We start from the raw sequence: 56,091 nt of genomic DNA, 5'->3' as shown, positions 1-56,091 counted from the left end.
AGGGGACGAGGTATTCGCGGGCCCACTGGACGTCGTCGCGGCGGACGTCCAGGGTGCCCCGGGGCGGCAGCGGCGGCCACGGCTGCTCCGGGTCGGCGGGGATCTCCAGGCCGAGGGCCTGTCCGGCGCGCAGGGCCACACGCGTGTGCCCCTCGGGCGAGAGGTGCAGCCGGTCGCTGTCCCAGGCCCTGCGGTCCTGCACGGACTTCAGGGACCACAGGTCGAGCACGGGGCAGCCGTACCGGTCGGCGATGGCGCGGACGTGCCCGTTGTAGGTGGCGATCTTGCCGCGCAGATGCTTGAGCACGGGGACACCACGGGTGTCGAAGCCGGTCGTCACCAGCACGGTGCCGGCGGCCTCGGTCAGCTGCGCCACGGCGCGCTCGAAGCGCTCGGCCACCTCGTCGGGGTCGGTGCCCGGGCGGATGATGTCGTTGCCGCCCGCGCAGAAGGAGACCAGGTCCGGAGCGATGTCGACGGCCTGCGGAAGCTGGTCGGCCACGATCTGGTCCAGCAGCTTCCCGCGCACGGCGAGGTTGGTGTACTGGAAGTCGCCCTCGGGACGCCGGTCGGCGAGCAGCACCGCGAACCGGTCGGCCCAGCCCACGAACGCCCCGTCGGGCCCGGGATCGCCGACGCCCTCGGTGAAGCTGTCCCCCACCGCCACGTACGACCCGATCACTGATCTGCTGTCATTCTTCGAATCGTCTGCCACGTCGGACCATGATTCACCTTCAGATGTGACCTACGCGACCGTAGGCAGGGGTTGACGAACGGTGAGATGAGCCACTCCTAAAGAATTTGCCAATCAGGAATACGGCTGCTCCCTGGGCTGTTGAACGCGGAACACACCGAAGGCCGGACCCGGGGATCGAGGGTCCGGCCTTCGGCAGCGTGTCAGGCAGGTGGTGCGAGGGGGCCGGGCGTCAGCCGACGGCGACGCCGTGCGTGCGGAGGTAGCCGACGGGGTCCACGTCCGAGCCGTAGTCCGGCGTGGTGCGGATCTCGAAGTGCAGGTGCGGGCCGGTCACATTGCCGGTGGCGCCGGACAGGCCGACCTGCTGGCCCGCGGTCACGGTCTGGCCGGCCGAGACGGAGAGCTGCGACAGGTGGGCGTACTGGGCGTAGTAGCCGTCGTTCAGCTTGATGACGACCTGGTTGCCGTACGCGCCGCCCCAGCCGGCGGAGACGACGGTGCCGGCGGCGACGGCCTTCAGGGGGGTGCCGGTCGGCACGACGAAGTCGACGCCGGTGTGGTAGCCGCTGGACCACATGCTGCCGGCCACGTGGTAGCCGGTGCCGATGGTGGCGCCGGCGACGGGGAGGGTGTAGCCGGCGGAGGCGGTCTGGGCGCCGCCGGACCCGGACTGCCGGGCGGGCTGTGCGGCGGCCGACCGTGAGGGCTTCGAGGCGGCCGAGGAGTGCTGCTGCGGGGCGGCGGACTCGGTGCGGGCCGGCGCGGCCTTCTCGCCGAGGCTGAGCTTCAGGCCCGGGTGGATCAGCGACGGGTCGGCACCGACGGCCTGCCGGTTGTCGTCGTAGAGCCGCTGCCAGCCGCCCCGGACGTGTTGCTCCTCGGCGATCTTCGAGAGGCAGTCGCCGCTGCGGACCGTGTAGGTGCGCGCGGCCTGATCCGACTGTGCGGCGGCCTTCTTCACCGTGCCCGGGAGGGACTGCACGGCCTTTCCGGACACGGACTGCGCGGGGGCGGCGGCGTGCGCTCCGGTGGCCCCGAGCAGCGGGAGGGCCAGGGCGGCGCCACCGGTTCCGGCGACGGCGATGGAGCGGGAAAAACGCGGGGTCTTGGGGCGTCGGTGCTTACCCTTGGGGGGCATGGCGCAATTCCTCTCCGGCGCCTGCGAGGTGAGCTGTCGGGTTCGGGCTGGAGCTGCCCGGCCGTGCGCGCACGGCTGCACCCCTGGCCTGTCGCGGAGACCGGACAGGCAGTCGTACCTGGTGGGTCCCCCGCTCCTGCCGACGCGGGTCAAGTGTGTGGGGACTCCGGTCGGCGGCAGGATTCGGCGTTCCGTCCGGAATGGTTGGGAACGTAAGCGAGCAAGACGCACGGAAACAAGCGGCAGGTTCCCGTTGTCCGTGTTTCGGATGATCGGATACGGGAATTCACGGTCACCCAGCGTGAATTCCCGCGCCCTTCGCTCCCTCAATTCGCCTTTTCGATACGGCGATTACGTGAACATGACGCGCGACGTACGGTCACGGATATGACGCTCCTCACGCCACTCGCCCCCATGGACCCCTATTCCGTAGCGAGTTGGAATGAAGGCGCTAATTCGGGCAGATAGCTCAGATGCGGCGCAGACGGAGAACCATCGCATCCAGGTCACCCTTGAGTCCCGTGCGCACTCCGTGATGCAGCAGCACCGCACCCCGGTACACTTCGCCCGTTTCGCGGCATTCGTACGATGCCGTCGGGTCGAGTCCGCGCAGCCGTACCGCCGGCACCGGCTCTCCGTGGCTCTGCGCCTGCAGCCAGGCGAGGACGACCGTCTCCTCCCCCCGGACGTACTGGACGGCGCTCAGACCGCCCGTCGGGGGCCGCAGCCGGTACAGCTCGCCGTGCTGCACGACCGGGCGGATCTCCTTGTACAGCTCCACCCACCGCCGGGCCTCGGCCAGCTCCTCCGCGCTCCACTCCGTCAGGTCGCCGCCGACCCCGAGCACGCCCGCCATGGCACTGACGAACCGGAAGCGCAGCGAGCTGACCCGGCCGTTGAGCTGCGTGTTCGGGCTGTCGGTGACCCAGGCGGCCATCACGCGCGCGGGGTGGATCTGGGTGAAGCCGTACTGAATGGCGAGGCGGTCCAGCGGGTCGGTGTTGTCGGAGGTCCACACCTGGTCGGTGCGGCTCAGCACGCCGAGGTCGATCCGGCCGCCGCCGCCCGAGCAGGACTCGAAGGCCACCTGGGGGTGGGCGGCCCGCAGCCGGTCGAGCAGGGCGTAGAGGGCGCGGACGTGGTCCACCCACAGGCGCTGCGGGTACGGTTCCCCGGGCCAGCCCGCGTCGGTGAAGCAGCGGTTGAAGTCCCACTTCACATAGTCGATCGGGGCGCTGGAGAGCAGGGTGTCCAGCTGCTCCCACAGGTACTCCTGGACGTCCTCGCGTGCGAGGTTGAGAACGAGCTGATTGCGCAGTTCCGTCCGCTTACGTCCCGGTTGGTACTGCACCCAGTCGGGGTGGGCGCGGTACAGCTCGCTGTCCGGGTTGACCATCTCCGGCTCGACCCAGATGCCGAACCGCATACCCAGGCCGTGCACCCGGTCGGCGAGGGGCTTGAGGCCGTGCGGGAAGCGGTCGGGGTTGGGTGTCCAGTCGCCGAGTCCGGCGCGGTCGCTGGTGCGGGCGCCGAACCAGCCGTCGTCCACCACGAACAGCTCGACACCGATCTCGGCGGCCCGGCGGGCGAGGGCGGCCTGCTGCTCCTCGGAGATGTCGAAGTTCGTCGCCTCCCAGGAGTTGAACAGCACGGGCCGGTCCCGCTCGGCCTCCGGGATGACGTACGCGCGCTGGTAGGCGTGCCAGGTGCGGCTCGCGCCGCCGTATCCACCGTCGCTCCACAGGCCCGCGAAGACAGGGGTGGTGTACGACTCTCCCGGCTGAAGGAGCAGCAGTCCCGAGTCGTCGTGGCCGGCACCGCCGGTGATCTGCACGCGCGCGTCCGGGAGTTGGGCGACCGCGATGCGCCAGGAGCCGGACCAGCCGAGCGCGCAGCCGTAGACCTCGCCGCGCTCCTCGGTGGCGTCGGTGTCGAGGGCGACCCAGGGCAGGTGCTGGTGGCCGGTGTGGCCGCGGCGGCTGCCGATGACCTTCTCGCCGTAGGTGAGCGGGGCGGTGGTGAGCCGGGACTCGGCGGCCCAGCGGCCGTGCAGCTGGGCCAGCCGCCAGCCCTCGCGGTCGGGCAGGGTCCAGGTGGCGGCGTCGGCCCGCAGCAGCTCCACGCGCGCGTGGCCGCCGTTCTCGACGGTCACCCAGCGCTCGACGACATCGCCGCGCATCCGGTAGTGCAGCGCGATCCCCACGCCGTCGTCGTCGAAGCGCAGCCGCAGCTCGTCGCCCTCCGTGTCGTACGCCACGAAGCGCCATTCGGTGCCGCGCCGCTCCTCGGTGCGGACGGACAGGGCGGGGCGGACGAAGCGGGGTCCGCCCTCGACGGGGTACTCCTCCCGGCCGTCGAGCGGGGACTCGAAGGGCCAGTAGCCGGGCAGGGGGCTCAGCGCGAGCGCCTCGGCGTCGGCGAGCGCGATCCGTGGCCCCCAGTGCAGATGGAGCAGCTCGTCCGCGCCGGTGAGATGCAGGGCATAACTGCTGCTGGGGCCTGACAGGAGCCAGGTGCGACCGTCTTCGGCGATGTCCACCATCGAGACCTCACAGGTGTCAACAGATCCCCTCAAGTGCCAACATCATCGAGGGCCGCCGGCCCTGCTGACAATGCCTGTGGACAACTCATTGCCCGAGGAAATCGATGCCGTATGGTCGACAGAGCGCCCGTCGACGAGCCGCGCCGGCGGGGCCGACCGGGAGGAGCCCCCGTGACGCAGCAGGTCCCGTCGACCGAGCCGGAGCTGGCCGGTGTGCGCAATTTCCGTGACGTGGGCGGGCTGCCCACGGTCGACGGACGGCGGGTGCGCCACGGAGTGCTGTTCCGCAGCGGCCATCTGGCGCACGCGACCGAACAGGACGCGGCCTTCCTCGCCTCCCTGGGCCTGCACACGATCTTCGACTTCCGCAACGCGGCCGACCAGAGGCTGGAGGGCCCCGATGTCGAGCTGCCCGGCGTGCGGAATGTGAACCTGCCGCTGAGCGACCCGGCGGACGGCGCCGAGTTCTGGAAGATGGTCCGCGACGGCGACCTCGACCAGCTGCGCGCGATCCTGGACGACGGCAAGGGGGCGGCCCGGATGATCGCCTCCTACCGGAAGATCGTCAAGGAGCGCACCGCCGAGCACTCCAGGGTGCTGAACGCGCTCGCCGACGACAGCGTCCCCGCGCTGATGCACTGTGCGGCCGGCAAGGACCGGGCGGGCATCTCCATAGCCGTCACGCTCCTGGCCGTGGGCGTCGAGCGCGAGGCGATCGTCGCCGACTACCTGGAGTCCAACGCCAAGCACCGGCGCTACAAGGTCCGCCGCAGCGGCAGCGCGGACACCGCGTACACCCCCGAGGTGATGGAGCTGCTCAACCCGCTCTTCGACGCCCGCGCCGCATACCTGGAGGCGGCCTTCGCGAGCATCGAGGAGACCTGGGGCGGCGTCGAGACCTATCTGGCCCAGGGCCTCGGCCTCTCCCCCGAGTCCCGCGACCGGCTGCGCGAGCGCCTGCTGGACTGACGGGAGCCGGTCAGGGCGCCCAGGGCAGGCGGACGGCCTCGATCTCGGGGTCGCGCAGCAGGGCCTCGACGAGCGCGGCGGGGCCCGCCACCTTCGTGGCCCACAGGTCGTAGTCGGTGCACAGGACCCAGGAGCGGTCCTCGGCCCACAGGTTGGACGGGCTGAAGTCGGCCTCGGGGTTGTCGTACAGCATCCGCGCGTCGCCCAGCCGGCCGGACCGTACGTGCGGGTTCTCGAAGTCGACGGCACCCAGCAGCAGCGGGTTGTAGTAGGCCAGGCAGCGGGTGTCCGGGCCCGCCGGGCTGTGCTCGGTGAGGATCTCGACCAGCCGGTTCCAGCTCTCGCGGTCCAGGCTGCCCTCGGTGGGCGGATCGAGGGCGACGGGCCAGCTGCCGCCCCGCTTCACCGACGGGAAGCACCGGTACGAGGGCAGTAGCCCCTCGGGCACCAGGGGGTCGCCGGTCCGTGCGGCCAGCTCCGCCCAGCGCAGCCGCCGCCAGCCGGGCCCGGGATGCCCGGAACGGCCCAGGCCGCCTCCCGTCGCGGTGCCCAGCTCCGTGAGGTCGATGCCCGCGAGGACCGTCCGCTCGACGCCGCCGTCCGCCACACGGGCCCGGCGGTACTCGTCGTACGTCAGGCCGGCCGGGGCCTGCTCGTGCTCGTACATGGCGTTGAGCACCCAGGCCGCGTCCGGCAACGGCGGCGGCATGAACCCGGTGATGCCGTCACCGGCCAGCTCGTGCAGCCAGTCGGCGGTACGGGGCGAGGCGAGGGGCCAGCGAGCGGTCGTCGGGTCGCGGGTCTCGGGCATCCGAGCATGATGGCACGCCGGCTCGGCCGCTCAGCCCTTGGCGCCCACCGCGAACAGCAGGTAGAGGAACGCGGCGAGGACGTGCCCGAGCGCGATGTAGATGATCAGGCGGATCCACAGGGAACGAGGGAACTTCTCCTCGAAGTCGCTCATGGCAGCTCTCCGGTCAGCGGGCCCAGGCACAGGGTGGCCGTGGGGCTCTGCAGCAGGGTGTGGACGAACAAAAGCTCCACGCCGTCGTGGTCCTCGGCGGCGAGGCGGTGCGGGGTGAGCGAGTCGAAGTGCGCGCTGTCGCCGGGCCCGAGCAGGTGCGCGGTGTCGCCGAGCCGCAGCCGCAGGCGCCCCTTGAGGACGTAGAGCCACTCCTCGCCGGGGTGGACGCGCACGATGTCGCCCTGCGAGCCGTACGGCACACTCACCCGCAGGGCCTGCATGCCGCGGCCGGCCGCCCCGGCCTGGACGTACGTCCACCCGCCCGCCCGGGTCGGCTCCATGTCGGCGGCCCGCACGATCGCGTGCCGGTCGGCGACCGTCTCGCCGAGCAGCTCCGACACGGTCGTACCGTAGATGCGGGCGAGTGCGAGGAGCATCGGCAGCGAGGGCTGGCGGTGCCCGGTCTCCAGGCGCGAGAGGTGGGCCGGGGACAGTCCGGCGGTCCGGGCCGCGGCCTCCAGGGTGAGGCCGGCGCGCCGGCGCAGGGCGCGCAGCTGCGGCGCGACGGCGGGCAGGTCCTCGCCCTGGCCCGCCGGTGGCGGGGCGTCTGAGGCGTTCATGCCTCCATTGAGCCCGAGCTTTGCCCTCTGGGCAATTTTCTTGCCCCTGAGACAAAAGCGCGCCGAGCCGCCGCTCCGCACCCCGCCCTGTTACGATCAAGCTCAGGATTTGAACACGTTCAAACCAGGGGGAGTCTCATGCCTGCGAACACCGCACCCGACCCGGCCGACACACCCGCCGGCGCCCTCGGTCCGACCGCCCTTGTGCTGGGCGCCATAGCCGCCGTGTCCACATGGCCGACGATCATGCTGCTTCCGGTGATGTTCCTCGCCGGAGGGCTCGCCGTCACGTTCGGCCTGATGGGCGCCCACTACGCCCGCCTCGGCATCGGCCGGATGTGGACCGCCGTGACCGGAGCCGTCCTGGGCGCGACCGGACTGCTGTACCTCCCCTTCCTGCTCCTCCTGGCCCCCTAGGCCCGTCCTCAGCGGTTCGCCACCGCCTGCTTGATCAGGGTCTTGCCGAAGTCCCACATGAGGCCGCCGCCGCTGTGCGCGTCGTCCATCACCGCGGTGAAGGCGTCCACGAACCGGTCCACGTCGGCCTCGTCGAGGACCAGCGGGGGGATGAGCTTGATCACCTCCAGGTGGTCGCCGGACACCTGGGTGAGGATCCGGTGCTTCTGCAGCAGCGGTACGACGACCATCTGGGCGAACAGTCCCTTGCGGGCCGCCTGGAGCATGGTCCAGCGGCTGCGCAGCTTCAGTGAGGACGGCCTGCCGAACTCGATGCCGATCATCAGGCCCCGGCCACGGACGTCGGCGAGCAGCTCGTACGTGTCGATCAGCGCGGCGAGCCGGGACCTGAGCAGCTCGCCCGTCCGGCGCACACCCGCGACGATCTGCTCGTTCTCCATGACCGAGAGCACGGCGAGGCCGCACGCCATCGCCTGGGCGTTGGACCCGAAACTCGCCGAGTGCACCAGGACGCGGTCCATGGACGAGTAGACCTTCTTGAAGATCCACTCCTTGCCGAGGGTGGCGCCGACCGGCACATAGCCGCCGGACAGCGCCTTGGCCACGCACACCAGGTCCGGTTCGACACCGTCCTCGTGCTGGTAGGCGTAGAAGTCGCCGGTGCGGCCGAGGCCGGTCTGCACCTCGTCGGCGATGAGCAGGGCCTTGTGCTTGTGCAGCAGTTCCTGCGCGGCGCGCAGATAGCCGGGCGGCGCCTCGTGCACCCCCTTGCCCTGGATCGGCTCCACGATCAGCGCGGCCACGTCACCCTTCCTCAGCTCCCGGGCCAGCGCGTCCAGATCGCCGAGCGGTACGGCGGTGTCGGGCAGCAGCGGGGCGAAGCCGTCGCGGAAGCCGTCCTCGCCGTTGACCGACAGCGAGCCGGTGGTCAGGCCGTGGAAGGCGTGGTCGCAGTAGAGGACGCGCGGCCTGCCGGTGGCGTACCGGGCGAACTTCAGGGCCGTCTCGACGGCTTCGGTGCCGCTGTTGCCGAAGAACACCCGGTCCAGGTGCGGGCTCTGGGCCAGCAGTCGCTCGGCGAGCAGGCCGGGCAGCGGCTGGCAGTCGAAGCGGGTCAGGTCGGCGAGGTCCAGGTCGAGGACGTCGTGCAGCGCCTTGCGGACGACCGGATGATGGCGGCCCAGGCCCATCACCCCGAACCCGGCGAGCATGTCCAGGTAGTCGTTGCCGTCCGCGTCGAAGAAGTGCGCCCCCTCGGCGCGCTCGTAGACCTTGTCGAAGCCGATGGTGTGCAGCATGCGCGGCAGCTGCGGGTTGAGGTGCCTGGCGTGCAGCTCGTAGCGTTCGGCTCCGCGCTCGGCGAGCAGGGCGCCGAGGTCGAACTCGGTGGTCATTCACTCTCCTTGGCTGTGCCGCCCGCGTCCTTGACGGCCAGGCTCGCGCTGATCCGCCCGGCGATCTCGACGGGCGTGAGGCCGATGTCGGCCAGCACCTCGCCGCGCTTGGCGTGCGCGAGGAACTGCTCCGGGATGCCGAACCGCCGTACCGGCACGTCCACGTCGGCGTCGCCGAGGGCCAGTGCCACGGCCGAGCCGACGCCGGCGGCCCGGCTGTTGTCCTCGACCACGGCCACCAGCCGGTGCCGGGCGGCGAGGCCGGGCAGGGCGGGGTCGACGGGCTTGACCCATCGCGGGTCCACGACCGTGCAGTCGATGCCCCGGCCTTCGAGGAGTTCGGCGGCCTGGAGGCACACGGACGCCATCACGCCGACGGCCACCAGCAGCACCTCGGGGCGGTCGGCACGGTGCAGGACGTCCATGCCGCCGACGTGGTCGACCGCCGGGACGCGCGGGCCGACGGACTCCTTCGGGAAGCGGACCAGGGTGGGCGCGTCGTCCACGGCGACGGCCTCGCGCAGCTGCGCGCGCAACTGGTCGGCGTCGCGCGGGGCGGCGATCCTGAGGCCCGGGACGACCTGCAGGACCGACATGTCCCACATGCCGTTGTGGGAGGCCCCGTCGGCGCCGGTGACACCGGCCCGGTCCAGGACGAAGGTGACCCCGCAGCGGTGCAGGGCGACATCCATCAGCAGCTGGTCGAAGGCCCGGTTGAGGAAGGTGGCGTAGACGGCGACGACCGGGTGCAGCCCGCCGGTCGCGAGCCCGGCCGCCGACACGGCCGCGTGCTGCTCGGCGATGCCCACGTCCCACACCCGGTCCGGGAAGCGCTCGGCGAACCGGCCCAGACCGACCGGGTGCAGCATGGCCGCCGTGATCGCCACGACGTCCTCGCGCTCCTCCCCGATCCTCACGATCTCCTCGCCGAACACCGAGGTCCAGGAGGGCCCGCCGGCCGGGGCGAGCGGCTCGCAGGTGAGCGGGTCCATCACGCCGACGGTGTGGAAGTGGTCCTCCTCGTGCGCGAGGGCCGGCTCGTAGCCGCGGCCCTTCACGGTGAGGCAGTGGACCAGGACCGGGCCGTGGAAGCGTTTCGCGCGGCGCAGCGCCGACTCGACGGCCTTGATGTCGTGGCCGTCGATCGGGCCGAGGTACTTCAGCCCCAGGTCCTCGAACATGCCCTGCGGGGCGAAGGCGTCCTTGAAGCCCTTCTTGGCGCCGTGCAGGGACTCGTAGAGCGTGTGGCCGACGACCGGGGTGCGCTGGAGCACCTCCTTGCCCCAGGCGAGGACCTTCTCGTAGCCGTCGGTGGTGCGCAGGGTCGCCAGGTGGTTGGCGAGACCGCCGATGGTGGGGGCGTACGACCGCTCGTTGTCGTTGACGACGATGATCAGCGGCCGGTCCTTGGCCGCGGCGATGTTGTTCAGCGCCTCCCAGGCCATGCCGCCGGTCAGCGCGCCGTCGCCGATGACCGCGACCACATGGCCCTTCTCGCCCTGGACCTGGTTGGCCTTGGCCAGGCCGTCGGCCCAGCCGAGCGCGGTGGAGGCGTGGCTGTTCTCGATGACGTCGTGCTCGGACTCCTCGCGCGAGGGGTAGCCGGACAGTCCGCCCTTGCCGCGCAGCTTGGAGAAGTCCTGACGGCCGGTCAGCAGCTTGTGCACGTAGCTCTGGTGTCCGGTGTCCCAGAGAATGCGGTCGACCGGTGACTCGAAGACCCGGTGGAGCGCGATGGAGAGTTCCACCACGCCCAGATTGGGCCCGAGATGTCCGCCGGTCCGCGACACCGCGTGGACCAGGAACTCACGTATCTCTTCGGACAGTTCGCCGAGTTCCGCCTCGGACAGCGCCTTCAGGTCGCGTGGTCCCCGGATGCTCTCCAGAATGGTCACGCTCGGGCCCCCTCTCGGTCCGTGCCTTGCCTCAACTCACTTGGTCTGCGGGGCTCGTCCGCTCGGCGAGCTTCATGGCCTCCTCGATGAGGGTCTCCACGATCTTCGACTCGGGGACGGTCTTGACGACCTCGCCCTTGACGAAGATCTGTCCCTTGCCGTTGCCGGAGGCGACGCCGAGGTCGGCCTCGCGGGCCTCGCCCGGACCGTTGACCACACACCCCATCACCGCGACCCGCAGCGGCACTTCCATGCCGTCCAGGCCCGCGGTGACCTCCTCGGCGAGCTTGTACACGTCCACCTGGGCCCGGCCGCAGGACGGACAGGAGACGATCTCCAGGCGTCGCTGCCGCAGCCCCAGGGACTGAAGGATCTGGATGCCGACCTTGACCTCCTCGGCGGGCGGCGCGCTCAGCGACACGCGGATGGTGTCCCCGATGCCGCGCGAGAGCAACGCCCCGAAGGCCACGGCCGACTTGATCGTGCCCTGGAACGCCGGACCCGCCTCCGTCACGCCGAGGTGCAGCGGGTAGTCGCACTGCTCGGCGAGCTGCCGGTACGCCTCGATCATGACGACCGGGTCGTTGTGCTTCACGGAGATCTTGATGTCGCGGAAGTCGTGCTCCTCGAAGAGCGACGCCTCCCACAGGGCGCTCTCCACCAGCGCCTCGGGGGTGGCCTTGCCGTGCTTCCGCAGCAGCCGCCGGTCCAGGGAGCCGGCGTTGACGCCGATCCGGATCGGCGTGCCGTGGTCCTTGGCGGCGCGCGCGATCTCCTTCACCTTGTCGTCGAACTGCTTGATGTTGCCGGGGTTCACGCGGACCGCCGCACAGCCGGCCTCGATGGCCGCGAACACGTACTTCGGCTGGAAGTGGATGTCCGCGATCACCGGGATCTGTGACTTGCGGGCGATGGTCGCCAGGGCGTCCGCGTCGTCCTGCGTGGGGCAGGCGACACGGACGATCTGGCAGCCGGACGCGGTCAGCTCGGCGATCTGCTGGAGGGTGGCGCCGATGTCCGACGTACGGGTCGTCGTCATCGACTGCACCGACACCGGGGCTCCGCCCCCGACCGCCACCGGCCCGACGTGGATCTGCCGCGACAGCCGCCGCGGCGCCACCGGACGGACCGGTACCTCGGGAACGCCCAAGGGAACGGCGGTCATCGCGTCACTCCCGGTTTCCGGAGACGGTCTCGCGCATCGCCCGCAGGGACTCCTTCAGGGAACCCATGGTGGCGAGGACGGCGGTCGGCTCGTAGCCGCAGTGCGCCATGCAGTTGGCGCACCGCGGGTCCTTGCCGCGGCCGTACTTGTCCCAGTCGGTCTTCTCGATGAGTTCGCGGTACGTCGGCACGTACCCGTCGCTCATCAGGTAGCAGGGGCGCTGCCAGCCGAAGAGCGAGTAGTTCGGGATCGCCCACGCGGTGCACGGGAAGTCGACCTTGCCCTCCAGGAAGTCCAGGAAGAGCGGGGAGTGGTTGAGCCGCCACTTGCGCCGGTTGCCGCCCGCGAAGGCCTTCTTGAACAGTTCGCGGGTCTGCTCCACGCCGAGGAAGTGCTCCTGGTCGGGGGCCTTCTCATAGGCGTAGGCGGGCGAGATCATCATCTCGTCGACCTTGAGGTCGTCGTTGAGGAAGTTGAGCACCTCGACGATGGTCTGCGGGGTGTCGGTGTTGAAGAAGGTGGAGTTGGTGGTCACCCGGAAGCCGCGCCGCTTGGCCTCCTTGATGGCCTCCACCGCCTCGTCGAACACGCCTTCCTTCGCAACGGACTCGTCGTGCCGCTCGCGCAGTCCGTCGATGTGCACGGCGAACGCGAAGTAGGGCGAGGGCCTGAATTTGTCGATCTTCTTGCGCAGCAACATGGCGTTGGTGCACAGGAAGACGTATTTCCGCTTCGCCACCAACTGGCGCACGATCTCGTCGATCTGAGGATGCATCAGGGGCTCGCCGCCGGCGATGGACACCATCGGCGCGCCCGACTCCAGCACCGCGCCCACGGCCTGGGCGACCGGCATGCGCTGCTTGAGCACACCGGCCGGGTGCTGGATCTTGCCGCAGCCCTCGCACTTCAGATTGCAGGCGAACAGCGGTTCCAGCTCGACGATGAGCGGGAACTTGTCCCGCTTGCGGAGCTTCTGTTCAGCCAGGTATGTAGCGACCTTGATGGACTGACGCAACGGCATGGCCATCTGGCTCACCTCCGAGGGAGCGGCAAAGAACGGTGCCATTCGAAAAATGCAGGAAGGATGGAACGAAGAACACGGAAAGCTGATATTCCACCGCGCACGGTTCCGATCCGGACGAGTTCGTGTTCCGGGGCGTCCACGACCACCCGGACGGCCGCAACGGGGTGTTCGCCCGTCCGGACGGCGGCCAGGAGCGTGGCCGCCGACTCCATGTCGACCGCGATCGCGCCGGTGGCGCGCAGCTCGGACCGCTCCGGTCCGCGGACGACGTGGTCGGAGCCGGTGAGCGGCCCGGTGTGGACCGTGCGTCCGGGCAGCAGGCGCGCGAGTTCCTTGACGAGCAGTTCGGTGCCCACGCACGGGACGGTCCCGCGCGGGTCCCGGGTCTCCTCGGCGACGACCAGGTCGCCGGGGTGCATTCCGGGTGCCAGCCCGGCACAGAATCCGGTGGCCAGCACGGCCGTGTCGGCCGGTGCCGGGCCGGCGAGGTGCCGGGTGACGGACCGTTCCGCCGCACGGGGCCCCATGCCCGTACGGACGAACGCCACCGGCCCGCCGGCACCGCTGCGGTCGCCGGTGCGCAGGGCGAGGTGCTCGATGCCGAGCGCGCAGGCGATCAGCAGCGGGGCCGGGGCGGGCTGGTGGGTCAAGTCAGCTCCCCTCGCCCGGCGACGAGGCCTGCCGGGCCGGGGCGAGCAGGTTCCGCTCGAAGGGGTCCCCGTGCAGGTACCGGCCGAGCGCGGTGAGCGGGAACACCTGCCGGTAGAGGTGGTAGTTGATGGAGAAGTCCCAGGGGAAGCCGGTGCCGGTGAAGTACGGCTCGTCCCAGCTGCCGTCCTCCCGCTGGGTCTCGGCCAGCCACTGGACACCCCGCTCGACGGCCTTGGAGCCCTTCTCCCCCGCGGCGAGCAGGGCCATCAGCGCCCACGCGGTCTGCGAGGCGGTGGAGGCGCCCCGGCCGCTCCACTCCTTGACGTACTTGTAGGAGCGCAGGTCCTCGCCCCAGCCGCCGTCGTCGTTCTGGACGCTCTCCAGCCAGGTCACCGCCCGCCGGATCGCCGGGTGCGAGCCGGGCAGTCCGGCCGCGGTGAGCGCGGGGACCACCGAACCGGTGCCGTAGATGTAGTTGACGCCCCAGCGGCCGAACCACGAGCCGTTGGACTCCTGCTCGGCGAGCAGCCAGTCGATGCCGCGCCGGGTGCGCGGGTCGTGGGCCAGGCCCTCGGCGGCGAGCATCTCCACGACGTGCGCGGTGACGTCCGCGGACGGCGGGTCGATGACCTCGCCGAAGTCGCAGAACGGCAGCCGGTTCGGGAAGGGGCTGGTGTTGTCGACGTCGAAGGCGCCCCAGGCGCCGTTCTTCGACTGCATCCCGAGGTTCCAGCGGACGGCGCGCCCGATGGCCCCGTCCACGCGGTCGGGGTCGTGGTGCCGGACCCGGCGCAGCGCGAGGGCGACCTCGGCGGTGTCGTCGATGTCCGGGTAGTTGTCGTTGTGGAACTCGAACGCCCAGCCGCCCGGAGGGAGTTGGGGTCGCCGGACGGCCCAGTCGCCGGGCCGGACGATCTCCTCGCCGAGCATCCAGTCGGCCGCCTTGACCAGCTGCGGATGGTCGACGGGCAGACCGGCGTCCACGAGGGCGATGGTGGCGAGGCAGGTGTCCCACACCGGGGACTGGCAGGCCTCGATCATCCGGGCGCCGTCCTCGCGCCAGACGGCGAAACGGTCCAGCGAGGCGAGGCCCTCGCGCAGCACCGGGTGCTCCAGGTCGTAGCCGAGCAGGCGCAGGGCGATGACCGAGTACACGGCCGGGGGCTGGATGCCGCCCCAGCAGCCGTCGTTCTCCTGGCGTTCGACGATCCAGCGGGCGGCCGAGTTCATCGCGGCCTTGCGGAGCCTGCGCACGGCGACCTTGCGGTAGCCGCGGACAACCTTGTCGAGCCGCTGGAAGAGCCCGTCCCAGCTCGCCACGGGGGCGAGCGGCTGGGGCGGGTTGGGCCGGTCCGGGTCGGTGTGCAGTTCGTCCAGCGGGAACGGCGCCGGGCGCACCGGGCGCTTCGCGGAGACGACGGTGAGCGGGACGATGGTCTGCCGGGCCCAGCATCCGAAGTTGTAGATGTTGAGCGGGAACCAGGTCGGGAAGTAGATGAGCTCCGGGGGGAGTTCGGGCAGGTCGTCCCACTTCCACCAGCCGAACAGGGCGAGCCAGATCCGGGTGAAGACCCGGGCCGCGGCGATGCCGCCGCGCTCGCGGACCCAGGCGGAGGCCTTCGCCATGTGCGGGGCGTCGGGCGCGTCGCCGGCCAGGCGCAGGGCGACGTACGCCTCGATGGTGGTGGACAGTTCGCCGGGCCCGCCGTAGAAGGTCGCCCAGGCGCCGTCCTCGCGCTGCTCGCCGCGGATGAACTTCGCGGCGCCCTGTGTGGTCTTCTCGTCCCGGATGCCCAGGAACTGACGGAGCAGCAGGTCCTCGGCGTCCATGGTGACGTTGGTCTCCAGGTCGCCCTTCCACCAGCCCTCGGTGTCCTGCTGGGCGAGCAGGAAGTCGGTGGCGCGCCGTGCGGCGCGCGCGGCGGCTTCTTGTACCCCGGCCGCCTCGGGGGTGGTGAGAGTGGTGTCGCTGGCCGCGGCAGCGCGGGACGGCAAGGTCGCCCCGGTGCTTCCGTCGGTCGTCGCTGTCATGGCTTCCCCTTCGTGCAGTCGTGCGAGTCGTGCTGCTGTGGGTCCGCCGTCGGCCGGTGCCCGTGCTGCACCGGCCGGCGACTACGCGCGGCGTGTGTGGCCGATAGTGCTCATCTCTTCCGTACGACGACGAAGTCGGCGAGCGCCGTGAAGGACTCCCGCACCCGGTCGGGCATGTCGACGGCGTCGAGGGCTTCGATGGCGATGACGTGCTGACGGCGGGCTTCCTCGGCCGTCCACTCACGGCCGCCGGCCTCCTCGATGAGGGCGGCGCGGGCCGCGAACTCCTCCTCGGAGAAGTTCTCGAAGTCGCTGCTCTTGGCGTCGGCGGCGAGGATCTCGCCGAGCTGCTCGGAGGCGGGGCCGCCGGCCGCGAGCGCGGCCACCACCGGCAGGGACTTCTTGCGCTGGCGCAGGTCGCTCCAGGTCTGCTTGCCAGTGGCCTCCGGGTCGCCCCAGATGCCGAGCAGGTCGTCCACGGCCTGGAAGGCGAGGCCGAGGTGGTAGCCGTACCGTTCCAGCGCGTCGGCGGTGGCGTCGTCCGCGCCGCCGAGGACCGCGCCGATGGAGGAGGCGCAGGCGAGCAGGGCACCGGTCTTGTTGCCCTCCATCTCCAGGCACTCCTCGACGCTCACCCGGTCGCGGTGCTCGTAGGAGATGTCCTGGGCCTGACCGTCGATCAGGGCGCGGGTGGCGGTGGTCAGCCGACGGGTGGCGCGGCCGGCCTCGACCGTGCCGAGTTCCAGCAGGACCTCGTTGGCGAGGGCGAACAGGGCGTCACCGACCAGGATGGCCTGGGCGGGTCCGTGCACCTTCCAGACGGTGTCGCGGTGCCGGCGCTGCTCGTCGCCGTCCATCAGGTCGTCGTGCAGCAGCGAGAAGTTGTGCACGAGTTCGACGGCGACGGCGCCCGGGATGCCCGCCTCGGGTGCGGCGCCGGTGACCTCGGCGGAGAGCACGGCGAGCGCGGGGCGGACGGCCTTGCCGCCGTCGCCGTCGGCCGGGTTGCCGGCGGCGTCGATCCAGCCGAAGTGGTAGGCGGCGACGGTGTCCATGGGAGGCGCCAGGCGGTCGACCGCCGCGCGCAGCACCGGCGTGGCCAGGGTCCGGCCACGCTCCAGGAGCGCGGTCACGTCCACCGCGGGCCTCCGATCGGGCGTCGCGGCCGGGGGCACAGTGGGCACAGTCTCTCCTCTTGTTGCGGTACCGGGGGTGCGGGGGCCGGCCGCCTGCTGATGGGGCATCAGGCCGCCTCCTCGAACTCGAAGAGGCGGCGGGGGCGGGGCCGGCCCAGGGCGCCGAGCGCGGCGTCGGCCGCGCTCACTCCACTGCGGACCGCACTCTCCATGGTCGCGGGCCACCCGGTGGCGGTCCACGCTCCGGCCAGGTACAGGCCGGGGGCCTTGGTGCGGGCGCCGGGCCGCAGCCGCCCGACGCCAGGGGTGGGGGCGAACGTCGCCGTGCGCTCCCGGGTCACGAAGAAGTCCAGCACCTCGGCCGCGCGTGTACCCGGGATCAGTCGTTCCAACTCGGGCAGGTAGCGCTCGCGGAGGTCGGCGACCGGCAGGTCGATCTCGTCGTGCGCGGCGGACTGGGACAGCGCGAGATATTGGCCGTTGCCCAGCCCCGAAGCGTGGGTACGGTCGAACACCCACTGCACCGGGGTGCCGAGGGCCGCGAAGAAGGGCCGCGCGAGCACTGGGCGGTCGTAGACGACATGGACGTTCAGGATCGGCGCGGTGCCGATCTCCAGCAGCCGCTCGGGGGCGTCCAGGGCGCCGGGCGGCAGCAGTCCGTGGGCCTCGCCCTGGGGTACGGCGAGGACGACGACGTCCGCGGACAGCGTCTCGCCGGGAACCTGAACGCTCCAGGCGCCGTTCTCGTTGTTAGAGACGGAGGTGACGCGTGTACGGACCTCGGTACGGACGCCCGCGGTGTCGAGCGCCTTGCGGGCCAGCCGGTCGTGCAGTTCGCCCAGCGGGACATGGGCCCAGCCGATGTCGGCCGCGCCCGGGTCGGACAGCAGACCGGTCTTGAACACCATCGCGGCGAGCCCCAGCGAGGCGTCGCCCGCGACCGCGTTGAGGGTGGCGACGCCGACCAGGTCCCACAGGGCCTCGACGGCGCGCGCCGACTGGCCGTGCGCGGCCAGCCAGCTGCCGAAGTCCTGGGTGTCCAGGGCCGGATCGGCGAGGTCGAGTCCCTTCAGCGCGAGCGCGGCACGCCCGACGGAAGCGCGCTCGGCGAGCGAGAGGTGCGGGTAGGCGGCCAGGCTGCGCCCCAGGTGGAGGGGGACGGGCAGCGGGTCGCGCCGCAGCCTGCCGAGCCGCCTGCCCTCGGGCTTGGCGACGTCGACGACGGGCACGTCCAGGCGGTCCTGCAGCGGTGCCAGCGCGGTGCCCTCGATCCGGTCGAGGAACCAGCGGTAGGCGGTACAGCAGCGCAGGTACACGTGCTGGCCGTTGTCGACGGTCAGTCCGCCGCGCTGGAAGGAGAAGGCGAGGCCGCCCAGCCTGGGCCTGCCTTCGAGCAAGGTGACCCGGATGCCCGCGTCCGCGAGAGCGAGCGCCGCGGTGATCCCGGCGAGGCCACCGCCGACCACGACGGCACTGCGGCCTGCCTGCCGCGAGGTGCCGGCGTGTTCTTGTGCGGAGGGTGAGCCGTCGCTCATCGTGCGTCCTTCCGTGCGTGCCGAGCGTGCTGGTTGAACGGTGCACGCCCGGCCGTCGCAGTCAGGGACGCCACGCCGCAGCGGAGGGTTGCCTGCCGCATGCCGTCTGGTGCGGTGAGGTCCATCAGGCGCGCCTCCGGACGGAGCGCCGGGAGACATGGCGGGTCACATGGCGGGTGTCGAGCCCGGACAGGCCGCGCACGGCGACGTACGCCTTCTCGTGTCCGGGCAGCGAGACCCGGCCGCGCAGCACGGCCTCCGGCTCGCGCTCGATGCGGTCCAGCAGCCGGCGGTAGATGCCGGCCATCGCGGCGACGCAGGCGCCGCTGCGCCGGTCGAGCATGGGCAGCAGCCGGTAGCCCTCGGCGAACAGGGCCCGGGCGCGCCGCACTTCGAAGTGGACGAGGCCGGCGAAGTCGGAGCCGTCCGGCGGGGTCGGCCCGTCGAAGCCGGCCGAGCAGCCGAACTTGGCGAGGTCGTCGGCGGGCAGATAGGTACGGCCGCCCGCCGCGTCCTCGCGGACGTCGCGGAGGATGTTGGTGAGCTGCAGCGCGAGACCGAGCGTGTCGGCGTACTCGGCCGCGCGTTCGGCGCCGCGGGCCCCCGGTTCGGTGCCGAACACGCCGAGCGAGAGGCGGCCGATGGCACCGGCGACACACCGGCAGTAGACCTTCAGGTCGTCCCAGGTCTCGTAGGTCTCCCCGCGTACGTCCATCTGGACGCCGTCGATCAGCTCGTCCAGGCCGCCGAGCGGGATCGGGAAGGCCCGCGCGGCATGGCTGAGGGCGACGGCCACCGGGTCGGTGTCGTCCTCCTCGACCTCGGCCTCGCGGACCCGGGCGAGCAGTGCCCGGGTGTCCTCGAGCCGCGCCAGCTTGGTCTCGCCGGGCAGGTCGCCGTCGCCGATGTCGTCCACGCGCCGGGAGAACGCGTACAGCGCCGACATGGCGCGGCGCTTTGCCGTCGGCAGCAGCCGGATACCGTACGCGAAGTTACGGGCCTGCTGCCCGGTGACGGCCTCGCAGTAGCTGTAGGCGGCGAGTACCGGTGCGGACACGTGCGGCGGAGAATCCACGGTCCGGATCACCCCTCTCCTCGCAGGATCACGCCCGCCTCACGCAGCAACTGGACCTTGCCGGGTCTGGGCGGGCCGGGAAGTACGTCGTATTCGGCGGCGGCGATCGACCGGATCGCCGCCCTTCCCCCCGCCACGAACCCCGCGAGCAGCAGCTTCAACCTGCCGTGGACGCTACCCACCAGGGGGGCGCCTTCATTCAGCAGATCGCGGGCGCGTTGTGCTTCGTATGCAACCAGGGCGCGCACCGATGCGCCCGCGGTTTTTGCGGAGAGGTCCGTTTCCTGGACATGAAAGCGCTTCATGTCCGCGGCCGGAAGGTAGATGCGGTCGCGGCCGAGGTCCTCGGCGACGTCCTGGAGGTGCTCCACGATCTGCAGGGCCGTGCAGATCGCGTCGGACAGCCGGATCCGCTCGGGGGTCGAGGTGCCGGTGACACCGAGGACGAGCCGGCCGACGGGGTTGGCCGACAGTTCGCAGTAGGCCAGGAGGTCGTCGTAGGTCTCGTACCGGGTGACGAGCTGGTCCTGGCGGTTGGCGGCGATCAGTCCGAGGAACGGTTCGGGGGTGAGGGCACGGCGGCGGACGGTGGGCTGCAGGCGGCGCAGCAGGGGGTGGCGCGGGGTGCCGTCGAAGACGCGGCGCAGGTCGGTCTCGAAGGCGTCGAGCAGGACCAGCCGGTCCGCGGCATCCGTGGCCGACACGCCGAGCGCCCGGGCGTCGGCTCCGCCGGGGGCGAGGTCGCCGTCGCCGATGTCGTCCACGAGGCGGGCGAAGCCGTAGACGGCCATGAGGTCGTCGCGCCAGGCCCTGGGCAGGAAGAAGGGGGCCACGGGGAAGTTCTCGCTCGTGGCCTTGTCCAGCGTGGCGCGTTCCAGAGAGGGCGCCGCGTCGGTGCGCGTCATCGGGCGCTGCCCGGCGCGGGGACGGCACATGCTGCGCTGAGCAGGGGAGTTTCCGTAGCCATTGCCGTCACATCTCCCGTTCTACACTGCCGACCCAATACACAGTATTTCGGACACGCCGCCCCGCCACGCGCGGGGACGCCCCCACGGAGGGTGTCGCGCATTATCGCCCCACTTGCCGGTTTCCGGCACCGGTACAGCTTACGTTGTACAACGCAGCACGGACCGTCGGGGTGTCCTGCACATCACAACAACACACCGATTGGCTCCAAGATTCCTAACGCCAGCGCGAGTTGACGTTTCCTTTGCAGACGCAGGGCCCCGCCGGAGGAATTCCGGCGGGGCCCTGGCCGAAACGGGTCACTTGCCCGTGAACTTCTCATACTCCTTGAGGACCTCGTCGGTGGGTCCGTCCATGCGCAGTTCACCGCGCTCCAGCCACAGCACGCGGTTGCAGGTGTCGCGGATGGATTTGTTGTTGTGGCTGACCAGAAAGACCGTTCCTGCCTCTTTGCGCAGTTCCCGGATCCGTTCCTCGGAGCGCTTCTGGAACTTGCGGTCACCGGTGGCCAACGCCTCGTCGATCATGAGCACGTCGTGGTCCTTGGCGGCGGCGATGGAGAACCGCAGCCGGGCCGCCATTCCGGAGGAGTACGTACGCATCGGCAGCGTGATGAAGTCGCCCTTCTCGTTGATGCCCGAGAAGTCCACGATGCTCTGGTAGCGCTCCTTGATCTGTTCCCGGGACATGCCCATGGCGAGACCGCCCAGGATGACGTTCCGCTCGCCCGTGAGGTCGTTCATCAGGGCCGCGTTCACACCCAGCAGGGACGGCTGGCCGTCGGTGTAGACCTTGCCCTTCTCCGCGGGCAGCAGGCCGGCGATGGCGCGCAGCAGGGTGGACTTGCCGGAACCGTTGGAGCCGATCAGGCCGATGGCCTCGCCGCGGTAGGCGACGAAGGAGACGCCGCGCACGGCGTGCACCTTGCGCACGCCCCGTTCCTCGCCGCGCTTGAGGATCCGGCTCAGCGCCGCGGTCGCGCTGCCCTTGCCGGTCTTGGCGCCGTTGACCCGGTAGACGATGTGGAGCTCGTCCGCGATGACCGTCGGGCGCGGGTCCTGGGTGGTGTTCTGCTCAGCCACGGCCGTACCGCTCCTCCGCCTTCCAGAAGTACACGAAGCCGCCGGCGAAGACGGCCACGGCCCAGAACAGGGCGATGGCCCACACGTGCGGCGGCAGGTTCGAGGCACCGTAGCCGTCGATCAGGGCGAACCGCATCAGGTCCATGTAGACCGCGGCCGGGTTCACCTGGAGCAGCCGGACGATCCACTCGGAGCGCCCCTCCAGCATCTTGTGGATCGAGAACATGACGCCGGAGGTGTACATCCAGGTGCGCAGGATGAACGGCATCAGCTGCGCGAGGTCCGGCGTCTTGGCTCCCATGCGGGCGACGATCAGCGCGAGCCCGGTGTTGAACAGGAACTGCAGCGCCAGCACCGGCACGATCAGCAGCCAGGACGGGCTCGGGTAGCTGCCGAAGCCGACCGCCACGATGAACAGCACGATCATCGAGAACAGCAGCTGCTGGAGCTGCTGGAGCGAGAAGGAGACCGGCAGGGAGGCGCGGGGGAAGTGCAGGGCGCGCACCAGGCCGAGGTTGCCGGAGATCGCGCGGACGCCCGACATCACCGAACTCTGCGTGAAGGTGAACACGAACACGCCGGTGACCAGGAACGGGATGTACACGTCCTGGGACATGCCGCGGCTGGCGTGCAGGATCAGCCCGAAGATGAAGAAGTAGACGGCCGCGTTGAGCAGGGGCGTGGCCACCTGCCAGAGCTGGCCGAGCTTGGCCTGGCTGTACTGAGCGGTCAGCTTCGCCTGGGAGAAGGCCAGGATGAAGTGGCGGCGCCCCCACAGCTGACGGACGTACTCCACGAGCGAGGGCCGGGCGCCGCTCACGGAGAGCCCGTACTTGGCGGCCAGCTCGGCCGCCGTCAGTCCCGCGTCGGGCGACGGGGCCGCGGTCGTGGCGACCGTGCCGTCGTGCGTGGTCTCACTCACAGGTGGAAACTTTCGTCTTCGGGTTCGTCTGCCGCGTGCCGTCCCACCCGGGGGGCGAACGCGCGTTCATGAGCTGTTCGACAGTAGCGACCGCTCAGGGTCGAGCTTGTCAGATCACCGGGGGACGGCCCAGTCGGGTGAGTCGCCACACGGTACGCCAGCGCATCGGGCGACGGGGACCGCAGGGCGTGGTCCAGCCTTCCCGGAAGCCGCCGAACCATGCCTTCAGGGCCGGCCGCGAGGGGCGGCGGAGCAGGGTGAGCAGCAGCCAGACGCCGAGGTAGACCGGGACCAGCGGGGCGGGGAGGTTGCGGCGGGCGAGCCAGACGCGGTTGCGGGCGACCATGCGGTGGTACACCGCGTGCCGCGAGGGCGCGGTCGTCGGGTGGTACAGCACCATGTCGGACCGGTAGTCGATCATCCAGCCCGCGTCGAGGGCCCGCCATGCCAGGTCGGTTTCCTCGTGCGCGTAGAAGAACGCGTCCGGGAGTCCGCCGACCTCCTCGAAGACGCGGGTACGGACGGCGTTGGCGCCGCCGAGGAAGGTGGTGACCCGGGAGGAGCGCATCGGGTCGGAGGCGCGCAGCCGGGGCACGTGCCGGCGCTGGGTCTCGCCGGTGTCGGGGTCGGCGATGCGGAAGCTGATGATGCCGAGATCGCTGTCCGCGGCGAAGGCCTCGCGGCACAGCTCGGCGGTGTCGTGGCGGGCGAGCAGGCCGTCGTCGTCGAGGAAGAGCAATATGTCGACATCGCGGCCACCGGGCCCGAACGCCTCTATGCCGACGTTGCGCCCGCCGGGGATGCCCAGGTTCTCCGGCAGCTCCCGGGTCCGTACGCCCTCGGGCACGTCCGGGACGGGCGAGCCGTTGCCGACGACGACCACCTCGACCGGGTCGCCGTCCTGCTTGGCGACCGAGTCGAGCAGGGCCCGCAGCTCCTCGGGCCGGTTGCCCATGGTGATGATCACCGCGCCGACCTTCATGGGCGCGCTCACTTCAGCCTGCTGGAGGCGAGGATGGACACCAGGTGCAGCAGGGTCTGCAGCATCGCGATGCCGGCGAGGACGGCCGTGCCGAGGCGGGTGAAGAACAGGTCGCCGCGGGCCTGGTCGACGATCGCGAGGACCACGATGAGCAGCGAGGCCTCGATGCCGAGGATCAGCCGGTGGAACTTCAGCGCCGAGGCGGCCCGCCGGGCCAGCGCCATGCCGGAGGAGCGCGGCTCGGAGGCGGCCTCCTGCACCGGGGGCTTGCCGGTCTGGTGCCGGGCGACACCGACCAGGTCGGTCTCCGCCTTGATCAGGATGGCGCCGAGCGCGGCGAGGGTGCCGAGGAAGGCCCACAGCCAGTCGATACGGCCGCTGCCCCACAGGTCGGCGGCGCGCAGCCCGAGGCCGACCAGGACGGCCGCGTCGGTCAGGTAGGCGCCGACGCGGTCCAGGTAGACCCCGCCGAGCGAGTACTGCTGCTTCCAGCGGGCGATCTCGCCGTCCACGCAGTCCAGCAGCAGGTACAGCTGGGTGGCGACCACGCCGAGCACGGCGCCCGCGATCCCCGGCACCAGCAGGGCCGGGGCGGCGAGCACACCGCAGACGGTCATCAGGTACGTGAGCTGGTTGGGCGTGACCCTGGTGTTCACCAGGTAGCGGTCGACGCGCAGGGACACCTCACGCATGTAGAGGCGTCCCGCCCAGTGCTCACCGCTGCGCCGGTCCTTCACCCCCGCGGGGTGGACGACCGGACGGAGTTCAGCTACCGATGGCCTTGACATAGTCGGCGTAGATGTCCTTGATCTGGTTCGTCTTGAGGTCGAGGTGTTCGAGGATCGTGTAGCGGCCGGGCCGGGTCTCCGGGGCGAACTCCACCGCGCGGACGAACTCGTCCACCGTGAAGCCGATCTCCTCCGGCAGCACCGGAAGCCCGTGCCGGCGCAGCACCTCGGCCATGTACGCCGACTCCTCGTGGGCGCCGCGCAGGTACATCGCGAAGGCGGCGCCGAGGCCGCACTGCTCGCCGTGGGCGGCGGCTCGCTTGGGGTAGAGCAGGTCGAAGGCGTGGTTGATCTCGTGGCAGGCGCCGGAGGACGGGCGGGAGTCGCCCGACACGGACATCGCGATACCGGTGAGGACCAGCGCCTCGGCCAGCACCTGGAGGAAGCCGTCGTCGCCGACTCCGCCGGGGTGCCGGAGCACCGCCTCGCCGGCCTGGCGGGCCATGGCGGCGGCCAGGCCGTCGATCTTCTCGCCGTTGACCCGGTTGGCCAGCTCCCAGTCCGCGACCGCGGAGATGTTGGAGATGGCGTCGCCGATGCCGGAGCGCACGAACCGGACGGGGGCCTCACGGATCACGTCGAGGTCGATGATGACCGCGATCGGGTTCGGCACGCCGTACGAGCCGCGGCCCGCGTCGTTGTCGAGGGTCGCGACCGGCGAGCACAGGCCGTCGTGGGCGAGGTTGGTGGCGACCGCGACCAGCGGCAGGCCGACCCGGGCCGCCGCGAACTTGGCGCAGTCGATGATCTTCCCGCCGCCGAGGCCGACGACCGCGTCGTAGTGGCCGGCCTTTATGTCGCTCGCCAGCCGCACCGCGTCGTCGATGGTGCCGCCGCCGACCTCGTACCAGCTCGCGCCGGGCAGCGTGGGGGCGATCCGCTCGCGCAGCCGGGCGCCCGAGCCGCCGCTGACGGCGACGGCGAGCCGGCCGGACTGCGAGACACGCTCGTCGGCGAGGACCGAGGCCAGGTCGTCCAGGGCACCCGGGCGGATGTCCACGACGACCGGCGAGGGGATCAGCCGGGTCAGTACTGGCACGCGATCTCCCGTCCGCGGGCGAGGTCGTCGTGGTTGTCGATCTCCACCCACTTGACGTCGCCGATCGGCGCCACGTCGATGCGGAAGCCGCGGTTGACCAGCTCCTGGTAGCCGTGCTCGTAGAACTGCTGCGGGTCGGTCTCCCAGACCGTCTTCAGCGCGTCCGCCAGCTCCGGCGCGGCGTCGCCCTCGATCAGGGTGACGCCGATGTACTCGCCGGTGGCCTCGGCCGGGTCCATCAGCTTGGTGATCCTCGTCATGCCCTTCTCGGGGTCGACGACGACCTTCATCTCCTCGTCGGCCAGGTTCTTCACCGTGTCCAGGGCGAGGATGATCTTCTTGCCGTCGCCACGGGCGGCGAGCAGCGTCTTCTCGACGGAGACCGGGTGGACGGTGTCGCCGTTGGCGAGGATCACGCCGTCCTTGAGGGCGTCACGGCCGCACCACAGGGAGTAGGCGTTGTTCCACTCCTCGGCCTTGTCGTTGTCGATGAGGGTGAGCTTGAGGCCGTACTTCCGCTCCAGGGCCGCCTTGCGCTCGTACACGGCCTCCTTGCGGTAGCCGACGATGATCGCGACCTCGGTCAGCCCGATCTCGGCGAAGTTGCCGAGGGTCAGGTCGAGCACCGTGATCGAGTCCTCTATGCCCGCAGGCCCCACCGGCACCAGCGCCTTCGGGAGGCTGTCGGTGTAGGGGCGCAGACGCCGTCCGGCGCCGGCCGCCAGCACGAGGCCGATCATGCGGGTTCTCCTTCATCGTGTACGGCGGGCGCCCCGGCGGACACCCAGAAGCGGATGCTCTCGACGAGCACCAGCAGGCCGACGGCCACGGCGAGGACCGTGAGCGCGACCGTGAACTGCGTGGCGGTGAGCACCACTGCCAGCACGGTGACCAGCAGCGTCCGCCCTTCCTGCCCCCCGATGGCGCGCACCAGCCAGGCCGGAGGCGCTCCGGCGTCGCCGCGGATGCGGTACACCGTGTCGTAGTGATGGTAGGCGACGGCGGCCACCAGCCCGAAAGCAGCAGGAAGGGCGCCGTTCACCCCGGCTTTACCGGCCAGGGCGAGCACGGTGCCGTACTCGGCGGCCCGAAAGAACGGCGGGACCAGCCAGTCCAGGGCGCCCTTGAGGGGGCGCGCCACGGCGAGGGCCGAGGTGAGCACGTACACGAGGGCACCCACCACCGGGAGCACGCCGCCGAAGTCCGTGAGGGCCGAGCAGGCCACCACCGCGGCGCCGCCGAGGAGGGCCACGGCGGGCACGGCGAGACCGGGCAGGCCGCGCCTCAGGCCGCGCCCGACCGCCTCCGCGAGCGGACCCGTGTCGGCGAGGTCGGCGAGCGCCTGCGCGGCCCGGTCGGTGCGCCGCGCCTTGCGGGTCAGGGAGCGCAGCACGCGGCCCGCCGTGGTGTAGGTCGCGGCGAAGGCGCAGCCGATGAGCAGGGCGTAGAAGGTGATCCGCGGGGTGGTGGCCGCCGTGAGGATCGCGATCATGGCCCAGCGCTCACCGATGGGCAGGACGATCATCCGTCGCACCCAGATCGTCCAGCCGACGCTGTCGAGCTTGTCGGAGAGAGCGGCGGTGGGGCTGGTGTTGGCGGTGGCGTCGTGGTTGGCCTCGTTGAAGGAGAAGTCGACCACGTGCCGGCAGGTCTGCAGGATCATCGCGCCGAGGGCGAGGGCCCACACGTCGTCGCCGCCGCGGGCTGCCCCGAGGGCGAGGCCGGCGTAGTACGCGTACTCCTTGGCCCGGTCGAAGGTGGCGTCGAGCCAGGCGCCGAGTGTGGAGTACTTCAGGGCGTACCGGGCGAGCTGGCCGTCGGTGCAGTCCAGGACGAAGGAGGCGATCAGCAGGACGCCGGCCGCGACGAAGCCGCCGCGGGTGCCGGTCGCCGCGCAGCCGGCCGCGATCAGCGCGGTGAGCAGCGAGGCCGTGGTGACCTGGTTCGGGGTCAGGCCGCGGCGGGCGCACCAGCGGGCGACGTAGCGCGAGTAGGGGCTGATGAAGAACGTGGTGAAGAAGCCGTCCCGGGACTTCACGGCCGACCTCAGGCGTACGGCCTCGTCGTCCACGGCGGCGACGGCCTGGCGGGCCTCGTTGCGGGCCTGCGGGTCGGCCGGCACGGCGGCGACCAGGCTGCCCAGCTCGGGCCGGTGCACCGCGTCGCCGTCGGTGTCGAGGGCGGTGCCGACGCGGTCGGCGAGGCTGTCCGCGGCGGGCGCGGAGGCGTCGCCCGGGGCGCCCGCGGCCGTACCGCGGTCCGCGGAGGTCTCGCGGGCCACGGCCCGGATGAGCGCCTGGCGGGCGGCCGGCTGGGCGGTGACGGCACCGGGGACGGCGGCGAGCGGGAAGCGCGGGTCGGTGAGACCGAGGCGCAGCGCGTGCAGGTGGCCGACGAAGCGGGCGTCGACCAGGGCCACGCGCCGGTCGGCGGGCACGGCCGCGAGCAGGGACTCTGTCTCGGCGGCGTCGGCGGCCCCGCGCACGTCGAAGCCGAGGGACCGCAGATCGTTCTCCAGTGACGATCCGGGGACCGGCTGACCGGTGACGATGGCCGTCGACAACCGAACTCACTCCCTGGGTGCCGGCGCGCGGGCGCCGGTCTTCTGCGTGGTGGGGCGCCCCTGCCTGCGGCACCCGGGCGGCATGTCGGCAGAGGCTATCCGATGGTCCGGAGTCCGTGTTCACCAGCCGTTCACGGCCCGGTCCACGGGGGCTGACCCGGCCTTTGCCGCGATCATCATCGGGGATCCGGGGCCCGGCCCACAAACCCATGGGGCAGACCCGGGCAACCGGGACACCGGGCGGCTCGGCATAGGGTGGGCGACCATGACGTGGCTGATCACCGGCGGAGCCGGATACATCGGGGCGCATGTGGCACGGGCCATGGCGGGCGCCGGGGAGAGCGTCGTGGCGCTGGACGACCTGTCGGCCGCCGTGCCGGCGCGGCTGCCGTCCCAGGTGCCGCTCGTCCAGGGCTCGACGCTGGACGGGCCGCTGCTGAAGCGGGTCTTCGCGGAGTACGGCGTGACCGGCGTCGTCCATCTCGCGGCGCGCAAGCAGGTCGCGGAGTCGGTGGCCCAGCCCACCCGCTACTACCGGGAGAACGTGGGCGGCCTGGCCACCCTGCTGGACGCGATCGCGGAGGCGGGCATCGGCCGGCTGCTGTTCTCGTCGTCGGCGGCGGTGTACGGCAACCCGGACGCGGACCTGATCACGGAGGACACCCCGTGCGCCCCGGTGAACCCGTACGGCGAGACCAAGCTGGCCGGGGAGTGGCTGGTGCGGGCGGCGGGCCGGGCGCACGGGATCTCCACGGTTTGTCTGCGCTATTTCAACGTGGCGGGCGCGGCGGCCCCGGAGCTGGCGGACACGGGGGTGTTCAACATCGTGCCGATGGTCTTCGACCGGCTCACCCGTGACGAGGCCCCGCGGATCTTCGGCGACGACTATCCGACGCCGGACGGCACCTGCGTGCGGGACTACATCCACGTCGCCGACCTCGCGGAGGCCCACCTGGCGGCGGCCCGGCGGCTCGCCGACGGGGACCTCACCGGCGATCTGACGCTGAACATCGGCCGTGGCGAGGGCGTCTCGGTGCGCGAGCTGATCTCGGTCATCGGCGAGGTCACCGGCGACCGCCGGGCGCCCCTGGTGGAGGGCCGCCGCCCGGGCGACGCGCCCCGCGCGGTGGCCTCGGCCGAGCGCGCCGCCGAGGCCCTCGGCTGGCGGGCCCGCCGCGGGGTACGGGAGATGGTCGAGTCGGCGTGGGAGGGCTGGCGGCTGCACCACGGCCGGTGAGCCGGTCCGGCCGGAGGAGGGCCTCCACCGCCCTGACCTGCGGAACGTTTCCGCAGGTCAGGGCACATGACAACGGTGTTCAGTACCGCGTTGCCAGATACCCCCCACCCGTAGTTCACTGGGCCTCCGGGCAGGCACACGGAAGGCGGTAGTCATGGGGGCAGGGCACGACCACGGGCACGCGCACTCCCACGCGCCCGCCCCGGGTACGGCCACGGCGGCGTACCGGGGCCGGCTGCGGATCGCGCTCGGCATCACGCTCACGATCATGGTGGTCGAGATCGTCGGTGGTCTGGTCGCGGACTCGCTCGCGCTGATCGCGGACGCGGCACACATGGCGACCGACGCGGTCGGCCTCGGCATGGCGCTGTTCGCCATCCACATCGCGAGCCGCCCCGCGAGCACCAACCGCACCTTCGGCTACGCCCGCGCCGAGATCCTCGCGGCCCTGGCCAACTGTCTGCTGCTGCTCGGGGTCGGCGGGTACGTGCTGTACGAGGCGGTCCAGCGGTTCGTGGAGCCCGCTCAGACCCGGGGCGGCCTGATGGTCGTGTTCGGTCTGGTCGGCCTGGTCGCGAACTCCGTCTCGCTGGTCCTGCTGATGCGCGGGCAGAAGGAGAGCCTGAACGTGCGCGGCGCCTTCCTGGAGGTGGCCGCGGACGCGCTGGGCTCGGTGGCGGTGCTGATCTCGGCGGCCGTGATCCTGGCCACCGGCTGGCAGGCGGCGGACCCGGTCGCCTCGCTGGTCATCGGCCTGATGATCGTGCCGCGCACGCTGAAGCTGCTGCGCGAGACGCTGGACGTGCTACTGGAGGCGGCGCCGAAGGGTGTCGACATGGCTGAGGTCCGGGCACACATCCTGGCGCTGGACGGTGTGGAGGACGTACACGATCTGCACGCCTGGACGATCACCTCGGGCATGCCGGTGCTGTCGGCGCACGTGGTGGTCAGCTCCGAGGTGCTGAACGCCATCGGGTACGAGAAGATGCTGCACGAGCTGCAGGGCTGCCTGGGGCACCACTTCGACGTGGAGCACTGCACCTTCCAGCTGGAGCCGGGCGGGCACGCGGAGCACGAGGCGGGGTTCTGCCACTGACGGTCCGTACTTCCGTTCGGCGCACCCCCGGACGGTTCCCGTCGGCCGGCGCCGGGCACGATGATCTACCGGGTCCGACTCCCGGTGCCCGCGCCGCGCGCGGGCATGCGGACGTGCCGGGAGTGCCGGATTCGTACGGCAGACTTGGGGTGCGAAGACCGAGGCGAAGGATGGGTATGCCGATCACACCTGCCACCGCGACGCACAGCTCGTCGGAGGGCACCGCAGAGGCGATTTTGCTGGAACTGGTCGACGAGAAGGGTGTGACGATCGGTACGGCGGAGAAGCTCGCCGCCCATCAGCCGCCCGGGCAGCTGCACCGGGCGTTCTCGGTGTTCCTCTTCGACGAGCAGGGCAGGCTGCTGCTCCAGCAGCGCGCGCTCGGCAAGTACCACTCCCCCGGTGTGTGGTCGAACACCTGCTGCGGTCACCCGTACCCGGGCGAGGCGCCCTTCGCGGCGGCGGCCCGGCGCACCTACGAGGAGCTGGGCGTGTCGCCGTCGCTGCTCGCGGAGGCCGGCACGGTCCGCTACAACCACCCGGACCCCGCCTCGGGCCTGGTGGAGCAGGAGTTCAACCACCTGTTCGTCGGCCTGGTGCAGGCACCGCTCGGGCCGGACCCGGAGGAGGTCGCCCAGGCCGCCTTCGTGACGGCGGCCGAGCTGGCCGAACGGCACAGCCGGGAGCCGTTCTCGGCCTGGTTCATGACCGTGCTGGACGCGGCCCGTCCGGCGATCAGGGAGCTGACGGGCCCCTCGGCCGGCTGGTAGGCGCTACGTCAGGGTGGCGGGCTTGAGCGGCAGGGCGGCCCAGATCACCTTGCCGCCGCTCGCGGTGTGCTCGACGTCGACCACCCCGCCCGCCTCCCGGGCCACCTCGCGGACCAGCAGCAGTCCCCGGCCGCCGGTCTGGCCGTGGTCGGCCTCCAGCGCGGTCGGGCGGTAGGGGTGGTTGTCCTCCACGGACACCCGCACCCACTCGGCTCCCACGGCCACCTCCACGGCGAGCACCGGCGACAGCAGCGCCGCGTGCCGGACCGCGTTCGTGACCAGCTCGGAGACGATCAGCAGCAGCCCGTGCACCAGGTCGTCGGAGACCGGCACACCCTGGCGCAGCAGCAGGTCCCGTACCGCGTGCCGGGCCTGCGGGACCGAGGCGTCCACCGCGGCCGCGGTGAACCGCCAGACACCTTCGTAAGGCAGTGGATCCGGCGGTCGTCGGCCGCCCCCCGCTGGGCGCGGGCCGTCCCCGCGCCCGTGGTTGTCCATCGTCCGGTCGCCACCCTCGCGCTCGATTGTCACCACACGTCGAGTGTTGGTAACGAGGCGCTCCCGCCCGTATACCTGAACACAAGTCAGCGGGTATCGAACGGTTTCTGACCGACTGCGCATGAGCTGGTCGCGGGTGGGACTGTTTCCTGATCCCCGGGCGCCGGTTCCCGAACTAGTCGGGTTGTACGGATCATGCCTGCCGCTCTTCGGAGACGAGACCGACGACACGGCGTCCGGCGTAGCCGGCGGCGATCAGCCCGAGGCCGTCGAAGAGCAGGGCGAGCGAGAAGAAGGCGCCGATGACGTACTGGCTGCTGCTCGGCCAGGAGGCGAGGACCAGGATCCCGAGCAGCAGGTCGAAGGCGCCGAGCAGCAGGGTCCAGCCGAACTGGGCACCGCGCACGACCAGGCTGCCGACCAGCCGGAAGATCCCGGCGGAGAGGAACAGCAGGGCGGCGAACATGGTCAGTGCGGCGGCCGCCGCGTGGGGCAGGCGGATGACGACGACGCCGGCGGCGATGTTCAGGGCGGCGACGATCACGCCGAGCCAGAAGTAGCTCGTGCCACGGGCCTGGACGGCGTGCAGCAGGCCCACGATCCCGCCGATCAGCAGCAGCCAGCCGAACAGCAGCATCGAGGTCAGCGTGGCGACGCCGGTGTAGACGAGTCCGACGATTCCGGCGAGTACGAGGATCACGCCGAGCGCCGCGAGCCAGCTGAAGCCGCGGTGCATCTTCGCCGCTCCGTCCTTGCGTGTGCCGGACCTGGCCATCGCCACCTCCTGGATCCCCCGGTCGCGGATGACGCGGTTTTGTCACCCTCTCTCCTCTTTGTCCCCTCTGGTGGGAGATCCATAACTCATCCGGTTCTCCCGGACGCACGGATACGATCACGGCATGGAGCCCCAGCTGTCGCACCAGGTCGCCGACTCCGTCGCCACCGTGGTCATCCGCCATCCGGCCCGGCGCAACGCCATGACGGCCGCGATGTGGCGGGCCCTGCCGCCCCTGCTCGACCGGTTCGCGCGCGACCCGGACGTCCGGGCGCTGGTGCTGACCGGAGCGGGCGACACCTTCTGCGCGGGCGCCGACATCACCGCCCTGCGGCAGGAGCCCGAGGAGCCGCAGAACCTCGCGAAGGCGGCCGAGGAGGCCCTCATCGCCTTCCCCAAGCCGACCGTCGCCGCGATACGCGGGCACTGCGTGGGCGGCGGGGCGCAGCTCGCGGTGGCCTGTGATCTGCGGCTGGCGGAGGAAGGGGCCCGGTTCGGGGTGACACCGGCGCGCCTGGGCCTGGTCTACCCGGCCGCCTCGACCCGGCGGCTGGCCTCGCTCGTGGGGCCGTCCACCGCCAAGTATCTGCTGTTCACCGCGGAGTTGATCGACACCGGGCGCGCGCTGCGCACCGGGCTGGTGGACGAGGTGCTGCCCCCGGGCGGGCTGGAGGCCCGCGTCGCCGAGCTGACCCGGGTGCTCGTCTCCCGCTCGCAGCTCACCCAGGCCGCGGCCAAGGAGTTCGTGAACGGCAGGGCGGACCGGGACGCCCACTGGGCCGAGCGGGCACGCGGCAACGGCGACGCCACGGAGGGCATCGCCGCGTTCCTGGAGCGCAGGCAGCCGCGCTTCACGTGGAGCGTGTCTACGTCAGGATGAAACGGCTCCGGCCACGGAACTCCGCGACGAGGTGCGCGGGTGCCTTGTCCGGCGAGCCGGCGTCGTAGGGCGGCTGGGGGTCGTACTCGGTCAGCAGCTGGACGGCCTGGGCGTGTTCGTCGCCGGCGATGCTGCCGAGGAGCGTGAGGCCCATGTCGATGCCGGACGACACGCCCGCGGCGGTGACGTACTTGCCGTCCACGACGACCCGCTCCCCCGTCGGCTCGGCGCCGAAGTCGCGCAGGTGGTCCAGGGCGAGCCAGTGGGAGGTGGCGCGGCGGCCCCGCAGCAGCCCGGCGGCGGCCAGCAGCAGCGAGCCCGTGCACACCGAGGTGGTCCAGGTGCTGGTGGCGTCGGCCGCGCGCAGCCAGTCCAGCAGCACGGGGTTCTCCATCTGCGGGGTCTGCCCGGGTCCGCCCGGCACGACCACGATGTCCGGGGACGGCACGTCGGCGAGGGTCCGGTCGGCGGTGAGCGCCAGGTTCCCGGTGTCGGTACGGACGGGACCGGTCCGCTCGGCGACGAAGACGGTCTCGGAGTCCGGGAGCCGGCCCAGGGTCTCGTAGGGGCCGACGGCGTCCAGGGCGGTGAAGCGGTCGTAGAGGACGATGGCGATCTGCATGGGGTTCCCTCTTCTCTCGGAGTGGGTGCGCGGGTCTCTGCCGTCGCCGCGCGTGTCGGTGACGTCGGGTCAGGGCACCGGTGCCGGGCGGAAGCGGCGGCGGTACTCGGCCGGGGAGGTGCCGAGGGTGCGGAGGAAGGCGCGGCGCATGGCCTCGGGCGTGCCGTAGCCGCTGGCGCGGGCGATCTGCTCGATGCCGTCGGTGGTGTCCTCCAGCAGGCGGCGCGCGTGTTCGAGGCGGACCCGGTCGACGTACCGGCCGGGTGTCATGCCCGTCTCGGCCTGGAAGGCGCGGGCGAAGTGGCGCGGGGAGAGGGCGGCGCGGGCGGCCAGCGCCTCGACGCCCAGGTCGCCGTCCGGGTGCTCGGTGATCCACTGCTGGACGTCCCGGAGGGGTTCGCGCCGGGCCGTCTGGGCGGCCAGCTGGGCGCTGAACTGGGCCTGGTTGCCCGGCCTGCGCAGGAACACCACGAGGTGGCGGGCCACGGTCAGCGCCGTCTCCCGGCCCAGGTCCTCCTCCACCAGCGCGAGGGCGAGGTCGATGCCGGCGGTGACTCCGGCCGAGGTGGCCACGTGCCCGTCCCGGACGAAGATCGGGTCGGGGTCGACCCGGACGTCGGGATGGTCCCGGGCGAGCCGGTCGCAGTAGGCCCAGTGGGTCGTGACGCGCCGGCCGTCCAGGAGCCCGGCCCGGGCCAGCGGAATGGCGCCGGTGCAGACGGAGACCAGGCGCGGAGCCCGCGGGCCGTGCACGCGCAGCCACTCCACCAGCCTCGGGTCCGGATCGCGGGTGCCTTCCCCGCCGGGGACCAGCAGGGTGTGCGGATCCCCGGCCTCCGCCAGGGGTCCGTCCGGTACGAGGGTCAGCCCGCTGGAGGTCCGCACGGGCCCGCCGTCCACGGAGGCCGTGCGGATCCGGTACGAGCCCGGGGTGTGCAGCTCGGCACCGGCGAAGACTTCCATCGGGCCGGTGACATCGAGGCTCTGGAGGCCGTCGAAGACGGTGAGGAGGACGGTTCGCTGCGCCATGGTGTCGATTGTTCGCGTGCCCCTGGATGGCCGCAATGACGCTCTTCCCACCTTTTCGGCCATGCGCGGTTCGGTGACCGGCGGCCCGCCGCGTGCCGCCCTGATCCCCGGTTGTCGGTGTCACCTGCCACAATTGCCGCGCAACCTCAGTGGAGAAGGCGGTACGGGATCGTGACGACACCCGGGTCCCTCGGAGCAGGGTCCATCGAAGGCAGGATCGCCGAGGAGCTCGGCGTACGGGAGCGGCAGGTGAGGGCCGCGGTGGAGCTGCTCGACAGCGGCTCGACGGTGCCCTTCATCGCGCGCTACCGCAAGGAAGCGACCGAGATGCTCGACGACGCGCAGCTGCGCACGATCGAGGAGCGGCTGCGCTATCTGCGGGAGCTGGAGGAGCGGCGGAGCGCGATCCTGGAGTCGGTGCGGGAGCAGGGCAAGCTCACCGAGGAGCTGGAGGCGCGGATCCGCGGCGCCGAGACCAAGGCGCGGCTGGAGGACGTCTACCTCCCGTACAAGCCCAAGCGGCGCACCAAGGCGCAGATCGCGCGCGAGGCGGGCCTGGAGCCGCTCGCGGAGGGCCTGCTGGGCGACCCGACGGTCGAACCGCTGGCCGCCGCCGCCGCGTTCGTGGACGCGGACAAGGGCGTCGCCGATCCGCAGGCCGCGCTGGAGGGCGCGCGGGCGATCCTCACCGAGCGGTTCTCCGAGGACGCCGACCTGATCGGCGAGCTGCGCGAGCGCATGTGGGTGCGCGGGCGGCTCGCGGCGAAGGTGCGGGACGGCAAGGAGGAGGCGGGCGCCAAGTTCGCCGACTACTTCGACTTCGCCGAGCCGTTCACCGAGCTGCCCTCGCACCGGATCCTGGCCATGCTGCGCGGTGAGAAGGAGGAGGTCCTGGACCTCGTCCTGGAGCCCGAGGAGGCCACGGAGGGCCCCTCGTCGTACGAGGGCATCGTCGCGTCGCGGTTCGGGATCGCCGACCGGGGCCGCCCGGCCGACAAGTGGCTCTCGGACACGGTCCGCTGGGCCTGGCGCACCCGCATCCTGGTCCACCTCGGCATCGACCTGCGGCTGCGGCTGCGCACGGCCGCCGAGGACGAGGCGGTGAACGTCTTCGCGGCCAACCTGCGCGACCTGCTGCTGGCCGCCCCGGCCGGCACCCGCGCGACGCTCGGCCTGGACCCCGGTTTCCGTACGGGTGTGAAGGTCGCCGTGGTCGACGCCACCGGCAAGGTCGTCGCCACGGACGTGGTCTACCCGCACGTCCCGGCCAACAAGTGGGACGAGGCGCTCGCCAAGCTGGCGCGGCTGGCGAAGGAGCACGCGGTCGAGCTGGTCGCCATCGGCAACGGCACGGCGTCCCGCGAGACCGACAAGCTCGCCGGCGAACTCATCGCGAAGCACCCGGAGTTGAAGCTCACCAAGGTGATGGTGTCCGAGGCGGGCGCGTCCGTGTACTCGGCGTCGCCGTACGCCTCGCAGGAACTGCCGGACATGGACGTGTCGCTGCGCGGCGCCGTGTCCATCGCCCGCCGGCTCCAGGACCCGCTGGCCGAGCTGGTGAAGATCGACCCGAAGTCGATCGGCGTCGGCCAGTACCAGCACGACCTGTCCGAGGTGAAGCTGTCCCGCTCGCTGGACGCGGTCGTCGAGGACTGTGTGAACGGCGTCGGCGTGGACGTCAACACGGCGTCGGTGCCGCTGCTGGCGCGGGTGTCCGGCATCTCCTCCGGTCTCGCCGAGAACATCGTGGCGCACCGGGACGCGAACGGCCCGTTCACGTCCCGCTCGGAGCTGAAGAAGGTGGCGCGGCTCGGCCCGAAGGCGTACGAGCAGTGCGCGGGCTTCCTGCGGATCCGCGGCGGCGACGACCCTCTGGACGCCTCCAGCGTGCACCCCGAGGCGTACCCGGTGGTCCGCCGCATGGTGAAGACCACGGGCCAGGAGGTGGCGTCCCTCGTCGGCAACACGGGCGTGCTGCGCTCGCTGCGGCCGGCCGACTTCGTGGACGACACCTTCGGTCTGCCGACCGTCACCGACATCCTCAAGGAGCTGGAGAAGCCGGGCCGCGACCCGCGACCCGCGTTCAAGACGGCCACCTTCAAGGAGGGCGTCGAGAAGATCTCCGACCTGTCCGCCGGGATGGTCCTGGAGGGCGTGGTCACCAACGTGGCCGCGTTCGGCGCGTTCGTGGACGTCGGTGTCCACCAGGACGGCCTGGTGCACGTGTCGGCGATGTCGAAGTCGTTCGTCAAGGACCCGCGCGATGTCGCGAAGCCCGGTGACATCGTCAAGGTGAAGGTCCTGGACGTGGACATCCCGCGCAAGCGGATCGCGCTGACCCTGCGCCTGGACGACGAGGCCGCCCCGCAGGGGCAGGGCGGCGGCCGGCAGCAGCGCGGCGGCGGCGCCCGCCCGCCCCAGCAGCGGCAGGGCGGCGGCCAGCGGCAGGGCCGCGGTGGCGGCGACCGTGGCGGCGACCGAGGCGGTGACCGGGGCGGACGGCAGGCCGCGGCACCGGCCAACAGCGCGATGGCGGACGCGCTGCGGCGCGCGGGCCTGCTGGATCCGAAGAAGCGCTGACGACCGGGGCCGGGCGGGGACTCACCTCGCCCGGCCCCGAAAACCCGTGGACAGGGATCGTCCGGTCGCCAGACTCGTCCCATGACCGGATCAGACCCCAAGACCGACCTTCAGGTGTATCTCCAGGACGCCCGCGACGCGCTGCTCTGGAAGCTCGACGGCCTGCCGGAGTACGACATCCGGCGTCCCCTGACACCCACCGGCACCAACCTGCTGGGCCTGGTCAAGCACCTGGCAGGTGCCGAGGCGCTGTACTTCGGCGCGACCTTCGGCCGCCCCTTCCCCGGTACGCCTCTGTGGATCACGGGCGACGCCGAGCCGGACGCGGACCTGTGGGCGCGGGCCGACGAGACGCGGGAGGACGTCGTCGGGCTGTACCGGCGTGCGTGGGCCCACGCGGACGAGACCATCGCCGCGCTCCCCCTGGACGCGGTCGGCCGGATACCGGGTGCGCCGGGTGAGACGACGCTGCACCGGATCCTGACCCACATGGTCGCCGAGACCCAGCGGCACGCCGGCCACGCGGACATCGTGCGCGAACTCGTCGACGGGGCCGTCGGGCAGCGCCCGGACGGCCTCAACGTGGCTCCCCACGACCCGGCACACCTCGACCGGGTCGAACGGGCGGCGAAGGAGGCGGCGGCGCGCGAGAGCTAGCGCTCCGTCACCTTGCCGTCCGCCACCTCCAGGCGCCGCGTCACCCGGATCGCGTCCAGCATGCGGCGGTCGTGGGTGACGAGCAGGAGGGTGCCCTCGTAGGAGTCGAGGGCCGACTCCAGTTGCTCGATGGCGGGCAGGTCCAGATGGTTCGTGGGCTCGTCGAGGACCAGCAGGTTCACGCCCCGGCCCTGGAGCAGGGCGAGCGCGGCGCGGGTGCGCTCGCCCGGGGAGAGGGTCGCGGCCGGGCGCAGGACGTGGTCGGACTTCAGGCCGAACTTGGCGAGCAGGGTGCGGACCTCCACCGGCTCGGTGTCGGGGACGGCCGCGCAGAAGGCGTCGAGCAGGGAATCGGGGCCGTGGAACAGCTTGCGGGCCTGGTCCACCTCGCCGACCAGGACACCGGAGCCGAGGGCCGCGTGCCCGGAGTCGAGCGGGACCCGGCCCAGCAGCGCGCCGAGCAGGGTGGACTTCCCGGCGCCGTTGGCCCCCGTGACCGCGATCCGGTCCGCCCAGTCGATCTGCAGCGAGACCGGGCCGAAGGTGAAGTCGCCGCGCCGGACCTCGGCGTCCCGCAGCGTCGCCACGACCGCGCCCGAGCGCGGCGCGGACGCGATCTCCATGCGCAGCTCCCACTCCTTGCGCGGCTCCTCGACCGTCTCAAGGCGCTCGATCATGCGCTGGGTCTGCCGGGCCTTGGCGGCCTGCTTCTCGCTGGACTCGCTGCGGAACTTGCGGCCGATCTTGTCGTTGTCGTTGCCCGCCTTGCGCCGGGCGTTCTTCACGCCCTTGTCCATCCAGGCCCGCTGCGTCTGGGCGCGCTCCTGGAGGGCGGCCTTCTTGTCGGCGTACTCCTCGTAGTCGTCGCGGGCGTGCCGGCGGGCCACCTCCCGCTCCTCCAGGTAGGCCTCGTAGCCGCCGCCGTAGAGGTTGATCTGCTGCTGGGCGAGGTCGAGTTCGAGGACCCCGGTGACCGTGCGGGTGAGGAACTCGCGGTCGTGGCTGACGACGACCGTGCCCGCGCGCAGGCCGGTGACGAACCGTTCCAGGCGCTCCAGGCCGTCCAGGTCGAGGTCGTTGGTGGGCTCGTCCAGCAGGAAGACGTCGTAGCGGGAGAGGAGGAGGGAGGCGAGGCCGGCGCGGGCCGCCTGGCCGCCGGAGAGCGCGGTCATCGGCCGGCCCAGGTCCACGGCCAGGCCGAGGGAGTCCGCGACCTCCTCCGCGCGCTCCTCCAGGTCGGCGCCACCGAGGTTCAGCCAGCGCTCCAGGGCGGTCGCATAGGCGTCGTCGGCGCCGGGCGCGCCGTCGACCAGCCCCTGGGTCGCCTCGTCCATGACCCGCTGGGCCTCGGCGACACCCGTGCGGCGGGCCAGGAACTCCCGGACGGTCTCCCCGGGCCGGCGCTCCGGCTCCTGCGGCAGATGGCCGACGGTCGCGGTCGGCGGCGACAGCCGGAGTTCGCCCTCCTCGGGCGCGCTGAGTCCGGCGAGCATCCGCAGCAGGGTCGACTTGCCCGCGCCGTTGGCGCCGACCAGCCCGATCACATCTCCGGGCGCGACGACCAGGTCGAGCCCGGTGAACAGGGAGCGGTCGCCATGCCCGGCGGCGAGGTTCTTGGCAACGAGGGTGGCAGTCATCAGGAGGCCGATCCTAATGGCGCCGGTCCCGCGGCCTGACGGAGCCACCCACGCGGGGCCTCTCGCCTATCGTCCTTGGCGTGGACAGTGAGCCGAGTGACGAAGTGATCGTGGTCGGAGGCGGGATCGCCGGGCTGACGACGGCCGTGCTGCTGGCCGAGTCCGGGCGCCGGGTGCGGGTGTGGACCCGGGAGCCCGCCGAGCGGACGACCTCCGCGGTCGCCGGCGGCCTGTGGTGGCCGTACCGCATCGAACCGGAACCGCTGGCGGGCGCGTGGGCGCTGGAGTCCCTCGGCGTGTACGAGGAGCTGGCGGCCCGGCCTCAGGAGACGGGAGTCCGCCTGGTCGAGGGGGTCCACCAGGGGGCCCGACTGGACGAGCTGGGTACGTGGGCGGGCCGGGTGCCGGGGCTGCGGGCGGTGGCCGAGGGGCTGGCGGCGCGGCTGCCGGTGATCGACATGCCGGTGCATCTGGCGTGGCTGGTGCAGCGGCTGGAGAAGGCCGCCGGCACCGTCGAGATCCGTGAGGTGACCGACCTCGCCGCCGTACCCGCCGCCGTGGTGGTCAACTGTACGGGGCTCGGGGCCCGTCCGCTGGTGCCGGACCCCGCGGTGCATCCCGTGCGCGGGCAGCTGGTCGTGGTGGAGAACCCGGGCGTCACCAGCTGGTTCACCTCCGTCGACCACTCCTCGGCCGCCTCCACCTACTTCATTCCGCAGCCGGACCGGCTGCTCCTGGGCGGCACGGCCGAGGAGGACGACTGGTCCCTGGAGCCGGACCCGGCGACGGCCGCGGCGATCGTCGCCCGCTGCGCGGCCGTCCGGCCGGAGATCGCCGGGGCGCGGGTACTCGCCCACCGGGTGGGGCTACGGCCGGCCCGGGAGGCGGTACGCCTGGAACGGCAGCCCCTGCCCGACGGCCGGACGCTGGTCCACAACTACGGCCACGGCGGGGCCGGCGTCACGGTGGCCTGGGGATGCGCACGAGAGACAACAGAGCTGGCGTTCCCCACACCCTGAGCACCCGGCCGGACGGGCACCGGGAACGCCCCAGGCGACCGCCCGAGCAATCAGCCAAGGGGCGCGGGGAACTGCGCGAGCACCCCGCGCCCGCCCGCGGCCGGGCACCCCGACCGGCGACCCCGAACCGGCGCCGCAGGCAGCCGCACCGCACCAGGACCGGGGAGGCTCCCGACCGCCCCAGCAATCAGACGCGCGGCACGGCACCCCCCAAGGGGCGCGGGGAACTGCGCGAGCACCCCGCGCCCGCCCGCGGCCGGGCACCCCGCCCAGCCAGCCCGAACCGGCGCCGCAGGCAGCCGTCAGCCCGCCGGGAGGTGCCCCGTGGCACGCGGTGCGCGGACGCCGTCCAGGACCGTCGGCGCGGGGGCCGTGGCCTTGCCGGAGGTGGCCCGGGCGAACGCCGCCGCCCCGCCCACCAGCGGGACCTTCGCCGTCGTACGGGACAGGTCCAGGGTGAGTGTCGGCTTGGTGGACGGCGGGTCGATGAGGTCCTTGTCCGTGCCGGCGACGATCAGCGCCAGGCGGTGGCCCGCGGGGACGACATGGTCGGTGGCCGCGAGGTCGAGGGTCATCGTGTACGCCTTGCCCGGTGTGAGCGGGACGCCCCCGGTCGCCGAGGCGTAGTGACCGAGGTCGGCCCAGCCACGGCTGACCACGGTGTAGTCGACCGCGGCCGTCTTCGCCTTGGTCTCCTTGAAGCAGGCGCTGTCCCCGGCCGTGCTCTCGCCCCAGCAGGTCCGGTCGGTGAGGGTGGTGATGCCCTCGGCGCGGTCGGCGTAGTCGCGGATGGTGTCCGGGCCGACGTCGACCAGGACGGCGGACAGGTGGGCCGATGTCGTGGTCGGGGTCGCGGTGACCGTGACCCTGGACGAGCCGGACAGCCGTACGGCGTGGGTGAGGGGTGCGGTGAGGAAGCCGGCCTTCTCGGGGGTGGACGTGGTGAGGTGCGCGGCCCAGTCGGTCTCGCTCAGCCCGGGGTCGTCCGTGAAGGTCTCGGTGCCGGCGGCGGGGCGCAGGCCGAGGGTGCCGACGCCGGCCTGGCTGCCGGCGGCCGGGTGCAGGACGGCGGTGCCGGTACCGCGCGGGGGCCAGACAGCGGAGGTGACCCACTGGTCGGGGTGGCGTTCGACGTCGGCCATCGGTTCGCGGTCGATGCCGTTGTCGTAGCCGAGGAGCTCGTGGTCGAACCAGCGGTGCAGGGTGTCGACCCAGGCTCCGCGCCGGTAGTCGAACGGGTCGACGTGCCCGGTCTGGGACAGCCAGATCTTCCGCTCGACGCCGTGCCGGGCGAGGGCGTCCCACCACTGGCCGACGTGCTTGGTGCGGACGTTGAGGTCCTGCATGCCGTGCACCAGGAACACGCTGGCGCGCACCTTGGCCGCGTCCTTGACGTAGTCCCGCTCGGTCCACAGCGGGGTCCAGTCGCCGCTGCGGGGGCTGCCGTCGGCGAGCTTCTTCTGTACGGCGGCGCAGTGGGCTTGCGCGCCGGCGCTCTCGACGTAGCCGGCCAGTTCGTCGGGGCCGCCGTCGTAGAGCGGGGCGCCCTGGGCGAAGTAGTAGTCGTACCAGGAGGAGATGGCGCTGATCGGGACGATCGTCTTCAGGCCTTTCACCCCTGTGGCGGCGACGCCGTTGGCGATGGTGCCGTCCCAGCTCTTGCCGATCATTCCGGTGCTGCCGTCGGTCCAGCCGGCCCGCACCCGGGTGCCGCCCGTCCGGCTGGTGTACGCCCTGCCGCGGCCGTTCAGCCAGTCGATCACGGCCTTGGCCGACTGGATGTCGGACCGTCCGCCGACGTCCACGCAGCCGTCGGAGCGGTTGGTGCCGGCGAGGTCGACGCCGACGAAGGCGTAGCCGCGGGGCACGAAGTAGTTGTCGTAGAACAGCGGCATCTGGACGACATGCCCCTGTGCGTCGTACGTCTTGAGCTGGCTCTCGTTGCCGCGCCCGCAGCAGGAGTAGTACGGGCTGGCGTCCATGATGACCGGCACCTTGCGGCCCTGCCGGGCCGGTTCGGCGGGCCGGACGATGTCGGCGGCGACCCGGTCGCCCTTTCCGTCGCCGTCCTCGTCGAGCCCCGTGTCCACCCAGACGGACTCACGGATGGCCTGGGCATAGGAGTAGACGGGTTCACTCTCCCGGGGGGCCGCCCGGGCGGCTGACGGGGTGAGGAAGACGGCCGTCAGAGTGACGACGGCCGCCGTGACCAGCGTTCTCCAGTACGTCGAGCGCATGCGAATCGGCATGCGCGGACGGTACTCCGGCCAACTGCCGCACAAAAGAGGGCTTTCCGGTGCTCGTGACGGCTGAATGGCGATCGTGTGACAGTGGGGCCCATGGACAGGCCAGTGGCCTCAGGGACTGAATAGGCTCCGAACAGACTTCTGACGAACGGACTCGCAGTCCTGACGACTTGGAGCTGACGTGCACCGCAGAATCATCGCGCCGGGCACCCTGGCGGCGGCCTCCCTCCTGCTGGCGATCCCGGCATCGGCCGCGAGCTACTCCCCCGGCGCACCGGGCATCGGCGACCCCTACTACCCGAACTACGGCAATGGTGGCTACGACGTCTCGCACTACGACCTGAGGCTCCAGTACCAGCCGAAGTCGGACGAGTTGCAGGGCACGGCGACGATCCTGGCGAAGACCACCCAGGACCTGTCCAGCTTCGACCTGGACTTCCTGCTGAACGTGAGCGAGGTGCGGGTCAACGGCGCCAAGGCGTCCTTCACGACGTCCGGCGAGCACGAACTCGTCGTCACCCCGAAGACGCCGCTGGCCAAGGGCACGTCCGTCACGGTCGTGGTGCGCTACAGCGGAGTGCCGTCGGCGAAGAGCGCCTACGGCTTCACCTCCTGGCACCGCACGCCCGACGGCGGCGTGGCCGCCAACGAGCCCGAGGCCGCCTGGTGGTGGTTCCCGAGCAACGACCACCCGACCGACAAGGCCACCTACGACGTGTCGGTGGCCGTGCCGGACGGCACCCAGGCCATCTCCAACGGCACGCTCCAGTCCACCGTTTCGAAGCTGGGCTGGACCCGCTACAACTGGCGGCAGAACAAGCCGCAGGCCACCTATCTGGCCACGCTCGCGCTCGGGAAGTTCGACGTCACCACCAGCACCTCCGACGGCGGCGTGCCCGTCATCAACGCCTACAGCAAGGACCTCGGCGACCACGACGGGGCCGCGCGGGCCAGCGTGGAGCGCACCGGGGAGATTGTGGACTGGCTGAGCGGCTACTTCGGGCCGTATCCGTTCAGTTCGGCGGGCGGCTATGTGCCGAACACCACCACCGGGTACGCCCTGGAGACGCAGTCCCGCATCTACTACAGCCCGAAGCAGTTCGCGAACGGCTCCAACACCTCCGTGGTCGTGCACGAGCTGGCCCACCAGTGGTACGGCGACTATGTGTCGCTGAAGGGCTGGAAGGACATCTGGATCAACGAGGGCTTCGCCCGGTACGCGCAGTGGCTGTGGTCCGAGCACGAGGGCGAGGGCACCGCGCAGCAACTCGCCGACTACGTGTACGCCGCGCACCCGGCCGACGACCCGTTCTGGACGGTCGAGCCCGGCGACCCCGGTGCCGACCACCAGTTCGACGGTGCCGTCTACGACCGTGGCGCCCTGGCGATCCAGGAGCTGCGCAACGCCGTCGGTGACGACGCGTTCTTCGCGATCCTGAAGGGCTGGCCGAAGGAGCACGCGTACGGCAACGCCTCGGTGGCCGACTTCCGGACCTACGCCGAGAAGGTGTCCGGCAAGCCCCTGTCCGCGCTGTTCGACACCTGGCTCTTCCAGCCGTCGAAGCCGGCCGCGCCCGCGGCCCGCGCCCTGGTGAGGACGGGCACGGCGGTGGCGCAGCCGAAGTCGTGGAAGAAGATCGAGGCGACGAACGAGGTGCACACGCACTGACGCCTCACGGGTCCGGCGTGGCCGCCTGTTCGAGGAGGTCCTCCCGGCCTATCGCGTCCGCGCGGGAGGCCGGGACGGTGCAGGCGTACGCGCCGGCCAGCGCTCCGTACCGGGCGCACCGGGCGGGCGGCTCGCCGGCCAGGCGGCCGTAGAGGAACGCGGCGGCGAAGGCGTCGCCCGCGCCGTTGGAGTCCACCACCGGCGCGGGCGGGGCCGCAGCCGGGATCCGGGTCAGCTCGCCGTCGGCCAGCAGATACGCGCCCTCGGCGCCGGCGGTGGCGACGACGGCCTCGGCCCGGCCGCGCTCGGCGATCCGCCGCATGGTCCGCTCGGGGTCGGTGAGGGCGGCGGCCGACAGGAAGACGACGTCGGCCGCGTACGCGAACGGCTCGTGGTACGGGTTCTCGCCGTCCCAGTCGTGCAGGTCCGTGGAGAGCGGCACGCCCGCCTCGCACAGGACCGGCAGGGCGTGGGCGCAGGGCTGGGTGATGGTCACGTGCACATGCCGGCTCGTGGTGGCCAGCTCGCGCAGGGTCGCCTCGGGGAAGCGGTCGTCGGGGCGGGCGCGGCTCGTGTCGTACAGCGACAGGCGGCGGCCGTCCGGGGCGACGAGGTTGACCGCCCGCTTGGTCCCGGCCGGCTGGGGCAGGGCGGTGAGGGCGATGCCGTGCTCGTGGTGCAGGGCGCGGACGAGACGGCCCTCGGGGTCGTCGCCGAGCAGGTCCAGGTGGTGGGTGCGCAGGCCGAGCGCGGCCAGGCCCAGCGCGACGAAGTCGCCGGTCTGCCCCGCGCGGGTGCGGATCCCGGAGTCGATCATGTAGCTGTCGGCGTACGGCAGGGGCAGCTCGGGGACAGGGATGATCGTGTCCACCCCGGCCCCGCCCAGCACCAGCACATCGGTCGCGTCCGCCTGCACGGTCATCCCCCGCCCTCTCCGTGGTCGTACACCGTCACCGCAATGCCCCGCCGCACCAGCCGTTCGGTGATGAGCGGCTCTACGCGGGACCATCTGCCGCCCGCCAGGCCGCAGCCTATGCGGGGCATGTGCACGGACGCGCCGAGTTCGATCACTTCGCCGGAGAGGCGGGCGAGGCCGGTGTCGATCGCCTCGTAGCGCACGGGGACGCCCTTGCTGCCGGTCCTGGTGCCGCGCTGGCCGATCATGTTGGCCACCCACACGTGCGGGCCGACCCGGACCAGCTGGACGGCGCCGAGCCCGAAGTCGTTCTTCGCGCGGTCGCGGTGCCAGGCGCGGTACGCCGCCTCGGGCTCCGGCCAGCGCCGGGAGAGGGCCAGGACGAAGCCCTTGCCCCAGCCGCCGATGTCGTTGCAGACATGGGCGATCACCTTGGCGCCCTTGACCGACGGCACGGTGGCGTCACCCCGGACATATGTGATCTCCGACATGACGCCACCGTAGGCGATGCCACTGACAGTGGCGCTGAGCTGCTACTTCGCGGACTCCGACATCTCCGTCAGCTCCTGCTCGGCGTTCTTGGACACCCGGCGGCGGACGCCGAACCAGCCGGCGACCAGCATGAGGGCGATCACCGGGATGAGGAGCAGGGTCTTGCGGCCGACCTCGGCGTCGTTCCACATCATGCCGAGGCAGACCAGCAGGAAGACGATCGTGGCGATCTCGGTGACCGGGCTGAACTTCAGCTGGAAGTGCGGCCGGGCCACCAGGCCCGCGCGGGCGCGGCGGACGAAGAGCATGTGGCACAGCATGATGATCACCCAGGTGCTGATGATGCCGAGGGAGGCGATGTTCAGCACGATCTCGAAGGCCTGGCTGGGCATCAGGTAGTTCAGGCCGACGCCGAGGACGCAGACCGCGCAGGTCAGCAGGATGCCGCCGTAGGGCACCTGGCTGCGGTTCATGCGGGCGGTGAACTTCGGCGCGGAGCCGGCCATGGCCATCGAGCGCAGGATGCGGCCGGTGGAGTACAGGCCGGAGTTGAGCGAGGACATGGCGGCGGTCAGCACGACCAGGTTCATCACGTCACCGGCCGCCGGCACGCCGATCTTCGACAGGACCGTGACGAACGGGCTCTGGTCGGCGGAGTACACCGAGCCGGGCAGCAGCAGGGCGAGCAGCACGACGGAGCCGACGTAGAACAGGCCGACACGCCACATGATCGAGTTCACCGCGCGCGGGACGACCTTCTGCGGCTCGGCGGTCTCGCCAGCGGCCACGCCGACCAGCTCCAGGGCGGCGTAGGCGAAGATCACGCCCTGCATGACGAGGACGACCGGCATCAGGCCGTGCGGGAAGACGCCACCGTGGTCGGTGACGACGCTCAGGCCGGGGGTGTGGCCGCCGACCTTGTGCTGGGTGGCGAGCAGGAAGATGCCGATCAGCATGAAGCCGACGATGGTGGCGACCTTGATGATCGCGAACCAGAACTCCATCTCGCCGAAGATCTTCACCGAGATCAGGTTCACGGCGAGGACGACCGCGAGGGCGATCAGCGCCAGCACCCACTGGGGGATGGAGGTGAACATGCTCCAGTAGTGCGTGTAGAGCGCGATCGCGGTGATGTCGGCGATGCCGGTGGTCGACCAGTTCAGGAAGTACATCCAGCCGGCGACGTAGGCGCCCTTCTCACCGAGGAACTCGCGCGCGTACGACACGAAGGAACCCGACGACGGGCGGTACAGGACCAGCTCGCCGAGGGCCCGGACGACGAAGAAGGCGAAGACGCCGCAGACCAGGTAGGCCAGGGCGAGCGCCGGTCCCGCGTTGTGGAGACGTCCGCCGGCGCCCAGGAGGAGTCCGGTGCCGATGGCTCCGCCGATGGCGATCATGTTGACGTGGCGGGCCTTGAGGTCCTTGCTGTAACCGGCGTCGCCCGCGTCCGCGGGCGTCTGCGCCGTCTGGGGAGGTGCTGCGGCCTGTGCCGCCTGTACGGCGTCCTTGCTCACGGGTGGTACCACTTCCTGGTGCGCCCGGGCCTCGTGGGCCCAGGTGTCCGTACGTTCTCGGCCCGCACCACCCTTATGTGTCGCGGCACAGACCGAGACAGCACCTTCCCAGATGGATCGTGGGATACGCGGTGGCCCACATCACAGAGCGTTGCTTCTCACACGGTCCATACAGGGTCCACGTGATGTTCATCCCGGCTTTCACACCATTGGTGAGACAGCAATACTGCTGCACATGACGACCGATGCCGAGGAGCCGATCCTCACCGTCGACGAGCTGGCCGCCCGGGCCGGCGTCACGGTCCGCACCGTCCGCTTCTACGGCAGCAAGGGGCTTCTCCCGCCGCCGGTGATCGGTCCGCGCCGGGTGGGCCGCTACGGGGCCGGGCACGTGGCGCGGCTGGCTCTGATCGAGGAGTTGCAGCAGCAGGGCATGACGCTCGCGGCGATCGAGCGGTACCTGGGGCAGCTGCCGCCGGATCTCACCCCGCACGACCTGGCGATCCACCGCGCGGTGGTCGCGTCGTGGGCGCCGGACCTGAGGGAGACGGTGTCCAGGCAGGAGCTGGAGCGGCGGGCGGGACGGCCGCTGGCCGCCGAGGACATCGAGCGGCTGACGGCGATGGGCGTCGCTCTCCCGGAGGAGGGGGACACGTTCTGCGTCGACTCCGGACTGCTCCGGCTCGGTGTCCGGCTGCTCGACGTACCGCTGTCGCAGGACGCGATCCTCGCGGCGCGCAAGGTGCTCATGGAGCACTCGCGTGCCGCGGCCCACGAGCTGGCCGAGCTCTTCCGCGGCGAGGTGGCGGAGCGTGACGCCCGGGATGTGAAGTCCCTGTCGGCGCACATGCACCCCTTGGTGGTGCAGGCGCTGCTCACCACGTTCCAGCGGTCGCTGAAGGAGGAGCTGCGTCAGTGGCTGGACGGCACGGCGGCCCCGGAAGCGGAGTCCCGGGGCACGCCGTCCGTGTGAGGTGCCTCAGCGGGCGTCGGTGAAGACCTCACCCCGCTCGGCCTTCGCCACGAGCAGCGCGGGCGGGGTGAACCGCTCGCCGTACCGCTCGGCCAGCTCACGCGCGCGGGCTACGAATCCGGGCAGGCCGCCTTCGTAGCCGTTGATGTACTGGAGCACGCCGCCGGTCCAGCCCGGGAAGCCGATCCCGAAGATGGACCCGATGTTGGCGTCGGCGACCGAGGTCAGCACGCCCTCTTCGAGGAGCCGTACGGTGTCGAGCGCCTCGGAGAAGAGCATCCGCTCCTGCATGTCCCGGAACGGGATGTCCTGTCCGGACCCGCCGAAGTGCTCACGCAGGCCCGGCCAGAGCCCGGCGCGCCTGCCGTCCTCGGAGTAGTCGTAGAAGCCGGCGCCGCCGCTGCGGCCGGGGCGGCCGAACTCGTCGACCATGCGGTCGATGACCGCCTCGGCCGGGTGCGGAGTCCAGGTGCCGCCGGCCTCCTCCACGGCCCGCTTCGTCTCGTTCCGGATCTTGCGCGGGAGGGTGAGGGTCAGCTCGTCCATGAGGGACAGCACCTTGGCCGGGTAGCCGGCCTGGGCGGCGGCCTGCTCCACCGAGGCCGGCTCGACGCCCTCGCCGACCATGGCGACGCCCTCGTTGATGAAGTGGCCGATCACCCGGGAGGTGAAGAAGCCGCGCGAGTCGTTGACGACGATCGGCGTCTTGTTGATCTGCCGGACCAGGTCGAAGGCGCGCGCGAGGGCCTCGTCGCCGGTGCGCTCGCCCTTGATGATCTCGACCAGGGGCATCTTGTCGACCGGCGAGAAGAAGTGCAGGCCGATGAAGTCGGTCTGGCGCTCCACGCCCTCGGCGAGCGTGGTGATCGGCAGGGTGGAGGTGTTGGAGCACAGCAGGGCGTCGGGGGCGACGACCGACTCGATCTCCTGGAACACCTTGTGCTTGAGGGCGGTGTCCTCGAACACGGCCTCGATGACCGCGTCACAGCCCGCGAGGTCGGCCGCCTCGGCGGTGGGGGTGATCCGGGCGAGCAGGGCGTCGGCCTTCTCCTGGCTGGTGCGGCCCCTGGCGACGGCCTTGGCGCACAGCTTCTCCGAGTAGCCCTTGCCCTTGGCGGCCGCCTCCGGGGAGACGTCCTTCAGGACGACGTCGATGCCCGCGCGGGCGCACGAGTAGGCGATGCCGGCGCCCATCATGCCGGCGCCGAGGACGGCGACCTTGCGGACCTGGCGGGGCTCGATGCCCTGGGGGCGGTTGGCGCCCGAGTTGACCGCCTGGAGGTCGAAGAAGAACGCCTGGATCATGTTCTTCGAGGTCTGCCCGGCGGCCAGCTCCACGAAGTAGCGGGCCTCGATGACCTGCGCGGTCTCGAAGTCGACCTGGGAGCCCTCGACGGCGGCGGCGAGGATGTTGCGCGGCGCCGGGTAGGGGGCACCGCCCGTCTGCTTGCGCAGGTTCGCCGGGAAGGCGGGCAGGTTGGCGGCGAACTTCGGGTTGGCCGGGGTGCCGCCGGGGATCCGGTAGCCCGGCTTGTCCCAGGGCTGCTGCGACTCGGGGTTGGCGTCGATGAAGGCCCGGGCCTTGGCGAGCAGTTCCTCGGGGGTGGCGGCGACCTCGTGGACGAGGCCGTTCTCCTGGGCGCGGCGCGCGTTGTACTGCTGGCCCTGGAGGAGCACCTTCAGCAGGGCGTCCGCGATGCCGAGCAGCCGCACGGTGCGGACGACTCCGCCGCCGCCGGGGAGCAGGCCGAGGGTGACCTCGGGGCAGCCGATCTTCGTGCCGGAGGTGTCGAGGGCGACCCGGTGGTGGCAGGCGAGGGCCAGCTCGAAGCCGCCGCCGAGTGCCGCGCCGTTGATCGCCGCGACGACCGGCTTGCCGAGGGTCTCGATGCGGCGCAGGTTGCGCTTGATGGCGAGTCCGCCGTCGAACAGCTCCTGTGCGGTCTCGGGCGTGACCCGGATGAGGTCGCGCAGGTCCCCGCCCGCGAAGAAGGTCTTCTTGGCCGAGGTGAAGATGATGCCGCGGATCGAGTCCTGCTCGGCTTCGAGCCGGTCGGTGATCGCGGCGAGGGAGTCGCGGAACGCCTGGTTCATGGTGTTCGCGGACTGGCTCGGGTCGTCGAGGACGAGAGTGACGACACCGGTGTCGTCCTGCTCCCAGCGGATGGTGGTGCTCTCGGTCATGACAGTCGTCTCCGTTGAAGTCTCGTGATTCCGCGGGGAGTTCAGATGCGCTCGACGATGGTGGCGATGCCCATGCCGCCGCCGACGCACAGCGTGGCGAGGCCGTACCGCTTGTCCTGGCGCTCCAGTTCGTCGATGAGCGAGCCGAGGATCATGGCGCCGGTGGCGCCGAGCGGGTGGCCGAGGGCGATGGCGCCGCCGTTGACGTTGATCTTTTCCAGGGGCAGGCCCATCTCCGTCGCGAAGCGCAGCACGACCGCGGCGAACGCCTCGTTGATCTCGACCAGGTCGATGTCGTCGATGGCGAGGCCGGCCTTCGCCAGGGCCTTGCGGGTGGCGGGGGCGGGGCCGGTGAGCATGATGGTCGGCTCGGAGCCGGAGACGGCGGCGGAGACGATCCGCGCGCGCGGGGTGAGGCCGTAGCGCTCGCCGACCTCCCGGGAGCCGATGGCGACGAGGGAGGCGCCGTCCACGATGCCGGAGGAGTTGCCCGCGTGGTGGACGTGGTCGATCTTCTCGACCCAGTGGTACTTCTGCAGCGCGACCGCGTCGAAGCCGCCCAGGTCGCCGATGTCCGCGAACGACGGCTTCAGCTTGGCGAGGGAGTCGGCGGTGGTGCCGGGGCGCATGTGCTCGTCCCGGTCGAGGACGACCAGGCCGTTGCGGTCCTTGACGGGGACGACCGAGCGGTCGAAGCGGCCTTCCTTCCAGGCGGTGGCGGCGCGCTCCTGGGACAGGGCCGCGTACTCGTCGACGTCCCGGCGGGAGAAGCCGCCGATGGTGGCGATCAGGTCGGCGCCGATGCCCTGCGGCACGAAGTTGACGGCGAGGTTGGTCATCGGGTCGTTGAACCAGGCGCCGCCGTCCGAGGCCATCGGGACCCGGGACATGGACTCGACGCCGCCCGCGAGGACCAGGTCCTCCCAGCCCGCACGGACCTTGGCGGCGGCCAGGTTGACGGCCTCCAGACCGGAGGCACAGAAGCGGTTCTCCTGCACGCCCGCGACCGTGTCCGGCAGCCCGGCGGCGATGGCGGCGATCCGGGCGATGTCCGAACCCTGGTCGCCCACGGGGCCGACGACACCGAGCACGATGTCGTCGATCGCGGCCGGGTCCAGGCCGGGGAAGCGGTCGCGGATCTCGTGGATGAGACCGACGACCAGGTCGATGGGCTTCGTGCCGTGCAGGGCGCCGTTCGCCTTGCCGCGGCCGCGCGGGGTGCGGATCGCGTCGTACACGTACGCTTCGGTGCTCACTGGTGTGCCTTTCGGGAGGGTGGGCCGAGCGGGGTGGGCGGGGTCAGCCGCCGTCGGTGACCAGGTCGTCGCGGTCGTCGGTCCGGCGTGCCGGTATGCCCCAGTCCCGGGCGACCGCCTCCGTGTCCGCGCCGGGCAGGGCGGGGCCGGTGCGGACGGCGGTGGGGGTCGCGGAGAACCGGGGGGCGGGGGCGGGCTGGGTGATGCCGCCGTGGTCGGTGAAGGTGCCCCGGGCGGCGAGGTGCGGGTGGTCCGGGGCCTCGCGCAGGCTCAGTACGGGCGCCACGCAGGCGTCGGAGTCCTCGAAGACGGCGGTCCACTCGGCCCGGGTGCGGGACTTGAAGGCGGCGGCGATCCGCTCGCGCAGCTCGCCCCAGCGGGTCCAGTCCTTGCGGGCGGATGCCAGGTCGTCCAGGCCGAGCAGGTGCAGGAACTCCGCGTAGAACTTGCCTTCCAGGGCGCCGACCGCCATGTAGCGGCCGTCGGCGGTCTCGTAGGTGCCGTAGTAGGGGCAGCCGCCGTCCAGGAGGTTGGCGGCACGGTGGTCCTGCCAGCCGCCGGCGGCGAGCATGCCGTGGATCATCGTGGACAGGTGGGCCGTGCCGTCCACGATGGCCGCGTCGACCACCTGACCGGTGCCGGTCGCGCGCGCGTGGTGCAGGGCGGCGAGGACGCCGACGACCAGGTAGAGGGAGCCGCCCGCGTAGTCCCCGAGGAGGTTGGCGGGCACGGCCGGGGGCTCGTCGGGGCGGCCGATCATGCCGAGCGTGCCGGTGAGCGCGATGTAGGAGACGTCGTGGCCGGCGCGGTGGGCGAGCGGCCCGTCCTGGCCCCAGCCGGTCATGCGGCCGTAGACCAGGCGGGGGTTGCGGGCGTGGCAGTCCTCGGGGCCGATGCCGAGCCGCTCGGCGACGCCCGGGCGGTAGCCCTCGATGAGGATGTCGGCCCGCTCGGCGAGGTCCAGGACGCGCGCGGGGCCGTCCGGCGCCTTCAGGTCGACCACGACCGAGCGCTTGTTGCGGTTGGTGACGTCGTAGGCCGGGTCGACGGCGAGATCCGTGCCGCCCGGCCGGTCCACCCGGACCACGTCGGCACCGAGGTCGGCGAGCAGCATCGCGGCGAACGGGCCCGGCCCGATGCCGGCCAGCTCGACCACGCGCACGCCGGACAGCGGGCCGGTACCCGGCGTCGGCGTCTCTGCCGTTGTCATGCGTCCAGCCCCCAACCATGTGTGACACAACTGATGTAACACCGGTGATGCTAAGAACGCGTTCCACCGGACACAAGACCTCAACGAGCAAGCGCTTAGCCAAGTGCCCGATGCCCCGATCATCACCCGTCCGGGTGACCGAGGCCCGCGGATCCGCGAACGCGGGCGGCTATCTCCCGCTTCTTCAGGGCATTCCTGGCCACCGCCACCTCTTCCTCCGGGCTGGTCGTCGGGCTGGGCTCTCCTCACGCTAGCCTCGGCCACCCACGGCGGCGCGGGCTGCACGAAGCGAGGGGTGTCATGAGCAGGATGAGCAGGACGGACCGTCCCTACGACCTCGTGCTCTTCGGAGCCACGGGCTTCGTCGGCGCACTCACGGCCCACTACCTCGCCGCGCACGCGCCGCGCGACCTCCGCTGGGCGGTCGCCGGCCGCGACGAACGGCGGCTGGAGGAGCTGCGCGAGGAGCTGCCCGGCGGCGCCGACGTCGGTGTCCTGCGAGCCGACGCGGGCGAACCGGCCACCCTGCGCGCCCTCGCCGAGCACGCGCGCGTGGTCGCCACGACCGTGGGGCCGTACGTGCTGCACGGCGAGGAACTCGTCGCCGCCTGCGCCGACACCGGTGCCGACTACCTGGACCTCACCGGCGAGCCGGAGTTCGTGGACCTGATGTACGTCCGGCACGACGCACGCGCGCGTGAGACGGGCGCGCGTCTGGTGCACGCCTGCGGTTTCGACTCCGTGCCGCACGACCTGGGCGCGTACTTCACGGTCCGGCAGCTGCCCGAGGGCGTGCCGCTGACCGTGGACGGCTATGTGACCGCCGACGCGGCCTTCTCCGGCGGGACCCTGGCCTCGGCGCTGAACCAGCTGGCCCGCGGGCGGCGGATGCTGGCCGCCTCGCGCGAGCGGGCCCGGCACGAGCCGCGGCTGCCGGGCCGCCGAGTGACGGCGCCGACGGGCACGCCGAGGTTCGCCGCGGAGGTCGGCGCGTGGGCGGTGCCGCTGCCCACCATCGACCCGCAGATCGTGCGCCGTTCGGCGCGGGCGCTGGAGCGGTACGGCCCGGAGTTCCGCTACCGGCACTACGCCGCCGTGAAGCACCTTCCGGTGGCCCTCGGCGGGGTCGCCGCCGTCGGCGCGGTGGCCGCCGCGGCCCAGCTGCCGCCCGCGCGGCGCTGGCTGTCGGACCGGCTCAGGCCGGGCGACGGACCGAGCGCGGAGAAGCGGGCGAAGAGCTGGTTCACGGTGCGGTTCGTCGGCGAGGGCGGCGGGCGGCGCGTGTACACCGAGGTCACGGGCGGCGACCCCGGATACGACGAGACGGCGAAGATGTTCGCCGAGGCGGCGCTGTGCCTGGCCTTCGACGACCTCCCGCCGACGGCCGGTCAGGTGACCACGGCCCAGGCGATGGGCGACGCCCTGACCGAGCGGCTGCGCGCCGCCGGCATCACCTTCCGGGTGGCGGCGGAGCGCTAGCCGAGGGCCGCCGGCTTATGGGCGTCCAAGGGGTGACCGAGGCGGAAGAGGCCGCTGAGACAATGGCGGCCCATACCGGAGCGGCCCAAGGAGGCGGAGCGGACGTGAAGTTCGTGCTCGAAGTGACCATGGACGACGGCGCGGTGGCCAAGGACCGAGTGGCCGAGCTGGAGCGCATCCTGCGGTACTGGGGTGGCAACCTGCGCCATCACGCCCTCGAAGCCGGCGACGGTTCGGCCGTCTACGACTCGGCGTATCAGGAGGTCGGCGCCTGGCGCGTCGTCGAGTCCTGAACCCCGCCGCAGGCCAGGCCCTGTGCCGCCTCCCGCAGCGCCCGCCGGCACAGGGCGTCCGCCCGGCGCGTGGTCTCCGGCAGCCGGAACCGCGGAGTCAGCGCCAGGGTGTGCGCCAGGGCGTTGCCGAGGCTCACCCGGTGGCCGGCCGAGACGAACACCGGCTTCACGCCGTCCCGGGTGCGCAGGGCGCGCCCGACCTGCTCGGTCCCGGCGAGCAGCGGCGCGGAACTGCCCCGCGCCGGCTCCGGGTCGTCGTACGTGAACGTGAACGGGTTCTTGGCGACACCGATGGTCGGCAGGTCCGTGAGCACGCCCAGGTGGCTCGCCAGGCCGAAGCGGCGCGGGTGGGCCAGGCCGTAGCCGTCGCACACGACCAGGCCCGGCGGGCACGGCAGCCGGTCCAGGGCGGCGCGGACGGTGGGGATCTCCCGGAAGGCGAGGAGCCCCGGCACGTACGGGAAGGAGACCCGGCCGACGGCCGTCGCCTCGGCCACGACGTCCAGGGTGGCGGCGTCCAGCACGACGGCCGCGGCGGCGACCAGGTCCAGCTCGTCGTCGTAGGCGACGTCGACGCCCGTGACACGGCCCGTCCCCGGCGGCGGTCCCGGCTCGTCGACGACCACGCGTCCGCGCAGCTCGTCCTGTACGGCGCGGGCCTCTTCCTCGGTCGCGGGCCAGCCCGCGGGTACGCCAACGATCGTCATGACGGGCGACTGTACGGGTCCGCCGCGCACCGCCGGACCGGTGGGGGTAGGCTCGCGATCATGTTCGTGCTGGAGTTGACCTACACCGCGCCGCTCGACGCCGTGGACGCCGTCCTGCCGGACCATGTGGCCTGGCTGGAGGAGCAGTACGAGAAGGGCGTCTTCCTGGCCTCCGGACGCAAGAACCCCCGCGACGGCGGGGTGATCATGGCCGTCGCGGAGGACCGCGCCTTCATCGAGCGTCTCGTCGCGAGCGACCCGTTCGCCGTCGCCGGCGTGTGCGCCTACCGCGTCACGGAGTTCATCGCCACGAAGACGGCCCCCGAACTGGCCCGCCACCGGCAGACCCTCGACTGAGCCCCCGGGCGCCCGGCCGAGGGCCGGCGGTCGGGAGCGCACCGGGGATGCCGGCGGGCCGATCGGGAGCCGTCCTCGAACCGATCAACCCTTCTTCGCGTTCAGCGCGCGCTGCAGCTGGTCCTTGTTCATGTTCGAACGGCCTTCGATGCCACGCTGCTTGGCCTCGTTGTACAGCTGATCGCGGGTCGGACCCTGCGAGCCGACCCGGTTGCCGGACCGCTGACCGCCGCGCTTGCTGGACGACATGTCCTGGGTCGAGCTGCGGCTGGCGGTCTTGGACTCGCCGGAGCGGGCGCGTTCCTTGTTCACTGTCCGCGCGGCGATCTCCTTGGCGCGCCCGGTGCTCTCGCCCCGGTCCTGCGCGCTCTTCTTGATGTGCTCGTACTGACGCTCG

General features: G+C 71.9%; 52 protein-coding genes and 1 riboswitch (2 of these 53 only partly in view). Of the genes, 14 read left to right on the top strand and 38 right to left on the bottom strand.

Annotated features, from left to right (window positions below; translation table 11 throughout):
* The 3 genes from ABZ937_RS04045 to ABZ937_RS04035 all read right to left on the bottom strand — a co-directional run.
* On the bottom strand, positions 1-682 hold the 5' portion of the coding sequence (locus tag ABZ937_RS04045; RefSeq protein WP_361685443.1) for an SGNH/GDSL hydrolase family protein. Its footprint begins 104 nt before the window's first position; 682 of the gene's 786 nt are visible here — the first part of the coding sequence; its start codon is at positions 680-682; its stop codon lies beyond the left edge, outside the window.
* 244 nt (positions 683-926) lie between these two features.
* Positions 927-1,835 carry a peptidoglycan DD-metalloendopeptidase family protein gene (locus tag ABZ937_RS04040; protein ID WP_361685371.1) on the bottom strand — a complete coding sequence of 303 codons (909 nt, stop codon included), beginning with the start codon at positions 1,833-1,835 and terminating at the stop codon, positions 927-929.
* Positions 1,836-1,840: 5 nt separating this feature from the next.
* Positions 1,841-2,001: riboswitch (cyclic di-AMP (ydaO/yuaA leader) on the bottom strand.
* Positions 2,002-2,304: 303 nt separating this feature from the next.
* Positions 2,305-4,377 (bottom strand): alpha-galactosidase, encoded by a 2,073-nt coding sequence (locus tag ABZ937_RS04035; protein ID WP_361685441.1) that lies wholly within the window; start codon positions 4,375-4,377, stop codon positions 2,305-2,307.
* A gap of 171 nt (positions 4,378-4,548) precedes the next feature.
* Between ABZ937_RS04035 and ABZ937_RS04030 the strand changes: the two genes are divergently transcribed.
* The gene (locus ABZ937_RS04030; RefSeq protein ID WP_361685369.1) at positions 4,549-5,346 is read left to right on the top strand and encodes a tyrosine-protein phosphatase; all 798 of its coding nucleotides are present in this window, start codon (positions 4,549-4,551) and stop codon (positions 5,344-5,346) included.
* Between the two features lie 10 nt (positions 5,347-5,356).
* Here the strand turns inward: ABZ937_RS04030 and ABZ937_RS04025 are convergent, their stop codons facing one another.
* The 3 genes from ABZ937_RS04025 to ABZ937_RS04015 are packed head-to-tail and all read right to left on the bottom strand — an operon-like array spanning position 5,357 to position 6,930.
* Positions 5,357-6,157 (bottom strand): hypothetical protein, encoded by an 801-nt coding sequence (locus tag ABZ937_RS04025; RefSeq protein ID WP_361685367.1) that lies wholly within the window; start codon positions 6,155-6,157, stop codon positions 5,357-5,359.
* Between the two features lie 30 nt (positions 6,158-6,187).
* Positions 6,188-6,310, bottom strand: a complete 123-nt coding sequence (locus ABZ937_RS04020; protein ID WP_073891447.1) for a DUF6126 family protein — start codon at positions 6,308-6,310, stop codon at positions 6,188-6,190.
* Positions 6,307-6,930, bottom strand: coding sequence for an XRE family transcriptional regulator (locus ABZ937_RS04015; RefSeq protein ID WP_361685365.1), 624 nt, complete (start codon positions 6,928-6,930; stop codon positions 6,307-6,309). The genes ABZ937_RS04020 and ABZ937_RS04015 overlap by 4 nt, the downstream gene beginning before the upstream one ends.
* Positions 6,931-7,068: 138 nt before the next feature.
* On the opposite strand from ABZ937_RS04015, the gene ABZ937_RS04010 reads away from it, so the two are divergent.
* The gene (locus ABZ937_RS04010) at positions 7,069-7,347 is read left to right on the top strand and encodes a hypothetical protein (RefSeq protein WP_361685363.1); all 279 of its coding nucleotides are present in this window, start codon (positions 7,069-7,071) and stop codon (positions 7,345-7,347) included.
* 8 nt (positions 7,348-7,355) lie between these two features.
* On the opposite strand, the gene ABZ937_RS04005 is transcribed toward ABZ937_RS04010, so the two are convergent.
* From ABZ937_RS04005 to ABZ937_RS03920, 18 genes are all read right to left on the bottom strand, one after another.
* Complete coding sequence (locus ABZ937_RS04005; protein ID WP_361685361.1) at positions 7,356-8,741, bottom strand: aspartate aminotransferase family protein; 1,386 nt, start codon at positions 8,739-8,741, stop codon at positions 7,356-7,358.
* Positions 8,738-10,636 (bottom strand): 1-deoxy-D-xylulose-5-phosphate synthase, encoded by a 1,899-nt coding sequence (gene dxs, locus ABZ937_RS04000; RefSeq protein WP_361685360.1) that lies wholly within the window; start codon positions 10,634-10,636, stop codon positions 8,738-8,740. The genes ABZ937_RS04005 and dxs overlap by 4 nt, the downstream gene beginning before the upstream one ends.
* A gap of 31 nt (positions 10,637-10,667) precedes the next feature.
* Positions 10,668-11,801 (bottom strand): flavodoxin-dependent (E)-4-hydroxy-3-methylbut-2-enyl-diphosphate synthase, encoded by a 1,134-nt coding sequence (gene ispG / locus ABZ937_RS03995; protein ID WP_361685358.1) that lies wholly within the window; start codon positions 11,799-11,801, stop codon positions 10,668-10,670.
* 4 nt (positions 11,802-11,805) lie between these two features.
* Positions 11,806-12,828, bottom strand: coding sequence for an adenosyl-hopene transferase HpnH (gene hpnH / locus ABZ937_RS03990; protein WP_361685356.1), 1,023 nt, complete (start codon positions 12,826-12,828; stop codon positions 11,806-11,808).
* A gap of 5 nt (positions 12,829-12,833) precedes the next feature.
* Positions 12,834-13,475 (bottom strand): 1-hydroxy-2-methyl-2-butenyl 4-diphosphate reductase, encoded by a 642-nt coding sequence (locus ABZ937_RS03985; RefSeq protein ID WP_361685354.1) that lies wholly within the window; start codon positions 13,473-13,475, stop codon positions 12,834-12,836.
* A 1-nt stretch (position 13,476) separates the two neighbouring features.
* Positions 13,477-15,507, bottom strand: a complete 2,031-nt coding sequence (gene shc, locus ABZ937_RS03980; protein WP_361685352.1) for a squalene--hopene cyclase — start codon at positions 15,505-15,507, stop codon at positions 13,477-13,479.
* 110 nt (positions 15,508-15,617) lie between these two features.
* A complete protein-coding gene (locus ABZ937_RS03975; RefSeq protein ID WP_361685351.1) occupies positions 15,618-16,751 on the bottom strand; it encodes a polyprenyl synthetase family protein in 1,134 nt (377 codons plus the stop codon).
* Complete coding sequence (gene hpnE, locus ABZ937_RS03970; protein ID WP_361685349.1) at positions 16,751-18,178, bottom strand: hydroxysqualene dehydroxylase HpnE; 1,428 nt, start codon at positions 18,176-18,178, stop codon at positions 16,751-16,753. The genes ABZ937_RS03975 and hpnE overlap by 1 nt, the downstream gene beginning before the upstream one ends.
* Positions 18,175-18,279 (bottom strand): DUF6380 family protein, encoded by a 105-nt coding sequence (locus tag ABZ937_RS03965; RefSeq protein ID WP_361685439.1) that lies wholly within the window; start codon positions 18,277-18,279, stop codon positions 18,175-18,177. The genes hpnE and ABZ937_RS03965 overlap by 4 nt, the downstream gene beginning before the upstream one ends.
* Before the next feature lie 23 nt (positions 18,280-18,302).
* A complete protein-coding gene (gene hpnD / locus ABZ937_RS03960; RefSeq protein WP_361685347.1) occupies positions 18,303-19,265 on the bottom strand; it encodes a presqualene diphosphate synthase HpnD in 963 nt (320 codons plus the stop codon).
* Positions 19,262-20,158 carry a squalene synthase HpnC gene (gene hpnC / locus ABZ937_RS03955; protein ID WP_361685345.1) on the bottom strand — a complete coding sequence of 299 codons (897 nt, stop codon included), beginning with the start codon at positions 20,156-20,158 and terminating at the stop codon, positions 19,262-19,264. The genes hpnD and hpnC overlap by 4 nt, the downstream gene beginning before the upstream one ends.
* Positions 20,159-20,518: 360 nt before the next feature.
* Positions 20,519-21,301 (bottom strand): ABC transporter ATP-binding protein, encoded by a 783-nt coding sequence (locus ABZ937_RS03950; protein ID WP_361685343.1) that lies wholly within the window; start codon positions 21,299-21,301, stop codon positions 20,519-20,521.
* Positions 21,294-22,223 (bottom strand): ABC transporter permease, encoded by a 930-nt coding sequence (locus ABZ937_RS03945; RefSeq protein WP_361685341.1) that lies wholly within the window; start codon positions 22,221-22,223, stop codon positions 21,294-21,296. The genes ABZ937_RS03950 and ABZ937_RS03945 overlap by 8 nt, the downstream gene beginning before the upstream one ends.
* A gap of 109 nt (positions 22,224-22,332) precedes the next feature.
* Positions 22,333-23,205 (bottom strand): glycosyltransferase, encoded by an 873-nt coding sequence (locus ABZ937_RS03940; RefSeq protein WP_361685437.1) that lies wholly within the window; start codon positions 23,203-23,205, stop codon positions 22,333-22,335.
* Between the two features lie 8 nt (positions 23,206-23,213).
* Positions 23,214-23,993: a CDP-alcohol phosphatidyltransferase family protein gene (locus ABZ937_RS03935; RefSeq protein ID WP_361685339.1), complete on the bottom strand. Its 780-nt coding sequence runs from the start codon at positions 23,991-23,993 to the stop codon at positions 23,214-23,216.
* Positions 23,971-25,032: an iron-containing alcohol dehydrogenase family protein gene (locus tag ABZ937_RS03930; protein ID WP_361685337.1), complete on the bottom strand. Its 1,062-nt coding sequence runs from the start codon at positions 25,030-25,032 to the stop codon at positions 23,971-23,973. The genes ABZ937_RS03935 and ABZ937_RS03930 overlap by 23 nt, the downstream gene beginning before the upstream one ends.
* Positions 25,020-25,772 carry a phosphocholine cytidylyltransferase family protein gene (locus ABZ937_RS03925; protein WP_361685336.1) on the bottom strand — a complete coding sequence of 251 codons (753 nt, stop codon included), beginning with the start codon at positions 25,770-25,772 and terminating at the stop codon, positions 25,020-25,022. The genes ABZ937_RS03930 and ABZ937_RS03925 overlap by 13 nt, the downstream gene beginning before the upstream one ends.
* Positions 25,769-27,595 (bottom strand): DUF5941 domain-containing protein, encoded by a 1,827-nt coding sequence (locus ABZ937_RS03920; RefSeq protein WP_361685334.1) that lies wholly within the window; start codon positions 27,593-27,595, stop codon positions 25,769-25,771. Before ABZ937_RS03920 ends, ABZ937_RS03925 begins: the two co-directional genes overlap by 4 nt.
* 265 nt (positions 27,596-27,860) lie before the next feature.
* Here ABZ937_RS03920 and galE point away from each other — a divergent pair, with 265 nt between their 5' ends.
* From galE to idi, 3 genes are all read left to right on the top strand, one after another.
* The gene (gene galE / locus ABZ937_RS03915; protein ID WP_361685332.1) at positions 27,861-28,832 is read left to right on the top strand and encodes a UDP-glucose 4-epimerase GalE; all 972 of its coding nucleotides are present in this window, start codon (positions 27,861-27,863) and stop codon (positions 28,830-28,832) included.
* Positions 28,833-28,986: 154 nt separating this feature from the next.
* Positions 28,987-29,928 (top strand): cation diffusion facilitator family transporter, encoded by a 942-nt coding sequence (locus tag ABZ937_RS03910; RefSeq protein WP_361685330.1) that lies wholly within the window; start codon positions 28,987-28,989, stop codon positions 29,926-29,928.
* A 176-nt stretch (positions 29,929-30,104) separates the two neighbouring features.
* Positions 30,105-30,698 (top strand): isopentenyl-diphosphate Delta-isomerase, encoded by a 594-nt coding sequence (gene idi, locus ABZ937_RS03905; RefSeq protein WP_361685328.1) that lies wholly within the window; start codon positions 30,105-30,107, stop codon positions 30,696-30,698.
* A gap of 3 nt (positions 30,699-30,701) precedes the next feature.
* Here idi and ABZ937_RS03900 read toward each other — a convergent pair whose 3' ends face one another.
* The gene (locus tag ABZ937_RS03900; protein ID WP_361685435.1) at positions 30,702-31,196 is read right to left on the bottom strand and encodes an ATP-binding protein; all 495 of its coding nucleotides are present in this window, start codon (positions 31,194-31,196) and stop codon (positions 30,702-30,704) included.
* Positions 31,197-31,389: 193 nt separating this feature from the next.
* Complete coding sequence (locus tag ABZ937_RS03895; RefSeq protein WP_361685326.1) at positions 31,390-31,971, bottom strand: DUF308 domain-containing protein; 582 nt, start codon at positions 31,969-31,971, stop codon at positions 31,390-31,392.
* A 124-nt stretch (positions 31,972-32,095) separates the two neighbouring features.
* On the opposite strand from ABZ937_RS03895, the gene ABZ937_RS03890 reads away from it, so the two are divergent.
* Positions 32,096-32,851 (top strand): enoyl-CoA hydratase/isomerase family protein, encoded by a 756-nt coding sequence (locus ABZ937_RS03890; protein WP_361685324.1) that lies wholly within the window; start codon positions 32,096-32,098, stop codon positions 32,849-32,851.
* On the opposite strand, the gene ABZ937_RS03885 is transcribed toward ABZ937_RS03890, so the two are convergent.
* Both ABZ937_RS03885 and ABZ937_RS03880 read right to left on the bottom strand, forming a co-directional pair.
* Complete coding sequence (locus ABZ937_RS03885) at positions 32,838-33,473, bottom strand: DJ-1/PfpI family protein (RefSeq protein WP_361685322.1); 636 nt, start codon at positions 33,471-33,473, stop codon at positions 32,838-32,840. The genes ABZ937_RS03890 and ABZ937_RS03885 overlap by 14 nt on opposite strands.
* Before the next feature lie 69 nt (positions 33,474-33,542).
* A complete protein-coding gene (locus tag ABZ937_RS03880; RefSeq protein ID WP_361685320.1) occupies positions 33,543-34,502 on the bottom strand; it encodes a GlxA family transcriptional regulator in 960 nt (319 codons plus the stop codon).
* 171 nt (positions 34,503-34,673) lie between these two features.
* On the opposite strand from ABZ937_RS03880, the gene ABZ937_RS03875 reads away from it, so the two are divergent.
* Both ABZ937_RS03875 and ABZ937_RS03870 read left to right on the top strand, forming a co-directional pair.
* Positions 34,674-37,082, top strand: a complete 2,409-nt coding sequence (locus ABZ937_RS03875) for a Tex family protein (protein WP_361685318.1) — start codon at positions 34,674-34,676, stop codon at positions 37,080-37,082.
* Positions 37,083-37,163: 81 nt separating this feature from the next.
* Positions 37,164-37,739 (top strand): DinB family protein, encoded by a 576-nt coding sequence (locus ABZ937_RS03870; protein WP_361685316.1) that lies wholly within the window; start codon positions 37,164-37,166, stop codon positions 37,737-37,739.
* Here the strand turns inward: ABZ937_RS03870 and ABZ937_RS03865 are convergent.
* Entirely contained in the window at positions 37,736-39,376 is a 1,641-nt protein-coding gene (locus tag ABZ937_RS03865; protein WP_361685314.1) for an ABC-F family ATP-binding cassette domain-containing protein, read from the bottom strand. The genes ABZ937_RS03870 and ABZ937_RS03865 overlap by 4 nt on opposite strands.
* 104 nt (positions 39,377-39,480) lie before the next feature.
* On the opposite strand from ABZ937_RS03865, the gene ABZ937_RS03860 reads away from it, so the two are divergent.
* Positions 39,481-40,395 carry an FAD-dependent oxidoreductase gene (locus ABZ937_RS03860; RefSeq protein ID WP_361685433.1) on the top strand — a complete coding sequence of 305 codons (915 nt, stop codon included), beginning with the start codon at positions 39,481-39,483 and terminating at the stop codon, positions 40,393-40,395.
* Positions 40,396-40,697: 302 nt separating this feature from the next.
* Here ABZ937_RS03860 and ABZ937_RS03855 read toward each other — a convergent pair whose 3' ends face one another.
* Positions 40,698-42,644, bottom strand: coding sequence for a Xaa-Pro dipeptidyl-peptidase (locus ABZ937_RS03855; protein ID WP_361685312.1), 1,947 nt, complete (start codon positions 42,642-42,644; stop codon positions 40,698-40,700).
* Between the two features lie 178 nt (positions 42,645-42,822).
* Here ABZ937_RS03855 and ABZ937_RS03850 point away from each other — a divergent pair, with 178 nt between their 5' ends.
* Positions 42,823-44,310 carry a M1 family metallopeptidase gene (locus ABZ937_RS03850; RefSeq protein ID WP_361685310.1) on the top strand — a complete coding sequence of 496 codons (1,488 nt, stop codon included), beginning with the start codon at positions 42,823-42,825 and terminating at the stop codon, positions 44,308-44,310.
* Positions 44,311-44,314: 4 nt separating this feature from the next.
* Here ABZ937_RS03850 and ABZ937_RS03845 read toward each other — a convergent pair whose 3' ends face one another.
* The 3 genes from ABZ937_RS03845 to ABZ937_RS03835 are packed head-to-tail and all read right to left on the bottom strand — an operon-like array spanning position 44,315 to position 47,235.
* Positions 44,315-45,232, bottom strand: coding sequence for a PfkB family carbohydrate kinase (locus tag ABZ937_RS03845; protein WP_361685308.1), 918 nt, complete (start codon positions 45,230-45,232; stop codon positions 44,315-44,317).
* Positions 45,229-45,717, bottom strand: coding sequence for a macro domain-containing protein (locus tag ABZ937_RS03840; protein ID WP_361685306.1), 489 nt, complete (start codon positions 45,715-45,717; stop codon positions 45,229-45,231). Before ABZ937_RS03840 ends, ABZ937_RS03845 begins: the two co-directional genes overlap by 4 nt.
* Positions 45,718-45,759: 42 nt before the next feature.
* A complete protein-coding gene (locus ABZ937_RS03835; protein ID WP_361685304.1) occupies positions 45,760-47,235 on the bottom strand; it encodes an amino acid permease in 1,476 nt (491 codons plus the stop codon).
* Between the two features lie 235 nt (positions 47,236-47,470).
* Here ABZ937_RS03835 and ABZ937_RS03830 point away from each other — a divergent pair, with 235 nt between their 5' ends.
* On the top strand, positions 47,471-48,208 hold the full coding sequence (locus ABZ937_RS03830) for a MerR family transcriptional regulator (RefSeq protein ID WP_361685302.1): 738 nt from the start codon (positions 47,471-47,473) through the stop codon (positions 48,206-48,208).
* A 6-nt stretch (positions 48,209-48,214) separates the two neighbouring features.
* On the opposite strand, the gene ABZ937_RS03825 is transcribed toward ABZ937_RS03830, so the two are convergent.
* Genes ABZ937_RS03825 through ABZ937_RS03815 form a run of 3 tightly spaced genes read right to left on the bottom strand, consistent with a single transcriptional unit; the run spans position 48,215 to position 52,858 of the window.
* The gene (locus tag ABZ937_RS03825; RefSeq protein WP_361685300.1) at positions 48,215-50,392 is read right to left on the bottom strand and encodes a 3-hydroxyacyl-CoA dehydrogenase NAD-binding domain-containing protein; all 2,178 of its coding nucleotides are present in this window, start codon (positions 50,390-50,392) and stop codon (positions 48,215-48,217) included.
* 41 nt (positions 50,393-50,433) lie between these two features.
* A complete protein-coding gene (locus tag ABZ937_RS03820; protein WP_361685298.1) occupies positions 50,434-51,648 on the bottom strand; it encodes an acetyl-CoA C-acetyltransferase in 1,215 nt (404 codons plus the stop codon).
* Between the two features lie 43 nt (positions 51,649-51,691).
* Positions 51,692-52,858, bottom strand: a complete 1,167-nt coding sequence (locus ABZ937_RS03815) for a CaiB/BaiF CoA-transferase family protein (protein WP_361685296.1) — start codon at positions 52,856-52,858, stop codon at positions 51,692-51,694.
* Between the two features lie 300 nt (positions 52,859-53,158).
* Here ABZ937_RS03815 and ABZ937_RS03810 point away from each other — a divergent pair, with 300 nt between their 5' ends.
* Both ABZ937_RS03810 and ABZ937_RS03805 read left to right on the top strand, forming a co-directional pair.
* On the top strand, positions 53,159-54,337 hold the full coding sequence (locus tag ABZ937_RS03810) for a saccharopine dehydrogenase NADP-binding domain-containing protein (protein WP_361685294.1): 1,179 nt from the start codon (positions 53,159-53,161) through the stop codon (positions 54,335-54,337).
* Between the two features lie 104 nt (positions 54,338-54,441).
* A complete protein-coding gene (locus ABZ937_RS03805) occupies positions 54,442-54,630 on the top strand; it encodes a hypothetical protein (RefSeq protein ID WP_361685292.1) in 189 nt (62 codons plus the stop codon).
* Here ABZ937_RS03805 and ABZ937_RS03800 read toward each other — a convergent pair.
* On the bottom strand, positions 54,594-55,337 hold the full coding sequence (locus tag ABZ937_RS03800; RefSeq protein ID WP_361685290.1) for an endonuclease V: 744 nt from the start codon (positions 55,335-55,337) through the stop codon (positions 54,594-54,596). The two genes, ABZ937_RS03805 and ABZ937_RS03800, sit on opposite strands and share 37 nt — an antisense overlap.
* 60 nt (positions 55,338-55,397) lie before the next feature.
* On the opposite strand from ABZ937_RS03800, the gene ABZ937_RS03795 reads away from it, so the two are divergent.
* Positions 55,398-55,694, top strand: a complete 297-nt coding sequence (locus ABZ937_RS03795; RefSeq protein ID WP_361685288.1) for a YciI family protein — start codon at positions 55,398-55,400, stop codon at positions 55,692-55,694.
* Between the two features lie 84 nt (positions 55,695-55,778).
* Here ABZ937_RS03795 and ABZ937_RS03790 read toward each other — a convergent pair whose 3' ends face one another.
* Positions 55,779-56,091, bottom strand: the 3' portion of a protein-coding gene (locus ABZ937_RS03790) for a plasmid stabilization protein (RefSeq protein ID WP_361685286.1). 26 nt of this gene lie beyond the right edge of the window; only the last 313 of its 339 coding nucleotides appear in the window; the start codon falls outside the window, past its right edge; its stop codon occupies positions 55,779-55,781.

It is taken from the genome of Streptomyces sp. NPDC046727, from assembly GCF_040645635.1.
In the GTDB taxonomy this organism is placed as follows: Bacteria; Actinomycetota; Actinomycetes; order Streptomycetales; family Streptomycetaceae; genus Streptomyces.
Note: the sequence above shows the minus strand (reverse complement) of the source record. Positions and strands in the feature narration are given on the sequence as shown.

Coding starts and splice junctions, on each gene's coding strand:
- ABZ937_RS03885 (WP_361685322.1), bottom strand. CDS start 33,473: ATGCAGATCGCCATCGTCCTCTACGACCGCTTCACCGCCCTGGACGCC.
- ABZ937_RS03855 (WP_361685312.1), bottom strand. CDS start 42,644: ATGCCGATTCGCATGCGCTCGACGTACTGGAGAACGCTGGTCACGGCG.
- ABZ937_RS03815 (WP_361685296.1), bottom strand. CDS start 52,858: ATGACAACGGCAGAGACGCCGACGCCGGGTACCGGCCCGCTGTCCGGC.
- ABZ937_RS03880 (WP_361685320.1), bottom strand. CDS start 34,502: ATGGCGCAGCGAACCGTCCTCCTCACCGTCTTCGACGGCCTCCAGAGC.
- ABZ937_RS04010 (WP_361685363.1), top strand. CDS start 7,069: ATGCCTGCGAACACCGCACCCGACCCGGCCGACACACCCGCCGGCGCC.
- ABZ937_RS03865 (WP_361685314.1), bottom strand. CDS start 39,376: ATGACTGCCACCCTCGTTGCCAAGAACCTCGCCGCCGGGCATGGCGAC.
- ABZ937_RS04025 (WP_361685367.1), bottom strand. CDS start 6,157: ATGCCCGAGACCCGCGACCCGACGACCGCTCGCTGGCCCCTCGCCTCG.
- hpnH (WP_361685356.1), bottom strand. CDS start 12,828: ATGGCCATGCCGTTGCGTCAGTCCATCAAGGTCGCTACATACCTGGCT.
- shc (WP_361685352.1), bottom strand. CDS start 15,507: ATGACAGCGACGACCGACGGAAGCACCGGGGCGACCTTGCCGTCCCGC.
- ABZ937_RS03845 (WP_361685308.1), bottom strand. CDS start 45,232: ATGACCGTGCAGGCGGACGCGACCGATGTGCTGGTGCTGGGCGGGGCC.
- ABZ937_RS04020 (WP_073891447.1), bottom strand. CDS start 6,310: ATGAGCGACTTCGAGGAGAAGTTCCCTCGTTCCCTGTGGATCCGCCTG.
- ABZ937_RS03975 (WP_361685351.1), bottom strand. CDS start 16,751: ATGCCCCATCAGCAGGCGGCCGGCCCCCGCACCCCCGGTACCGCAACA.
- galE (WP_361685332.1), top strand. CDS start 27,861: ATGACGTGGCTGATCACCGGCGGAGCCGGATACATCGGGGCGCATGTG.
- ABZ937_RS03800 (WP_361685290.1), bottom strand. CDS start 55,337: ATGACGATCGTTGGCGTACCCGCGGGCTGGCCCGCGACCGAGGAAGAG.
- hpnE (WP_361685349.1), bottom strand. CDS start 18,178: ATGAGCGACGGCTCACCCTCCGCACAAGAACACGCCGGCACCTCGCGG.
- ABZ937_RS04015 (WP_361685365.1), bottom strand. CDS start 6,930: ATGAACGCCTCAGACGCCCCGCCACCGGCGGGCCAGGGCGAGGACCTG.
- ABZ937_RS03840 (WP_361685306.1), bottom strand. CDS start 45,717: ATGTCGGAGATCACATATGTCCGGGGTGACGCCACCGTGCCGTCGGTC.
- ABZ937_RS03795 (WP_361685288.1), top strand. CDS start 55,398: ATGTTCGTGCTGGAGTTGACCTACACCGCGCCGCTCGACGCCGTGGAC.
- ABZ937_RS03890 (WP_361685324.1), top strand. CDS start 32,096: ATGGAGCCCCAGCTGTCGCACCAGGTCGCCGACTCCGTCGCCACCGTG.
- ABZ937_RS04035 (WP_361685441.1), bottom strand. CDS start 4,377: ATGGTGGACATCGCCGAAGACGGTCGCACCTGGCTCCTGTCAGGCCCC.
- ABZ937_RS03925 (WP_361685336.1), bottom strand. CDS start 25,772: ATGATCGGCCTCGTGCTGGCGGCCGGCGCCGGACGGCGTCTGCGCCCC.
- ABZ937_RS03900 (WP_361685435.1), bottom strand. CDS start 31,196: ATGGACAACCACGGGCGCGGGGACGGCCCGCGCCCAGCGGGGGGCGGC.
- ABZ937_RS03825 (WP_361685300.1), bottom strand. CDS start 50,392: ATGACCGAGAGCACCACCATCCGCTGGGAGCAGGACGACACCGGTGTC.
- ABZ937_RS03910 (WP_361685330.1), top strand. CDS start 28,987: ATGGGGGCAGGGCACGACCACGGGCACGCGCACTCCCACGCGCCCGCC.
- ABZ937_RS04040 (WP_361685371.1), bottom strand. CDS start 1,835: ATGCCCCCCAAGGGTAAGCACCGACGCCCCAAGACCCCGCGTTTTTCC.
- ABZ937_RS03830 (WP_361685302.1), top strand. CDS start 47,471: ATGACGACCGATGCCGAGGAGCCGATCCTCACCGTCGACGAGCTGGCC.
- ABZ937_RS03935 (WP_361685339.1), bottom strand. CDS start 23,993: ATGTCAAGGCCATCGGTAGCTGAACTCCGTCCGGTCGTCCACCCCGCG.
- ABZ937_RS03965 (WP_361685439.1), bottom strand. CDS start 18,279: ATGCGGCAGGCAACCCTCCGCTGCGGCGTGGCGTCCCTGACTGCGACG.
- ABZ937_RS03810 (WP_361685294.1), top strand. CDS start 53,159: ATGAGCAGGATGAGCAGGACGGACCGTCCCTACGACCTCGTGCTCTTC.
- idi (WP_361685328.1), top strand. CDS start 30,105: ATGCCGATCACACCTGCCACCGCGACGCACAGCTCGTCGGAGGGCACC.
- ABZ937_RS04005 (WP_361685361.1), bottom strand. CDS start 8,741: ATGACCACCGAGTTCGACCTCGGCGCCCTGCTCGCCGAGCGCGGAGCC.
- ABZ937_RS03940 (WP_361685437.1), bottom strand. CDS start 23,205: ATGAAGGTCGGCGCGGTGATCATCACCATGGGCAACCGGCCCGAGGAG.
- ABZ937_RS03870 (WP_361685316.1), top strand. CDS start 37,164: ATGACCGGATCAGACCCCAAGACCGACCTTCAGGTGTATCTCCAGGAC.
- ABZ937_RS03895 (WP_361685326.1), bottom strand. CDS start 31,971: ATGGCCAGGTCCGGCACACGCAAGGACGGAGCGGCGAAGATGCACCGC.
- hpnC (WP_361685345.1), bottom strand. CDS start 20,158: ATGACGCGCACCGACGCGGCGCCCTCTCTGGAACGCGCCACGCTGGAC.
- ispG (WP_361685358.1), bottom strand. CDS start 11,801: ATGACCGCCGTTCCCTTGGGCGTTCCCGAGGTACCGGTCCGTCCGGTG.